This window comes from Streptomyces sp. NPDC052109 (assembly GCF_040680195.1).
Taxonomy (GTDB): domain Bacteria; phylum Actinomycetota; class Actinomycetes; order Streptomycetales; family Streptomycetaceae; genus Streptomyces.
Genome location: NZ_JBFAWF010000006.1, coordinates 335,349 through 387,097, shown reverse-complemented (window position 1 = coordinate 387,097; position 51,749 = coordinate 335,349). Strand labels below are relative to the sequence as shown.

Sequence of the window (51,749 nt, the reverse complement as noted above, 5' to 3'; positions counted from 1 at the left end):
GCGGCGAGCACCTTCAGGGACTCGCGCAGGGCGGTGAGGCTGACGTCGAGTTCACTCTGCAGCGCCACCAGGTCGAGCGTGGCCCCCTCGGGGATCCCACCGCCCAGGATGCGGCGCGCCAGTGCCTCCACGGTCTGGCCGTGGACGCCGCGGCGGGCGTAGGGCGTCATGTCGTAGAGCCTTTCTTGGTTCGCGGGCGGTCGGTGGTGCTCACGCGGAGGACTTGACGACGCTCCAGCCGCCGTCCACGAGGAGGTGGGAGCCGGTGATGTAGCCGGCCTCGTCGGCGCTGAGGAAGGCGATGGCGGCGGCCACCTCCTCGGGGGTGCCGAAACGGCCGGCGGCGGTCTCGGCGACGCTGCGCTCGCGGTCGGCCTCGGAGACCCGGTCCCAGGCGGCGGTCAGGATGGGGCCCGGTACGACGGCGTTGACGCGGACCTCGGGGCCGTACTCGACGGCGAGCTGCCCGCACAGGGAGAGCAGCGCGCCCTTGGTGGCCGCGTAGGCGGGGTGGCCGGGGATGCCCTTGTGGGCGTGCACGGACGAGGTCAGCACGACGGCACCCCGGCGCTCGCGCAGGTCGGGCAGGACGGCGCGAAAGCCGAGGAAGCCTCCGGTGAGGTTGACGTCGAGCTGGCGCCGCCAGGACTCGGGCGTCATCTCGTGGGCGGGGCGGACGTCGACGGTGTAGGCGTTGGAGACCAGGACGTCGACCGAGCCGAAGGCGTGGGCCGCGTCGACGACGCGGGTCCAGTCGTCCTCGCTGGAGACGTCGGCGTGGACGTAGGCGGCCCGGCCGCCGCCCTTGGTGATGCGTTCGGCCACGGCCTCGCCCCGCTCGTCCGCGATGTCGGCGAGCACGACGGCGGCTCCCTCCTGCGCGAGGCGTTCGGCGGTGGCCGCTCCGATGCCGGAGGCGGCTCCGGTCACCACGGCTGTGCGGCCGGCGAAGCGTGCACCGTACCGTCGTGCGGGCTGGTCCATCGTGGGGTTCGGCTCCTTCGTGGGTGATGGGGGTTCGGCCGGGCGGCCTCGGGCCTAGCCGCGGGTCAGTACGACGAGCCGGGCGTCGTGGCCGGCGGTCCAGGCGAACGGCAGACCGTAGTGCAGCAGGTGGGCGCCGCTGTAGTCGGTGCCGGTCTCCTCGTCGCGGTAGGCGGCGGCCGGGTCGAGTCCGCGCAACCGGAGCCGGGCGGGGCGGCCGGGCAGCAGCGGCGCGCCGTCGAGGGCGCCGGTGCTGAACGCGGCGACGACGGTGCGCCGGCCGTCGGTCTCGTTGTACTGGACGCCGCAGGTCGGGTCCTCGGGGGTGCCGAGCAGGCGGGTCTCACCGTGGTGGACGACGTCCCGGATCTCCTTGTAGCGGCCGATCCAGCGGGCGGCCTCGGCGCGCTGTTCCGGGTTCCAGGAGCGCAGGTCGGCGCCGATGCCGAGGACGCCGCACATCGCCAGCACGAACCGGAAGGCGAGGGAGCGGGGCCGGGGGTCGAACACGCCGGGCGAGTCGGTGACCCAGGAGCTCATCACGTGCGGGGCGTGCGCGTGCAGGAAGCCGTACTGGATGGCGAGCCGGTCCAGGGGCGCGGTGTTGTCGCTGGGCCAGACCACGTCGGTGCGGGCCAGGGTGGCGTGCTCGATGCGTCCGCCGCCGCCGGCGCAGCCCTCGACGGTGACGTGCGGGTGGGCGGTGCGCAGGTGGTCCAGGACGCGAAGGTAGCCGGCGACGTGTCCGGCGTCCAGGTCGAGCCGGTCGGCGGGTCCGGCGCCGGGCCGGCCGCGCTCGGTGGGCGGCCGGTTCATGTCCCACTTGAGGTACTCGACCGGGTACTCGGTGAGCAGCCGGTCGAGGGTGCCGATCACGAAGTCCTGCACATCGGTGCGGCCGAGGTCGAGCAGGAGCTGGTTGCGGACCAGGCGGCCCGGGCGGTCCTGGACACGGTAGACCCAGTCGGGGTGTTCGGCGTACAGGCGGCTGTTCGGGCTGATGGCCTCCGGTTCGACCCACAGTCCGACGCCGAGGCCGAGGGCGCGCACGTCCTCCGCGAACCGGCCGAAGCCCTGCGGGAACCCCGCCGGGTCGGGGTACCAGTCGCCGAGGCCGCCGGTGTCGTCGGCGCGGCCGGTGAACCAGCCGTCGTCCACGACGAACAGTTCGGCGCCGATCTCGGCGGCCACCTTGGCGAGTTCGAGCTGGTCGGCCGCGTCGACGTCGAAGCCGGTGGCCTCCCAGGAGTTGTAGAGGACCTTGCGGGTGCGGGCCAGGCGGTCGCCGGCGAGGTGCCGCTCGTAGCGGTGCCAGACGCGGGCGAGACCGTCGCGCCCCTCGGGGCTGAACGCGCAGGCCAGGCGCGGGGTGGTGAGGGTCTCGCCGGGCCGGAGGAAGACGGCCCCCTCGTGCGGGACGCGGCCGGCGCGGACGCGGACGGCACCGCCGGGTTCGGCCTCGGCGGTGATGTGCCAGTTGCCGGGCCACTCCAGGGCGATGCCGTAGGTCGGGGCGGTGCCGTCGTCGGGCAGGGCCGCGTCCTGGACGGCGAGACAGGGGGCGTAGGCGTGGCCGGGCACGCTCTGGGTGCTGCCCATGGTGAATGTGCCGTGCCTGAGGTGGAGTTGCGTGTGCGTGAACTCCTGTGACCACTGTCCGGAGAGGTAGGTGAGCCGGGCGCCGTCGGTCACGGGCACGGTGATCGCCCCGGAGTCGAGGCGTTCCAGGCGGAGTTCGCCGTCGCCGGTGCAGGTCAGCTCGGTCCAGCGCAGGACGACGTCGGTGCCGGGCACGAGGGCGTAGCACAGGGTGGTGCGCAGTCCGGCGACGTCGTCGGTGAACGCCAGGCGCAGGCCGTCCGCGTCCTGTTCGGCCCCCGCGAACTCCCACCACACGCCCCGCTGGTCCCCGGAGTGCCCGACGACGAGGTCGGCGCCGGTGAAGGGGCGCTGGCCCTGCGGCAGGTACTCGGCGGGGGCGGCGTCGGCCGGGGTGATGAAGTGGGTGCGTCGCGACCAGTCGAGGGCGGACGGGCCGTCCTCCGCGCCCAGGGGTCCCCAGGCGTCGAGTTCCGCCCAGGGGCCGTCCGGGGAGAGCCGTACCGTGTAGCTGGTGCGCTCGGTGCGCAGGGTCCAGCGCTCGTAGGAGGTCATTTCACCGCTCCGAGGTTGAGGCCGGCCACGAAGTGGCGCTGGAACCGCAGGAACACGGCCACCGTGGGGGCGGCGGCGATGACGGATCCGGCCGCGATCACGTTCCACATGGAAACGTACTGCCCCTGCAGGCCGATCAGGGCGGCCGTGATGGGCATCTTCGTGTCGCTGCGCAGGACGGTGATGGCCCAGAGGAGGTCGTTGAAGATCCAGGTGAAGGCGAGCGCGCCGAGGGCGGCGAGCGCGGGGCGGGTGAGCGGGAGGATGATCCGCCAGAAGATCTGCCAGGGGCCGGCGCCGTCGACGACGGCGGCCTGCTGGATCTCGTGCGGGATGGCCCGCATGAACCCGTGAAGGACGAAGACGTAGAAACCGACGCCGAAGCCGATCTGCACGCCGATGAGGGCGGGCAGGGTGTCGTAGATGCCCATGATCTCGCTGAGCTTGGACACCGGGATCAGCAGGATCTGCGGTGGCAGCAGGTTGCCGCCGAGCATGAGCAGCAGCAGGGTGCGGCGCAGCGGCATCTCGTAGCGGCTGAGGGCGAACGCGGCCATGGCGGCGAGCGCGAGGGTGATCAGCACGCAGGGGACGGTGACGATCAGGCTGTTGACGAGGGCGCGCTGCTGGCCGCCGTCGACCCAGGCCTGGCGGAAGTTGCCGAGGGTGAAGGAGTGCGGGAGGCTGCCGAGCCCGTTTGCGGCGATGTCGTCGAACGAGCGCAGGCTGGTGACGAGGACCAGCACGATGGGCAGCAGCCAGAGCACGGCCAGCAGTCCGGATCCGAGGTGGAATCCGGCGGTCGCCGCCCGCCTGCGCCTCAGGGCGGTCGAGTTGGCGGACATCAGTCGGCCTCCCGGAACGCGCGGACGAGGTAGGAGCAGATGACGCCGAAGGCCAGCAGGAAGATGACGACGGCGAGCGCGGAGCCGTAGCCGAGCCGCAGGGACTGGAAGGCTGTGGAGTACATGTAGGTGCTCAGCAGTTCGGACGAGTGGTAGGGGCCGCCTCGGGTGAGCGACCAGACGACGTCGAAGGAGCGCAGCGAGTCGATGACGATGACCGACAGCACGACGGCGTTGACGCTGCGGAGCTGCGGGAGCGTCACGTGCCGGAAGCGCTGCAGGCCTCCGGCGCCGTCCATCTTGGCCGCCTCGTACAGGGAGGGGTCGATGCCCTTGAGGCCGGCCAGGTAGAGCACCATGACGTAGCCGATCTGCCGCCACAGGGCAGGCACGATCACCGCGTACAGGGCGGTGTCCTGGTCCGCGAGCCAGGCGTGGCGGAGGCTGCCGAGGCCGACGCCCTGGAGGACCTGGTTGAGCACGCCGTCGGGCTGGTAGATCGCCTGCCAGACGAGGGCGGTCGCCACCAGGGAGAAGACGACGGGCAGGAAGAGGGCGGCGCGGTAGAAGCCGACGCCGCGGCGTTCCTGCTGGAGCAGCAGGGCGGCGGCGAGGCCGAGGATCGCGGACAGTCCGCCGAACAGCAGCAGCCACAGGACGGTGTCGAGCGCGGCGGTCCGGAAGACCTCGTCGTGCACCATCTCCTGGAAGTTGCCGAGACCGACGAACCGGGGCGGGGAGACGCCGTCCCAGGAGGTGAGGGCGAGGTAGAAGCCCTGGAGGGCGGGCCAGAACACCCACAGGGCCTCGGCGAGCAGGGGTATGAGGACGAACGCGAGGACGAGCGGCGGGGTACGGCGGACGGGTCCCCGGCCGCGCCCGCCGCTGGACGGTGTGACCGGCGGGGCCTTGCGCGGCGTGGTGAGCACTGCCACCTCAGGCACTCCAGATCTTCTGGGCGTCGCGCTGCCAGGTGGTGAGGATGGAGCCGACGTCCTTGGGCTTGGCGATGAACTTGGTGAGCGCGGTGTCGGCCGTGGGCTGGAGGGCGTCGCTGGAGTCCCGGTTGAAGAACTGCGTGACCTCGGCGGCGGACTCGATGTGCGCGCGACCCTTCTTCACCAGGGGCGTGCCGGCGTCCTTCGCGTCGGGGTTGCAGGGCAGGACGGTGCCGGAGGAGCCCTTGATGTAGATCTCCTGGGCCTCGGCGGTGGCGAGGTACTTCATCAGGTCGCCGACCTGCTTGACCCGTCCGCTGCGGGCGCTGGCGAAGTAGCCGTCGGTGGGGGCCTCTTCGGCGAGCGGGACCTTGGGGTCGATGACCGGGAAGCGGAAGAAGTCGATGTCGTCCAGGGCGTCCTTGGGCGCGGCGTCGGCGAAGAAGGTACCGATGAGCATCATGCCGGAGCGGCCGTTGAGCAGCGCGGTGGTGGCGTCCTGGAAGGCGACGGCGGTGCCGTTGGGGTCGAAGTAGGGCAGGACCTCGGTCCAGCGGTCGAAGACCTTGCGCACCTCGGGGTCGTCGAAGCGGTGCTTGCCGGCGAGCAACTTGCGGTGGTAGTCGGCGCCGTTGACGCGGATGTTCAGGTAGTCGAACCAGGCGGAGGCGACCCAGGCTGTGTTGCCGCCGGCACCGAGGCCGATGGGGGCGACGCCCTTCGACTTGAGTTTGTCGCACAGGCCGAGGAACTCGTCCCACGTCTTGGGCTCCTGGACGCCCCACTTGGCGAAGTTTGACTTCCGGTAGAACATCCCCCACCAGTAGTAGGTGGACGGCACGAACACCTTCTTGCCGGAGCTGGAGGTGCACAGCGAGTTCAGCGCCCTGGGGTAGCGCTTGAGGTCGGGCGAGGACGCCCAGACGTCATCGAGGTCGAGCAGCAGGTCCTTCTTGGCGTAGGCGTCGGCGACCGAGCCGGGGTACCACGTGTAGACGTCCGGCGGGTTGGCGGACGTGAGGTACGTGGGAAGCTGGGTGCGGAAGGTCTCGGCGGCGACGGTGTTGAGGCTGACGCGCTCGGATCCCTTCTTGGCGTAGGCGGCGGCCAGGTCCTCCATCGCGGCCTTGGCCTGCGGCGCGGAGAGGTTCGACTGGAGGGTCACCGGGCCCGTGGCAGGGGACTTGGCGTCGGAGGTGGAGGTGACACAGCCGCTGAGCAGAGCCGCCGTCCCGGTGGCACCGAGTCCGGCGAGGAAACGCCGACGGCTCGTCTGAAGGTTCGTCATGAAGGGCTCCCTGTGGATTCACGCGACGGGGCCGTACGGCCAGGGGCCGGGCGCGGCCCCGTCGCGGCGAATCAAGATTCGCGTGGCACTCACACCACGTCAAGATTAATTACTAATTTATTTGAACTGAGTGCGGTGGACCGTGCCGTCGACGCCGCGGTAGACCGCGTCGACCGTGCCGCCCGGGCCCGCGACGGCGCCGAGGGACCCGTCGAACGCGGCGCTCGGGAACTCCTCGCGCTTGCTCCAGCCCTGCCACGCGCCGGCGTCGTACCGCTGCTGCCAGAGCGTGTAGTCGCCGGCGCGGACGTAGAGCAGCACGCTGCCGCCGGAGGCGACGAGGGTCGGGCTGCCGCTGACCGTACCGCCGACGGAGGTCCAGTCGGACCACGCGCCGCCCGCCGGGCGTGACCGGGTCCAGATGTCGTCGGCGGCGGAGCGCACCGCGACGTGGACGCGGCCCTCGGAGTCGACGGCCGCCGACGGCCTGCCGTACGCCGGGCGGCCGCCGGGCGTGCCGAGCGAGGTCCAGCCGGTGCTCGCACCCCGCTGGACGACCTGGCCGTCCGCGCCGGTGGCGAACAGCGTCCAGTGCGCGGGGTCGGTGAAGGCGACACTCGGGGCGTCGGCCACCTCGCCGCCCAGGCTCTGCCAGCCGCTCCAGCGACCGCCGACGTAGGCGCGCCGGTAGACGCGGGAGTCGGCGCCGCGCACGAAGACGTCGATCCGGCCGCCGTCCGAGGCGTGGACGGCGGGCTGGCCGAGGATGCCCCCGCCGACCGGGCCGCCGAGATCACGGACGCGGTTGCCCTTGCTCTCGGAGGTCTGCTGGAGCAGGGTGCCGCGCGGGCCGCGCACGAAGGTGCTCAGCGCCGAGCCGGTGCGGACGGCGGCCGGGCTCGCGGTGGCGGGCACGCCGAGACTCTTGCCGGGCAGCGCGTCCTCACCCGTGAGCCGGAGGAAGGCGGTGCCGTGCGCGGGAACGGTGACGGTGTACGACCCGGTGTGCGTGCCCCGGTCGGCGCGGGCCCGAAGGTCGCGGACCTTCACCCGGCCGCCGAGGGCGGCGTCGGAGAACTTCACGGTGCGCTCGGCCGCCCGGTCGGAGCGGTTGAGCAGGACGACCGCGCGGCGGCCGCTCCCGGAGAGCACCTTGCTGTAGACGTCGCCGGTCGCGTCGGTGGCCACGCGAACGCCCTGGACGCCGAGGCGGTCCTGGTCGACGCCGATGATCTCCGGGTTGCGCAGGGTGGCGAGCATCGACGGCGACAGCGTGCGCGGATCGGAGCCGAGGACCAGCGGGGAGCCCATCTCCGCCCACATGACGAACTGGGTGGTGGACTCCTCCTCGGTCAGTTCCAGGGTGCCGTCCGACATGCGGCGCGTCGGGATCAGGTAGTCGGGGTCGTTGTAGTGGCCGGGACCTTGGGCCTCGGGGTGCCAGGCGTTGGCGTCCATGTTGCGCAGGACGTTGGGCCACTGACCGGGGCTCGGGGTGCCCCAGGCGATGTCGGTGCCGGTGCGCCAGGAGTCCGCGATGGTCGGCGCGTAGGCGTAGGTGTTGTGCGCGTCCTGCTCCGGGGTGTGGGGCAGGCCCCAGTCGTCGGTGAGCGGGTTGCACAGGTTCAGCAGCATCCTGCGGCCGGACTTGGCGACCGCGTCGCTGAACTCCTTGAAGGCCGGGCCCGGATCGAGCTTCTCGGAGATGCCGCACAGGAAGTCGACCTTGATGGCGTCGATCTTCCATCCGGCGAACTGCTCGGCGTCCTGCTCGTAGTGGCCCCGGCTGCCGAGACCACAGCTCTTGCCGCCGTCGTAGGTGCCGGCGTCGGTGTAGATACCGGCCCGCAGGCCGCGCTTGTGCAGGTAGTCGACGAGCGCCGGGATGCCGGACGGGAAGCGCTCGGGGCTGGCGGCCAACCGCCCCTGCGCGTCACGGGGGTTGTCGGCCTGCCAGCCGCCGTCCAGCCACACGATGTCGTAGCCGCTTTCCCGCAGACCGCTGCTGACCAGCTTGTCCGCCACCGAGCGCACCTCCTTCTCGGTGGGCGCGCCGAGGCCGTAGTAGGTGTTCCAACCCATGTAGGGCGTGGGCGCGAGACCGCTGTCGTAGTAGTCGGGCGCGCCCTGGTCCACGGCCGGGGCCGCGTGGGCGGAGGGTGTCACGGTGGCGGCCAGGGCCACCGCCGTGGCCGCGGCGAGCGCGGTCCGGGCGCACCGGACTCGGTGATCGTGTACGGGCGGGCGTGAAGTCACGTGCCTCTCCCAGAGGTTGGGACGCGGGATGCGTGACGCGGGCCGCGCGGGAGCGGGGGCCTACGGCGTCACGGCGAAGACTGTGACGCCCGACCGAAACGCTGTCAATAATTATTCCTAATTTACGAGAAACAAGGCCGAAGCCTGGCCGGCCTCTTGACAGCCAGAACCCCCGGCGGCAGTGTTCGGCAACGTTGTCAACGGCCCTGGCAACGTTGTCATCCCCTCCTGGTCCACCGACCCGTCGCCCCTCGGTCCTCCCTGATCGGAGCCTTGTTCATGTCGGATCAGCCCTCTCCGCCCTCCCGTCGGACCGTACTGTCGGCGGGGTCCACCCTGCTGGCCGGGTTCGGTCTCGGCATGGGCCCGCTCGCCTCCGCTGCCACGGCCGGATCCGGACACCCCGACCGGGCCGCTCGCCCGGCCGAACTCGCGGCGTACCGGCCGGTTTCGGTGTCCTCGACCGACTACGCGCCGACGCCCGCCGAGTTCGCCGTGGACGGCCTCGCGGTGCGCGGCGTTAAGGGCAGCGGCTGGCGCGCGGCGGCGGGCGACCCGCAGTGGATCAAGGTGGACCTCCAGGCGCTGTGCGAAGTCTCCTCGCTGCGACTGGTGTTCGAGGCGACCTCCGACGACCCGCCCTTCGAGGACTCCCCGACCGGCAGCCCGCGCGACAACACCACCGGCCAGGAGATCCTGTCCAGTTGTGCGGTGGCCTTCGTCATCGAGACCTCGCACGACGGCAGGTCCTGGACGGCGGTGTACCGCACGGACTCCGGCAAGGGCGGCGAGACGGAGATCGCCCTGCCGAAGGCGGTCAGCGCGCGCTGGGTGCGCATGACGGTCACCAAGCGCTCCAACTCCAACCCGCTCGGCCTCAACGGCCTCCAGGTGTACGGCACCTGCCGCACCCGGCGGCCCGAGGTCACCGGCTGGACCGACTGGGGCGTGCGCGAGCGGCACCCCCAGCCGCTGCGGCAGGCCGCCGACGGCACCGTCCCGCTGGAGTCCGGCTGGGACCTGACGATGGACGACTGGGCCGGCGCCGACGGCGCCGCGCTGTCCCGCACCCAGCACGACACGAGCCGCTGGCTCCCGGCGACCGTCCCCGGCACGGTGCTGACCTCGCTGGTGGACCAGGGTCATCTGCCCGACCCGGTGGCCGGGTTCAACAACCTGCACGTGCCCGAGGCGCTGTCCCGGCACTCCTGGTGGTACCGGCGCGAGTTCGCCCTGCCCAGGGGTCTGCGGACCGGTGCGGGACGGCACGTCTGGCTGGAGTTCGACGGCGTCAACCACAACGCCGAGGTCTGGTTCAACGGCACCGAGGTCGGCTCCTTCACCAACCCGTTCTCCCGTGCCTCCTACGACGTCACCGAGCTGCTGGCGTCCGGCGGACAGGCGCTGGCGGTGAAGATCACCCCGATGCCGTTCCCCGGCAGCCCCACCGACAAGGGTCCGGCCGGTCTCGCGTTCGTGGACGCGGGCGCCACCATGATGAACCGCAACTCCCCCACCTACCTGGCCTCCTCGGGCTGGGACTGGATGCCCGCGGTGCGCGACCGCGCGGCCGGCATCTGGAACCACGTGCGGCTGCGCTCCACCGGCGCCGCCGTCATCGGCGACCCGCGCGTGGACACGCTGCTGCCCGGCCTGCCCGACACCCGCACCGCCGAGCTGACCGTCGTGGTCCCGGTGCGCAACGCCGACTCCGCCGACAGGCGGGTCACCGTCACCGCCGCGTTCGGCGCGGTCGAGGTCACCCGGACCGTGACGGTGCCCGGCGGCAGGAGCACCGACGTCACCTTCGCCCCCGCCGACTTCCCGCAGTTGCGCCTGCGCGACCCCGAGCTGTGGTGGCCCAACGGCTACGGCGAGCCGAACCTGCACGACCTCACGCTGACCGCCTCCGTGGACGGCCGGGAGAGCGACCGCCGCACCACCCGCTTCGGCATACGCCAGTTCGGCTACGAGTACGGCGCGGTGCCGATGACGTTCCGGTGGAGCAGCGACATCTTCACGCAGACCGTGGACTTCGCCCGGCAGAAGGCCCGGTACGTCCGAGTCCTGTGCCACACCCGCGCCACCCAGTGGGGCTTCTCCATGTGGAACCTGTCGGTCCTGAACGGCTCCACGCCCGGCGACGACCTCGCCCTGGGCAGGGAGGCCACCGCGTCCTCCGTCGACGACCCGTCGCACGATGCGGGCAACGTCACCGACGGCAACGGCGACACCCGCTGGTCGTCCTCCTTCGACGACGAGCAGTGGGTCCAGGTCGACCTCGGCTCCCCGCTCTCCTTCGACCGGATCGCGATCGACTGGGAGCAGGCGTACGCGAAGACGTACACGGTGCAGGTCTCCGACGACGGCTCCGCCTGGACCGACGTGAAGGCCGTGGACAACGCCGCCGCGCCGCTGCCGTTCAACACCTCCGGCTCGGCGAGCATGCAGGACGTCGAGTTCGACGCGGTCACCGCGCGGTACCTACGGGTGTTCTGCCGGACCCGCGCCACCGGCTGGGGCTTCTCCATGTGGGACCTGGCCGTCGTGGACAGTGCCAGACCGGGCCTCAACCTGGCGCTGCACAAGCCCGCCACGGCCTCCTCCGAGGGCGAGGGCACGGTCGCCGGCAACGCGGTGGACGGCGACGTCGACACCCGCTGGACCTCGGTCTACGAGGACGACGGCTGGATCCGTTTCGATCTCGGCGCCCCGGAGCGGTTCGACCGGGTGGCGATCACCTGGGAGCAGGCGTACGCGCGGACGTACACCATCCAGGTCTCCGACAGCGGCACCGACTGGAAGGACGTCAAGTCGGTCGACAACTCCATCGCGCCGCTGAAGATCAGCGTCAACGGCGTGCGGGTGTTCTGCCGGGGCGGCAACTGGGGCTGGGACGAGTTGCTGCGCCGGATGCCGGCCGAGCGGATGGACACGGCGGTGCGGATGCACCGCGACATGAACTTCACGATGATCCGCAACTGGGTGGGCAGCAGCAACCGCGAGGAGTTCTACGCCAGTTGCGACGAGCACGGCATCCTGGTGTGGAACGACTTCCCGAACGCGTGGGGCATGGACCCCCCGGACCACGACGCGTTCAACAGCACGGCGCGCGACGTCGTGCTCCGCTACCGCATCCACCCGAGCGTCGCGGTGTGGTGCGGGGCCAACGAGGGCAATCCGCCCGCCGCGATCGACGACGGCATGCGCGACGCGGTCCGCTCCGGGGCGCCCGGCGCCCTCTACCAGAACAACTCGGCCGACGGCATCGTCACCGGCGGCGGCCCCTACGGCTGGGTGGAGCCGGAGCAGTACTTCTCCGCCTCGACGTACGGCAGCAAGGACTACGGCTTCCACACCGAGATCGGCATGCCCGTGGTCTCCACGGCGGAGACCGTGCGCCGCCTGGTCGGTGACGAGCCCGAGTGGCCCGTCGGCGGCGCCTGGTACTACCACGACTGGAGCACCAGGGGGAACCAGGCCCCGCAGAACTACCGCGCGGCCATCGAGTCCCGGCTCGGCACCGCGAAGGACCTGGACGACTTCTGCCGCAAAGCGCAGTTCCTGAACTACGAGAACCACCGCGCCATGTTCGAGGCGTGGAACGCCAGACTCTGGGACGACGCGAGCGCCCTGCTGCTGTGGATGTCCCACCCGGCCTGGTACAGCACGGTCTGGCAGACCTACGACTACGACTTCGACGTCAACGGCGCCTACTACGGCTCCCGCAAGGCCTCCGAGCCCGTGCACGTGCAGGCGAGCCCGGTCGACGGGCAGGTCATCGCCGTCAACCACACCCCGCGCGCCATTCGCGGGGCCACGGTGACCGCCCGCTGGTACGACCTGGACGGCCGCCAGGTGGCCGGCGAGCAGAAGGCGACCGTCGACGTGGCCGCGTCCGCGACGGCGAGCGCGTTCACCGCCGACCCGAAGCGCTCCCTGCCCGGCCTGTACCTGCTGCGCCTGCGGCTCACGGACGAGGACGGGAAGACACTCACGGAGAACACGTACTGGCGGTACGGGGCACCGGAGGCCATGCAGGCGCTGAACGAGACGCGGCAGACCAGGGTCTCGGTGGACGTCACCGGCTCGCGGGGCCGGCCCGGCGGGCGGCACGAACTGACGGCCGAGGTGACCAACCGGGGTTCGTCGGTGGCGGCGATGGTGCGCCTGTCCCTGGTGGACACGAATTCCGGGCACCGGGTCCTGCCCGCCGAGTACGGCGACAACTACCTGTGGCTGCTGCCCGGCGAGTCGCGGACGGTCACCGTGTCCTGGCCCGACCGCGCGCACGCGGCGCGACCGGGGCTGAAGGCCGAGGGCTACAACGTGCCCGAGGTGACAGGCCGTCCGTAGCCGGGACCGCCCCGCGGCTGGGCGCGTCTCCGGGTGCCGACTACGCGAAGGTGCGCGGGCGCGCTCGCCGAGGACTTCGGCCCGGAAGTGAGGGCCGACGGCGTCGCTCCCGGCATGCGCGACCTGGTTCGCGTCACCGAGCGCGGCGGAGGCCGCCACGGGTGTGGGGGCACTCGCACCGCGGAAGTTCCCCGCTGATCGTGCGCATCGGCGAGCAGAGCGAGTCGTTCCCGTCCGCCGCTACCACCCGTTCGTCGCGCCCCGCGCGGGCCGGCGAACGGTCCCGGCGCGGCGTCAGCCCAGCGGGGTGGTCGTGTCGCGGAGCATGGTGAGGACAGGGGCGTACATGCGTGTCTTGATGGTCCCGAGGCTGTCGCCGGCCTTGCTCGCGTGCGCCTGGGCAAGTTCGAGGGCGGCGGTGCGCAGGGCGCCCTCGTCCACGGCGTGATCGGCGATTCCGGCGGCGGCGGCTTCCCGGCCGCCGAAACGACGGGCGCAGACCATGGCGTGCTGGGCCGTTTGCGGGGTGAGCCGGGACTGGACGAGGGCGGACATGCCCGGGGTGAAGGGGATGTTGATCTCCGCCTCGGGCAGGCACCAGAAGCCTTGGTCGGCGCGCATGAGACGGAAGTCGTGGGCCAGGGAGAACATCGCTCCGGCGGCGAACGTGTGTCCCTGCAGCGCGGCGACGGTGATCATCGGGAGGGACAGCAACCTCGCGAACAGACCGTGGACGGAATTGACGTAGTCCAGGTGCTCGTCGCTGTGCGCCGCGAGCCATTCGAGGTCGAGACCGTTGGAGTAGAACTTCCCGGTCGCGGCGGTCACCAGGGCGCGGGGGCCTTCCGACTTCTCCACCTCGTCCAGGGCCGCGCCGACCGACGCGATCCAGTCGGGGTGGAAACGGTTCTCCCCGTCACCGAGGTCGAGAACGAAGACGGCGTCCTGGCGATCGAGCGTGGGCATGATGGCTCCTTAAAGGCGTTTCGGCGGTGCAGGGCGCATTGCCCGGGTGGAGTGGGGGGCGGGTGGGCCGCAAACCGGGGCTGCGGGCTTCGCCTTCCGGTGAACCGGTCCGGTCGGCGCTCGAGGAACGAGGCGTTGCCTCTGGCGTGCGTCTCTCCACCCCGGAGCGGGAGTCAGCTGGGAAGTGCTCGCCGGGCCCGGTGGTGCAAGGTGCCCGCGGCCAGCAGCACCAGCGCCGAGGTGGCGCCGGTGAGGAGGATTGCGGTGAGAGCCGGCCCTGCGGGAGGGGCGGACGCGTGTATCCAGCGGATGACGAAATTGGTGCACGCCGCCACGGGGAAGCTGAAGATCCACAGGCCCGGATGGAACGAGGGCTGGCGTAGCTCGGGAATGAGGAAGGCGACGAGGAGGACGGTGAAGACCAGGGTCCCGGCGAAGCCGTAGCCGACGGCGTCGAAGACGCCCTTGTGGGCGGCCACCCAGGCGATTCCGCCGGTCGCCGGTGGAATGGTCAGGACGGTGAGGGCCGGGCGGGCCGGCCCGGGCAGGGCGCCGCCGGTGACGAGGCTGCCGAGGATGACGGTGCCGAAGGCGAGCCAGTACAGCAGCCCCACCGCGAAGGCGGCATCCGCGACACCGGGCAGCCTGAGCGTGGAGGCCGTGGCGCTGGCGACGAACGGTGCGGAGGAGACCGGCAGCAAGTAGCCCGGGTGCAGGACGGTTGCGCTCAGGGCACCCATGAGCCAGTGCGCGAGCAGGCGTGCGGCGATGAGGGCGGCCACGGTGACGAAGACGGCGTAGGCCCAGCGTGGGCCTGTGATCCCGAACCGCGAGAAGTGGCCTGCGATCAGCATGCCGATGATGGGGACGTACCCGAGGGCGAAGCCCTGGCCGGGATGGCGCAGGTCGTGGCGCAGGTTGTGCCACCGGGCCCCGCCATGGCGCAGGTACTGGGCCAGCAGTACCAGCCAGATCAGGCAACTGACGGTGAACAGCGCGTCGCTGACCCGCAGAGCGGCCGGAAAGACGGGCACCGCCGCCTGCCAGGCTCCGCCCAGGCCGGCGGTGCCGAGGGAGACGGACAGCAGCCCGATCCGAGCGGCGCGGGTCGCGTGGCGACCGTTGACGCCGGAGACGGTGTCGGCGACCGGACGCGCAGGCCCGGTGCGGCGCGGGGCCGTGCGGGTGTGTTCTTTCGTGTCGACCATGTCGGTCATGGGGAACCTCGAGAAGGAATGGCAAGGGCGCGGACCGGAACCCGCCTGCCGGCGGCGCGGATTGCGGCGTGGTCAGGCGGCCATGTCCAGGACGACGCGGAAGCGGGCCTCGCCCGAGAGCATCCGCTCGTAGGCGTCCATGGCGTGGGGGAAGGGCATGCTCTCGGTGGCGGGGCGAATGCCGTGGGCGAGGCTGAAGGCGGGGTTGTCCTCGTTCCGGATCGACGATCCGGTCAGGCTGCCGACGATGCGGCGGGTGCCGAAGATCAGGTCGGCCGTGGCGAGCGTCAGCGGGTCGGGGGCGGCGCCGACCACCAGCAGCGTGCCGCCCGGGGCAAGTCCGCGGACCAGCGGGTTCCTGGACGTACCGCTGGATGCGGTGGCGACGATGGCCGACGCACCGCCCAGGTCGGCCGGCGCCGTGCCGGGGTCGGTGCCGGTGCTGTCGATGTACTCGTGGGCGACCAGCTCCCTGGCGAGGGTCTCCTTCTCCTGGCCGAGGGCGATGGCGGCGACTCGGAATCCGAGGCTGCGCGCGTACTGCAGCGCCAGGTGACCCAGGCCGCCGATCCCCTGCACGGCGACCAGGGCGCCGGCGCGGGTGGGGACCTCCTGGAGCGCGGTGAAGAGCGCGGTGAAGGTGGTCAGCCCCGCGCACAGCAGCGGGGCCGCCTCGACGGCCGGCATGCCGTCGGGAATGCGTACCAGTCCGCTCGCGCGGGCGTACGTCACCTCCGCGTATCCGCCGTCGATGGTCGTTCCGGTCTGTTCCTGGTTCAGGCAGTTGACGAAGTCGCCCCGGCCGACGCCGACCCGGTCGCCGGGCCGCCAGGCGGTGACACCCGCGCCCACGGCGTCGATCACACCGACGATCTCGTGACCGGGAACGACAGGGCGTGAGGGGTCGGGGCGCAGCCCCTCCACGGCCGGCACGTCGGAGTGGCAGACGCCACACGCCTCCACCCTCAGCCGGACGTGTCCGGGCTCCGGCTCGACCAGCTCGCGCTCGACGAGCCGGAGCCGGCGGACGCCTGTGGCCTCGAATGCTCGGTACGCGGACATCACGCTTCTCCTCTGTGCTGCCTGGTGCCGACCCGGGAAGGCCGAGAGCTGGGGACGGGAACGGGAGCGAAACAGCTTCAATATGACCGGTCACTTTAAACTTGGTCAAGCAGGTCCGACGGCCGAACCCTGGGCAGTGCGTCGTTCGCGCGGGGGCCGCCGACCCCGGTCCCCGGTTTGACCAGAGCCAAGGCGACCGGACATATTGGCACACGGGAGGTGGTGATGGTGGCACGCGCGTCCAAGCGCGAGGAGATCGCGCAGGCAGCCCTGGAGCAGTTCCGCACGCGGGGCTTCAACGCCACGGGCATCAGTGACATCACGTCGGCGGCCGGGGCCCCCAAGGGCTCGTTCTACAACCATTTCGCCAGCAAGGAGGAGAGCGCCCTCGAGGCACTGAGCCGCTACGCCGCCGGGTTGCGGTTCGACCTGCTCGACACCCCCGGACGCCCTGCGCTGGAGCGGCTTCGGGGGCACTTCGAGTTCCTGGGCGCCGACACGGTCGACAGCGGCTTCGCCCGCGGATGCCTGGTGGGCAATCTCGGCGCCGAGGTCGCGGACCACTCCGAGGAGATCCGCTCCGCCGTCCAGGGCGGCTTCCAGCGGTGGGCCACGCGCATCCGGCGGGTGCTCGCGGAGGCCGAGGAAGCGGGCGAGCTGGACGCCGCTCTCGATGTCGAGGAGGCCGCGCTGTTCATCCTCAGCGCCTGGGAGGGCACGCTGATCGCGGCCCGGGCCGCCAAGTCCTCCGCTCCCTTCGACGCCTTCTTCCGCATGGTCTTCGACGTCCTCCTGCGCTCATCGCGGCCAGCCGCTGAAGACTCGTAGACGCCGCCCCCCCCGGGTGTTCCGCCGGTCCGTACGGCAGGCGCGGGCGAGCCTGAGCGCCTCAGTACACGACTCCTCGCGGGAGGGGCCCCGCGGCCCATCACCGCCGAGCCCTGGTCCCGCCCCCGCCCGGTCGGCATCGCCTCAGCCGTTCACGATCATCGGCGGCATCTCACCGGCAACGGCAACCACCTCCTCCTCGGCCCACCCGGCGGCCAGGGGTTCCCCCGCCGCAGTTCGGCACCCAGCTGCGACTCCGCCGAAGCGCGGTAGGAGGGAACCCCTGACGACCTCCGGCGGCGGACCGCACCGGACCCTGTGCACCGACGGCGAGGACGCCCCGTCGACCGGCTTACGCTCGCCGTCCGCGCCGGTTCAGACCGGGCTCACAGCGGCCCCGGGGATCAGCGCCGAGGTGCGTGACGCCGGTGAACCAGTGAACGATGAGAGGGACGCCCGGCGGATGGGGGTCACCGGATCACCGGGGCGCGCGCTTCGTCGCCGGCACCGGAGCACCGTCGCGGTCCCTTCCGACGGCGACGGCCCCCTGAGGTCCCGAGTTCGCCGGAGACGCGCTCGCCGCCGCTGGGCGCACGACCGAGCAGGAGACCACATGAACACGTTGCTCGCGGAGGTCCTCGATGCCCATGGCGGCCTCGACCGCTGGAACGCGCTCACCACGGTCCGCGCCACCATCGTCAGCGGTGGCGACCTGTTCGTCGCCAAGGGGATGCGGCAGGACCCCACCCCCCGGGAGATGACCGTCTGGCTGCACGAACAGCACGCCTCCGTCATGCCGTTCGGCGCCCCCGACCAGAAGACCGACTTCACGGCCACCCGGGTCAGCGTCGAAAGACTCGACGGCCGCGTCGTGGCCGAACGCAACGAACCGCGGACGTCGTTCACAGGCCACGAACTCGGCACCCCTTGGGACCCACTGGACCGCGCCTACTTCAACGGATACGCGCTGTGGACCTATCTCACCACGCCCTTCCTCCTGGCGATGCCCGGCTTCACCCTCACCGAAATCGAACCATGGCGGGAAGGAGACGAGCTCTGGCGCGGACTGCGGGCCACCTTCCCGCCCGACATCGCCAGCCACAGCACGCAGCAGGACTTCTATTTCGGGCCCGACCATCTCCTTCGCCGGCACGACTATCACGTCGACATCGCAGGCGGGTTCGCCGCAGCACAGTACGTCTACGACACCGTGGAGGCGGACGGGATCCGTCTGCCCAGCAAACGCCGGGCCTACCGAAGCGATGCGGACAACCGCCCGATCCTGGAACAGACCATGGTCTCCATCGACGTCAGCAACGCTCGGTTCACCTGAACCTCAGGCCCGTACGCGGCACGTGGAAACCGGGCGATCACGAGAGCCGGTCGGAGAGCAACGGACGTGCGCCGGCCTGGGGTACGATCGACCGTATGGGTAGTGCCGCGGCAGATGTCACCGACAAACGCCTCCTGCGCGGTGCCCGGACCCGGAGGACCGTACTGGAGCGGGCGGTCGACATCGCCTCGCTCGACGGACTCGAGGGGCTCAGTTTCGGCCGTCTGGCCACGGACACCGGGCTCAGCAAGGCGGGCATCCAGACGCTCTTCAAGACGAAGGAAGCGCTGCAGCTGGCGGTCATCGACTTCGCCCGTGAGATGTTCATCGACAACGTCGTCCGGCCGGCCAGGTCCGCACCGCGCGGCGTCGCACGACTGCGCGCGCTGCTGGACCAGTGGGTCGTCTATGCCTCGACCCCGCTGTTCGCGGGCGGATGCTTCAGAGCCGCGAACCTCGCGGAGTTCGACGGCAGGACCGGGCCCGTCCATGACGCGCTCTTCCGCGACCAGCGGGAGTGGCTCGAGGTCATCGCCGGCGAGCTGCGGCACGCCAAGGACATCGGTGAGATCGCGGACTTGGACGTCGAACTCGCCGTCTTCCAGATCGACGCGCTGCTGTGCGCGGCCAACACGGCTCTACGGCTCGGGGACGACAGCGCGGTGAGCAAGGTCCGCCGCATCGTCGAGGGCCTGCTGACCGCTCCGCACTAACGCGGCCATGGCACCTGGCCGGGTCGGTTGGATCGCAGGAGCAGGAAGACAGGCAGCCGACCTGCGCGGACGTCCGGGCAACGGGCCTGCCCGGACGTCGCTACGGCCGGCTTCGCTTCATCCGCAGCCCTGGCCATGACGGTTGGTTCTCGCACTCAGGCCTGGGCCGCCGGACGCTTCGGCAGAAGGAAGACCACCGTGCCCGCTATGACCGCGATGACGAGCGTCCCGAAGGACGCGACGGCAAAGGCATGGCCGGCGGCGGCAACCCTGCCGACCGCCGCAGGACGGAACGAGCCGAAGTAGACCGCTCCGATCACGGCGACGCCCAGCGCTCCGCCGCATTGCTGGGCCGTGGACAAGACCCCCGACGCGACACCGGCGGACTCCGGCTCGACGCGGCTCAGCACCGTGTTGAGCGCCGGGGTGATGACCAGGCCGCCACCCACGCTCTGCAGAATGAGGGTGGGTATCACGAGCAGCGGAGTGATCCGCGGGCCGGACACCAGCAAGAGGCCGGTCGCCAGGTAACCGCTCGCCAGGATGATCGCCCCGACCTCGAGGACGCGTCGTCCGTACTTCGGGATGATCCGGCTCGCCACCATGCTGAACACGAAGAATGCGGTGGCTGCCGGCGTGTAGACCAGGCCCGCGCCGAGCGCCGACATGTTGAGCCCCTGCTGCAGCGTCACCGACAGGGCCAGGTAATACGAGTAGATCAGCGCGTACAGGGAGAGGACGAGAACGATCCCGAGCGAGAACGATCGCTGTCTGAACAGCGTCAGCGGTACCAGCGGATCACCGCCCCGCCGTTCCAGGCCCCGCTCGATCGCGACGAACAAGCCGAACGCGACCGCGCTGCCCGCGAAGCAAGCCCAGACCCACCCTGGCCAGCCTGCCTGCTGCCCTTGGATCAGCGGGAGCACCAGGAGGAAGAGGGCCGCGCTGAGCATCAGGACGCCGGGCATGTCCAGCTTGCGGGTGGCGGCCGAGCCTGTCTTCGGCACGTAGCGCACGGCGAACACGAACATGGCGATTCCGATCGGCACGTTCACCCAGAACACCAGGCGCCAGCCGGAGTCGAACAGATTGGCGCCGATCAGCAGCCCGCCGACGATCTGTCCGCCGATGGTGGCCATACCCATCACGATGCCGAGCACGCCGTATACGCTGTGCCGCCTCGCCGCCGGCACCAGCACCGTGACGTACGCGAACACCTGGGGGACCATCAGGGCTGCGCCAAGGCCCTGAACGACGCGCGCGGCGACGAGGCTGCCCGCGTCGGGAGCCAGCGCGCAGGCGATCGAAGACAGAGTGAACAGAGCCACCCCGACGAGGAAGACGAGCTTGCGGCCGTACAGGTCGGCCAGGCGGGTAGCGGTGATGATGAAGACCGCGTAACTCAGCTGATAGCCCGCCAGGACCCACTGCACATCGCTGTCGGAGGCGTGCAGGTCCGCCACGATCGAGGGGTCGGCGACCACGACGATGAACGAGTCGAGGACAGCCATGAAAAGGGCGGTCAAGACGACCGAAATCGTCGGCCACGGAATGGCGTCGGCTTTCGCGGCCGCTAACGGCCGGGTAGCTGATTGCTGACTACTTGCCACGATAAGAGACCTCTTGACGGGTGGAGGGTCCGGCGATGCACGAACCCTGGGAGACCGCCCGGCGCGTCTCGCCGGGCGGCGGTCAGACCGGGGGCGAGGATGACGCCGATGTGGTGCGTCCCAGGAAACCGGCCAGCTTCTTGACCACCTCGGCCGCCATGACGGCCTGACCCGAGGTCGCGAAGTGGATACGATCCTCACTGAGCAGGTTGCCGCGGTCGTTGACCGGGTGATCCCACATGTCCACCACAATGGCGTCGTATTCGGAAGCCAGCCCGCGCACGATCTCGTTCACCGCGGCGATCCGCTTCGGCCAGTCAGGGAAGACCGGGACCACGTACGCCCTGCCGAGCGTGAAAGTGGTCAGCAGAGCGCCCGTGCCCTTGGCCAGGTCGTACATCCGGCGAAGCGTTCGCTCCATCTCACCGAAGTCCGGCCTGCGCCGCACGATGTCATTGGCCCCGCACGGCAGGTGGACCAGGTCCGGGGAGAACGCAGCCATGTGGGCCGCCTGATTCTCGAGCGTCTGGGCGGTCGTTGCCCCGGTCTCGGAGACATTGAGGTACTCCAGATCCGGCCGGACAGACCGCAAGACACCAGCAACCCGGTCTGACCAGCCCTGATCCCGGTAGCCCGGGGTGGGATCGCCGGTTCCCGCCGAAAGACTGTCTCCGATGACGGCATACCTGCCCCACGGGGCCCCGGTCAGCAGTGCCACGGCATCCGCCTGGTGCAGGCAGAACGGGTCGGTCGCCTCGGTGAAGAGGGGTTGCTCCATGAAGAAAAGCGTACAGTCGGTCGTATGCTTTCTCAAGGTAACTGAGGAGACGGTGGAAGTTGCCGACTTCGCCCGCGAACCGCTCGCAGGTTCCGCTGTGGCGTGGGCCCTTGGCGGCCGACGTCCGCGCCGGCGGTCATCAGGCCCAGCAGCAGGCCAAGGGGGTCGACCACGACGTGCCGCCTGCGCCCGTCGATCCGCCTGCCGCCGTCGAGGCGGAGGCGGCCGTCGGCGGCGACGGCCGCCTGGGGTTCCGTCTGTTCTCGCGGGCGTTGACGACGGCGCCCGTTCTCCTCACGCAGGCGCAGTCTGCCGGGTACGAGGCCATGGGCGAGTGGTTCGGGTACGGCGAACGGCACCGGCTCCGGCGTCGAGGGCCGCGCGCCGACGGTCGTGGCCCTCTGGATGTCGGCGCTTCCGGGCCCACATCAGGTACGTCACGCTGCCTGCGGCGCCATCATCCCCCGGCCAGGAGAGCCGCGAAGCCCGCCTCCAGGTCCTGCTTCAGGTCGGCCAGGCCCTCGAAGCCGACATGCACCCGGATCAGTGGCCCTCGGCCCGCCCAGCTGCCCGGCAAGCGGTGGGAAACCGGGTCGGCGGGGACGATCAGGCTCTCGTAGCCGCCGTAGCTGTGGCCGAGGCCGAAGAGCCGCAGTCGGTTGAGCATCGCGTCGATGTCCGGTTTGCCGAAGCCCGGCTCCAGTTCCACCGCGAACAGACCGGACGCGCCGGTGAAGTCGCGGCGCCACAGGCCATAACCGGGGTCCCCGGGCAGCCCCGGGTGCAGGACGGCCGCCACGCCCTCCCGCCCGGCGAGCCAGCCGGCCAGTTCCAGCCCTTGCTCCTGGTGGCGGCCCAGCCGCACGCTCAGGGTGCGCAGCCCGCGCAGGCCCAAGTAGACGTCGTCGGCGCTCGCGCACTGGCCGAGCCGGATGGCCGCGCCCCGGATGAGCGGATAGCTCTCCTCCGTGCAGACGACCGCGCCGAGGACGCTGTCCGCGTGCCCCGTCAGGTACTTGGTCGCGGAGTGCACCACCGCGTCCACGCCCGCCCCCAGCGCCAGCGGCCGGCAGAACTCGGGCGTCGCCCAGGTGTTGTCCGCGACGGTGGCCACCCCACGGGCCCGGCAGACAGCGGTGATCGCCGGAACGTCCTGCACCTCGAAGGTGGTTGAGCCCGGGGACTCGAGATAGAGCAACCGCGTCCGGGGGCGGATCAGTTCCTCGATCGCGGCACCGTCCGCGTCGGGGCGGTAGTACTCCGTCTCCACCCCCAGCGCGGCAAGCGAGTCACAGAACTTCCGGGTCGGCAGGTAGACGGAATCGCTGACGAGGATGTGGTCGCCGGTCCTCACGTACGCGAGGATCGTCGTCGTGATCGCCGAGAGCCCGGAGCAGGTCGCCACCGCGGCGTGGCCGCCCTCCAGTTCGGCCAGCGCCTCTTCGAAGGCGCGGCTGGTGGGCGTGCCGAAGCGGCCATAGACCGGGGTGCCTCGCTTGAGCGGATCGGCCTGGGAGGCATCCATCTCGGCCACGTCCCGGTAGAGGACCGTAGAGGCGTGGTGTACGGGCGGGTTGACGTAGCCGCCCTGCCTGTGCGGGTCCGAGCCGGCGCGCACGTACCGCGTCTCCCGCGAAGTGGTGCGCTCGTTCACCGGCCCACCGCCGTTTCGGACAGCACCGGTTCGGGAACCGCGGGCTGCCTACGGCCGCCCAGTGCCAGGGCCAGCAGCGCCGCGCCCGCGCACTGTGCGCCCACCACCAGCCAGAACGTGCCCAGGCCTCCGCCGGACTTGTAGTGGGCGAAGACGAATCCGCCGACGACGCCCGCGAGAAGTCCGCCGACACCGCCCGTGAGCCGCTGGACACCGAAGGCGAAGGCGGCGTTGCGCGGCAGCAGGTCCACCAGTTCCAGGTCGCAGCGCAGGAAGAGGAAGATCTCGCCCATGGTGAACAGGGCGGTGCCGGCCAGCAGGGCCGGGGTGCTGCCGAGGGCCATGACCGTCATGCCGAGTGCCATCACGGCGAACGAGCCCGCCATCAGCATGCGGTAGTCGGCCCGCGCGATACGGTCGGCGAGCGCGGGCTGGAGCACCACCACCATGGCGCAGTTGAGCAGCATCACCCAGCCGAGCGCCTGGATGTTGGAGACCCCGGCGGCGTACAGGCCTACGAAGCTCTGGAAGAAGAAGTAGAGGTAATAGGCGAGGGCGGTGAACAGGACCGGGCGCAGTGCACCCCGCAGCGCCGCCCACTTCTGTGTGGCCGCCTCGTCCTCGGGCGCCGCCGGCGCCGCGGCCGACGGGCGTACGGCCGGTTTCAGGGCGATCTGGTGGGCCGCCGTGATCAGCGCGAAGAGCCCGGCGAGACCGATGAGCAGCATCATCGGGTCGGCATCCACCAGCAGCGCGGCGAGCAGCGGCCCGAGCCCCATGCCCGCGTTCAGGGCTGCGCTGCTCACCCCGAGGAAAAGCGGACGTAGTTCGTCGGAGACGCTGGTGACGATGTACGCCTTGTTCGCCGGGAGGTACAGCGCGGGGCCGCCCGCGACGAGGACGACGGCCGGGTACGCCACCCAGGGCACCTTGACGGCCAGCCCGAAGAGCACCAGACCGGCCGTGCGCAGGGTGAGCGCGACCACCATGGTCCGCTTGAGCCCGAGCCGGTCCACTACCGCGCCGCCGAGGATGCTGCCGCCGAACTGGATGAAGGTGGCCACGGCCACCAGTACGCCGGCCACCCGGACGTCCAGGTGGACGGCCTCGACCATGAGCACCCCGATGAACGGGGTGACCATGTAGCTGCCCAGGGCGACGACGAACGACAGGACGATCAGGGCCTTGAGCGCGACCGGCAAGCCGGTGAAGGTCCGGTATTTCGCGGTGAGTCCACCGCGGACGCGCCCCCCGCTCATGGCGAACCGCTTTCACCCGTGGCCACCGGACGGTCGGAGGGCAGACCCCACTCGCTCCACGAGCCGTCGTACACGGCGAGGCCGCGGTAGCCCGCCACGGTGGCACCGAGCGCGAGGACACAGGCGGTGACCCCGGAACCGCAGCTGAAGTACAGCTGCTCACGGTCCCCGGCCACCGCCTCGAACGCCTTGCGCAGCTCGTCCGCCGACCGCAATTCGCCGCCCTCGCGAAGGAGTTCGCCGAAGGGCAGGCTGACGGAACCCGGCATATGGCCGCCGCGCAGGCCCGGACGCGGCTCGGCAGCGCTGCCGACGTAGCGCTCCCGGGTGCGTGCGTCGAGTACGGCGGCACGCGGGTCCGCGAGGGCGGCGGCGACGACATCGGCGTCCACGATCAGGCCGGGCCGGGGCCGGGCGGAGAAGGTGCCGTGCGGTCCGTCGTAGGCGGCGGGCACGGGTTCGACCGGGTGGCCGGCCGCGGTCCAGGCGGGCAGGCCGCCGTCGAGGACGGCGACCCGGTCGAAGCCCATGGCGCGCAGCATCCACCAGGCGCGGGCACTGGAGTAGATGCCCTGCGCGTCGTAGACGACGACGGTGTCGGTGTCGTGCACGCCGAGTGCACGCAGTGCCCCGGTGAACTCCCGGGCACCGGGCATGGTGTGCGGTAGCGCGGAGGTGTGGTCGGACAGCTCTCCGTCGAGGTCGAAGGGCCGGGCCCCGGGGATGCGCGGGGCCGCGCCCCGGCGGGCGCCGACGGAGGCGTCGAAGAGGACCAGTCCTGCTCCGAGCCGTGCGGCCACCCAGTCTGCGTCGACGAGCGGACCGGGCAGCCCAACGGCCGCCGGGTCAGAAGGCGTTGTCTCGCTCATGCGACACCTCCGGAGGAATGGGCGGGCCGCCACCGGGTGTTGTCGGAGAACCAGGCCGCCACGCGTTCGAGATTGGCCGCCACATCCTCCTCGGTGTCCCCGTCGACCACATAACCGGCCAGGAACAAACCGGACTTGACCCCGCCGTGAAACTCCTGACCGACCGCCCCGGTCAGCATCACCTCCCGGACGCACTCCGGCTGCTCGGTTCCGGCCCCAGCCGTCGGCAGCTGCTCGAGCACCCCGTTCCGGGGCGGTATGCACAAGGCTCCTGCGGGCCGGTAACCGGGGGTGCCGAGAGACGAGGGCAGGCCGCACTCGGCGTACAGCCACTCCTTGTCCAGGTCGATCCCGAACGCGTGCCGGACCATCGCGCTGATCATGCCGCCGCCGGTGCGGCTGGCGATCTCGCAGAAGACCAGCCGGTCGTCGGGTGTGATCCAGAATTCGGCGTGGAAGGCGGTCTGCGGCGGTGTCGGCAGCTCGGCCAGGACCGCTCGCGCCGCTTTGACCAGCCGGTCGTACAACGGATCCTGCGGGGTGAGCGGGAGGTTGGCCACCCAGTCGTTGGTGCGGAACGACAGGCAGTCGTTGACGTAACGGAAGGGGTGGACGAAGACGACTTCGGCACGGGCCACCAACCCGTCCACGTGGTACATCTGCCCGGGCACGAACGCCTCGATCTCGCTGGTCCCCCGCCAGGGGCTGGCCAGATACGCATCCAGCTCCGCCTCGTCGCGAATGATCGCGGCGCCCAGCGACCCCGACTCGGACACCGGCTTGATCACCACCGGGTAGCCGTGCTCGGCGATGAAGTCGAGGGCCGTGTAGGCCGAGTCGAGCCGGCGATAGGCGGGCACGTCGACGGGGCCGCCCACGAGGTGGTCCTTCATGACCACCTTGTCACGGAAGGCGAGCGCGCTCGCGGTGTGCTGGCCCGGCAGACCGAGCAACTCCCGCAGCTGGGCGGCTCGTACGACATCGGCCTCGGCGCGGGCGAAGACCGCCTCGACCGCGTGTTCGCGGGCCAGTCTCAGCGCGGTCTTCTCGACCAGCTGGTTGGTGTCGTACGCGTCGAAGGCATGCACGTGCGGGAGATGGGAGTAGCCTTCCGCGTACTCACGCGCGGTCACGATGACCGGGACGATCCCCGAGCCGGCCAGCCACTGGTCGTACGGGGTCTTGGCGTAGGGCGTCTTGGCGAAGACGAGGATGTGGCGCATCGCGGGGGTCTTTCTCTCGGGTCAGGACGCGGAATCGGCGAGGAGCGGCAGCCGGCGCCGCTCCGGCACCCGGGAGATCAGGCCGAGTTCCTCGGACAGCTCGGTGGCGAAGCAGCCGTCCTTGTACGTGCCGGAGAGCCGCTTGGCGGTGAACGCCTCGATCTCGCGGTGGTCGAACTCCAGGTCGTACGTGGTGCTTTCACCCGCCTCGCCGGTGGTGACGGTGCGGGTCAGGATGCCCAGGTGCGGTTCGAAGGTGTTGACACAGCCGACGATGTCGCCGATCTTCTCGCGGCGGCCTTCGGGGCCATCGGAGAGGACCTCCTCCTGCGCGGGAATGGCGGCGAACAACTGCCGACCGGCCCGGCACCAGCCGACGTGGCCGGGAAAGCCCATGGCCTTGATGCCGAAGGTGCCGAAGTCCTCGCTGACGCCGAGCTGGAAGCGGAGCGGAATCGTCTCGTGGATCCACTTGAAGTCGCGGTACGCCTGCTCGATCTCCTCGCGGGAGAGCCGCAGTTCGGGATGGCGGTTGCCGTGGTCGCTGAAGTTGTTGAACCGGACGGTGGCCACGCCCAGCTTGTTGAAGTAGTGGGCGTAGCGCTCCAGGGAGGTGCGGCCGTGGTTGTGACGGCCGACGGTGACGCCGATGTTGACCCGGAAGGCGTCCTCGGCGGCTACCCCCTTGTTGTACTCGGCGACGCGGCGCAGCACCTCCTCGGTGTCCGCGCCGGAGAAGACACCCTTGATGGGGTACGTCTTGTGGTCGATGACGTTGAGGTCCTCGTCGATGACGCCGTGGTAGGTGATGGAGATGGTGCCGTAGCCGTTCTCGACGGCCCGGTCGAGGAGTTCGGTCCAGTTGTCGGCGAGCAGCGGGCGGCCGCTGGTCCAGGCGTCGCCCTTCTCCATCGTCAGGGTCGGCTTGTGGTCCGCCTCCTGCCGGAACTCGCGGTTGTTGGCGGGACCGTAGAGGCTCATGAACTCGCCGTCGTAGGCGAAGCTGTCCACATAGCGGGGATAGACGTGGTACCCGTGCGACCGGAGACCCGCGAGGATGCGGGGGCCTTCCTCCATGGCGAAGGACTTGTCGTACACCTTCTCGTAGTTGACGAACCAGCAGTGGGCGCACTTCTGGCCGCAGGTGTTCTTGCCGACCTTGGTGTCGAGGTCGAGGTAGATGTGGATGTCGTCGGCCGCGATGTCCTTGAAGGGCGTGGTGAAGGGGATATCACCATGGAAATCATAGGAAATCGGCGCGTTCTGGACGGACATGTGACCCCCCGGTAAGAAAGAAGCAGACAGAAAGGACTGGGCAGCAGAGGTCTGAGCGGAGTGCTCGTCAGAGGTGCGGCTCGGGCACAGTGGTGACCACTGGATGAGCGATCAGTTCCCCGACGGCCGCCGCGCAGGCGCCGGTGTCGGCCGCGGTCAGAACGGCCATGCCGAGCCGGTCGGAGGAGGAGCGCAGCGGCCGGACCACGTCTCCGGACCGAACGGAGAGATCCCAGGCATGGATCTGCCCATGGACGAGGGCGGGCTGCGGCGCAACGGCACTCACGCGTCCGGGCCGGGCCGTGAGGAAGACGGTGGCGGCAGCGGCGGCAGTGGCGGGGCTGCGGCGGACCCCCGCGCCGATCGCCCAGCCGAGGGCGGCGCGCCGCCATGCGATTCCGGTGGTGAGGTGGACCAGGTCCGCGATGCCGTCGCCGCCGAGCCGGGTGTGGGTCTCGATCACGACGATCTTGTCGCCTTCGACCATGACCTCGGTGTGGCTGGGGCCATCGGTGAGGCCGATCGCGTCGAGCAGCTCGCCGACCGCCTCGGCGACCAGCTCCTGGCGGCGCGGGTCCAGAGAGGGCGGCGGCATCATGTGGCTGACCTCGACGAACCCGTCCGTGGTGCCCTTCTCCGCGATGCCGATCACGGTGTGGTGGCCTCCCACCGAGAGGGCCTCGACGCTGAACTCCCTGCCGTCGGCGAACTGTTCCAGCAGGGTCGCGGCGGTACGGCGGTCCGCCGGGAGTGCGTCGACGCCCTCCACCAGGGTGACGGAGGCACTGCCGACTCCGTCGACCGGTTTGGCCACTGCCCGACCGTGGGCGGCGAACAACCGTGCCACCGCATCCGCGTCGTCGCCGGCCGCGAAGGCCGGGTTCAGATGCGGGGCCACGCGCTCGAGGATCCGCCGCATTTCGAGCTTGTCCCGGGTGGCGCGTACGACGGCAGGGGCGACGCCGGTGACGCCGAGCCGCCGGGCGGCGAGCGCGGCCGGCTCCAGGCCGAACTCGGTGAGGGAGACGACGGCGGTGGGGCGCAGCGGCCGCAGGGCCTCGTCCGTGAAGGCGAGGAAGGCGGGCAGGTCCAGGAAGTCCGTCGTGAGGACCCGGGTGCCCGGATCGAGCGAGGGCGCACCGGGCAGCTGTACATGGATCAGCTCGCCGGGCAGGGTCGCCGCCGCCCGTGCCACGGTCGGATTCGCGCCGACGATCACGAGAGTGGGGCCGTCGTCCGTGCCCCTCGGACAGTCCTCGTCCGGTCCCCGCGCAGCATCCACTGCGTCCACTTTTCCTCCCCCGTTTTGACCGCGCGTTCGACCGACGCGGCGGGCAAGACAATCGCAACCGCGATCGGAGGATGTCAACATGCTCACGGACAGTGACAGTTCGCCGTTGCGACGGACTCTGACCTGGATTCGGCCGTGACCTCAACGCTCGCCCGGCGAGTTGCGCGGGCCGTGGATCAGCCGCGTTCGATTGCACACCGACACGCCTACCCAGATCATTTCGGCCAACTTTCCGGCCACCGCGCAACACTCCGTTCACAAAACCGCAGCACATCCTGCCGATCGGCAATCTGTTTCGGCCAATCGACGGGTGCGGACGCCGAGCGGCGAGGATTCGGGGGGAGCGGCTCGTTTCGGGCGAGGTCGTGGGGCTGCAGGGGTAAGGGAGAGGCACGGGGCTTGTGGCAACGATCCACCCTCGGCTACATCGGCACCCCACTCGGCCCGCCGTTCATCGGCCTCCTCAGCGAGGCGTTCGGTCCGCCGACGATGACCACCGTCACGGTGCACGCGGGGCGGGCCGCTCGGCCTGGCCACCTGGCGCGTCGCGGCCGCGACGGTACGACTGTCCGCCTCGGAATTCCCTCGCAACCGGCACCTGACGAGAATCCTTCCTTTTCCCTGGACCGGCCTGGAACCACGCACGAAGCTGAAGTGTCCCCAGAACGGGAGGGACTCGATGTCGAACGGGGCGCAGCAGAACGGTCGATCCGCCAACGGCGGGGGTTCCCACGGGGACGGGCCATGGCGATATGTGCTGGGCTCCGTTGCGATGTCTGTGGTCTCCGGACTGCTTTATCAGGCGCACGGTTGCAGTCCGGACCCGCCGGCCCCGGCTCCGGCATCCACGGTGACCGAGACTACGAGCGCCGAGACGACGGCGCCCGAGGACGACGTACCCTCGTCCCCCGGCGTGTCCGCCGACATCACCCGCATCCTGTTCCGGGGGAGGGACTCCGGCAACGGTGCCTACTCGGACTTCGAGGTCGACATCGACTTCTCGGGATTACGGGGCCAGGAGTGCGTCATCAAGTGGTCCTCCTACTATCCGGGAGCGAACGGACGGAGCGACACGGACACCGGCTTCAGCGGGCAGCTGTCAACCGGCCTCCTCGCTCACGACGACGAGTCGCACTGGAACACCTTCGCCGTCCACAATGCCCAGTCCGGCTGGATGTTGCACGTCTTCGTCTACGCGCCCGACGGAACACTCCTGGACGAGCAGGACGGCCCCACGGCGTGAACCGCCCAGGAGGCAGCGGTCGGCATCCGAGGGAGACGGTGCGGCAAGTCGGCTTACCGACGCCTCCGCGCCGCAGCAGGATGCCCGGGCGCGCCTTGAGCAAGATCAAGCAACTACACCCGAACTTCCCGGCGTCCTCGTCGAAGTGGCACTTCGTCGCTTCTCCGCATCAACGCGAAGGCCTCGACGACCGCCTCGGGACGGCGCGCCGCCACCAAGGGCAGTGCTTCCGTCCACCGCTCCCCGGCCAGCGCCTGTCGCAGCGCCCACTCGGCGGCATCCTGAACCAGGAGGTGCGCGTCCGGCCGGCCGGCGTCGGCCGCAAGGCCGCGCGCGAGCCGCACCCAGGCGAGATCGCGCTGCCAGGGACCGGGCACCCGTTCCAGCAGGGCTCGGGCGGCGGGCCGGCCGTCCAGTGCGGCGAGTGCCCTCGCCGCGACGGTCAGGCTGTCGAGGACGGGCTCGGTGAAAATGAACTCCTGTCGGCGCAGCGCCGGATGGACTCCCAGGGGGCCTCGGTAATCATGCAACAGGTCGGCCGCCGCACGGGCTCGGGCCGCCGCCCAGTCGGGAACAGCGTCGGCCGCCCCCGCCCCGGCTCCGGCGAGCAACATCGGCAGAACATCGGTGGAGCCGTGCGAGATCCGGGACTCGGGTTCTGTAAGCGCGCTCGTCAGATCGCCGACGCGGCACAACAAGGCGGTGGCGTCGGCCACGGCGGAAGCCGGGGCCTCGCCGGGCCACACCGGGTCAAGGGCTGCCGCCGCCTCCAGCGCCATGGTGGCGAAGCGGGCGGCCGCCTCCTGATCCAAGCGCTCCAGGGCCAGGGCGGCACACGTGGCGAGCGGGAGAACGCCGGCAGGTGTCAGGCGACCGGCGCCGAACACCTCGTTCATGACGCGGACCGCCGCCGAAACCGTTGCCCGGTCGGTGGCCGGGCAGTGGCGCAGTACCGCTGTGAGGGACTCCAACGTGTCCTGCGCGCGGAGCCGCGTGGCGGCCCATCCCACGGCCTGCCGGCGTAGCCCGTCGGCCGTGGCGGGACCGTGGAAGCCTGCCGCCGCGACGAGCGCGACGCACTCGGGAACCGCGGCCGTGTCCGATGAGGCGAGCACGGCCGTGGCGAGGCGCCGGGCCTCGTCCTGTCGCCCTGCCGTCACGGCGGCGCCGGTCAGGGCCACCAGAGTCCGGCACCGCCATCGACGGTCGTCGAGCTGCTTCAGCAGGTCGTCGGCGGCGGCGCCCTCACCCACGCGGGCCAGCACCACCGCGCAGCGCCCCAGCGTCTCCTCCGTGCTCGCGAGGGACCGGGCGGCCTGCGCCGCGTCCACGGCGTCTTCGGGGTGGGTGGGGGCCAGTGCTTCGGCGAAGTCGAGCAGGGCTCGCTCCGTGCCGGCGGCGCCCCCGAACCGGCCGGGGTGAGCGATCCGCGGCGTGCGCTCGGCCTCGTCCGCCAGGTCGGCGGCATACCGGGGTTCCCGTTCGACGAGAGTGTGGGCCACCCGAGTCAGTGCCGTGCGCCGGGAGAGGGGTTCCTCGATGGTTCTGGCCATCGACGCCGCCGTACGCCACTGGCCCTGCCTCGCACAGGCCCGCGCCAGGGCGGAGCACCATACGTCGGTACCGAAGACGGGGCCGAGCGCATCCAGTGCCTCCGTCCTCCGCGCCGGCTGCCGGACCAGCAACTCGGCGACCGCCTCGGCGATTCCGGCACCGATGCCGTTCAGGAACAGGTGCCGCAGCGGTTCCGGCCAAGTGGAGCAATACGTCGCCAGCGCCTGCCAGCGGCCGGCTCCGGCGAGTACGGGGAGAGCCAGTGACTCGAGTCGCGCCAGTTCGTCTCTGCTCAACGCCTCCGGTGGCGCGGCCAGCAACTCCTGCGCCAGCTCCACGGCCTCGGGCCGACCGGCATGGGAGCCCGCGTACACCATCGAGACGGCGGCGCCGATCCAGCCTTCCGGCTCATCCTCGCTCCGGTAGCGTGCCAGCAGGTCCAGGGCCTGCTGCCAGTCTCCGCGCAGGGCCAGCACGGTGAGCGTCTGACGGCGCGCCTCCCGGCGGAACGGTGCGGGGTACGGCAGCGCGGCCACGGCGAGCGCCTCCTCCCACCGGTCCAGGGTGCCCAAGGCCCGTAGGCGCAGGGCCCCGCACGCTCCGCCGCACGGCCAGTCGGCTGGGGCCGCAGCGGTGTCGTGGCCGTGCGGGCACGCCTCCTCGATCAGGCGCAGCCCCTCCCGCGCGTCCGGCGCCCGCGCGGCCAGGTCCAGCACCGCGCGCCGTCGGGCCTCGGCTCCCGCGACGGCGCGCGCGGCACGCAGGGCCTGTGCAAGCTCCCCGGCCTCGCCGAAGGCCTCGCTCAACGCACCGAGGACCACGTCCCGATCTCCCGGTGGAACCGTGTCCACAGCGTGCCAGGCCTCCTCGCCGGCGCCCGCCGCGGCAAGGGCGGCGGGCCAGGCGGCTCGTGCGGCGGCCGGCCAGGCGGGGACCTCCGGCGCATCGTCCGGTGCGCCGTCCGGCGGCCGGTCCGGTGCGAAGCGCCGGCCATGCCGCGCGAGGGCAGTGAGGGCGTGCGGCCAGATCATCCGCCGACCGCCCGAGTGGCCGTCCGCGGACCAGACGGCGCGTACGCCGTCCATGTCGCCGGCCGCGCCGAAGGACTCGGCGGCCATGACGAGCACCTGGTCCGTCCACCGGGCGGGCTCGGAGTATCGCAAGCGCTCAGATCTTCGGGAGCGTGCGGAGCCTTGGGCCGGCTCCCGCGGGGCGGCGGCGTGTTCCGCGGCGACCATGCCGAGCGCAGCGTGCAGGACCGATGTGCCCTCGGGGCTGCCCAGTCGCATCAGGACACCGCCCGCGCGTACCGCGGCGAGGGCGGGCACCGATCGGTATGAGGAAGGTGGTGCGGCGCGCACGAGTTCCGCTGCCTTCTTCGCCAGGGCAAGCGCGCGGCGCGGTTCGGATTCGGCGAGCAGGTCGGCCAGGCGAATGAGGGCGAAGCATCTCGCGCCGTCTTCCGGTATCGCCTCGGCAAGTGCCTGCGCCCGGTCGGTCTGCCCGAGCCGGCCCCGCAGCAGCGCCAGCTCGCCGTCCTCCGCCTCGACCACATGACGCGCCGTCACCCGGGCGTGTGCCGCGGCCAGCAGGACGGCGGACCGCAGCCCGTCCTCCGTGTCGTCCTGTGCGACCCTGGCCCGGGCGGTCCGCAGTTCCGCCAGCGCGGGGCCGGCGCCGAGCAGCCGGGACGCCATCCGGTCCTGCCGTACGGGGTCGGCGACCACACGCGCGATGCGCCCCGGGTCCGCGGCAGTCACGATCAGGCGTCCGTAACCGCTGAGCAGGAAGTGCGGTGTGTCCGGCGGCCAGCCCCGCTCCTTGTAGGTGTCGGCCCAGCGATGGATGCGCTCCCGGAACGGGGGCAGTTCGGCACCGAGCAGCCGCAGTGCGGTGGTCAGCAAGGTGTCGTGGGCGAAGACGAGCGCGGTACGGACCTGGTCGCTGTCGTCGAGGAAGACGGGAAATGTGCGCTCGGCCAGACTGCGGGCCAGCGTCCCGCCCGTCAGCGCGTCGAGGCGGCGGGCCGGCATGCCGGTCAGCGCGCCCAGTTCGTCACGGCTCAGCCCCTCTCCCGCCGCGGCGAGCAGTCCGATCACCTGTCTCTCGGCCGAGTCCTCGGCGAGCAGCCCCTTGACCTCGTACTCCGCCTCGTAGCGCAGCCGAGCGGCGTGCGGTGAGGCAGCGAGCGTGAGCGGCTCGCAGTCCCGCAACGGGTGGTCGCCCGGAAGATCCGCGGCCGGCTCCGGCAGTGGGCGGCTGGTGACGAGGACGGACACGCCGTCCGGAAGACGGCGAGGCAGCAGCGATGCGATGCTGGGGCGAGGCGGGGACGCGGTCTGCGACAGATCCTCGTCCAGACCGTCCACGATCACCAGCAGGCGCCCCCGCCGCCCTTGCCGACCGGCGGCGGCCTCGAGCAACCGGAGCCACTCCCGCACATGCACGCCGGGCGCGGCCGCATGCACCATGGACTCCCCCGCCAGCGACGCCAGTTGGGCGGCCATCGCCTGGGCGAAGGCATGGCTGTCGCACTGGGTCGCATCGCGCCGCGTCACGAAGAAGGCGGCCACGGCCACCCCGGCGGGGGGATGCGCGGCCAGCCAGGCGGTGAACGCGGTCTTGCCGTGCCACGGCGGCGCCTGCCACCACTGGTAGCCGGACGGACCGGCACAGAAGCGCAGGACCGCTTCCAACTCCGTTTCGCGGCCGAGGAGTGCCGGCGGTGCGATGGAGCGGGCTTGCGCCTGATAGCCCTCGGCCACCCGGACGTCGCCGGCCGGGGGACCGACCTGCTCCGGAGGGACTGCCAGTCCCGCCCGCCGCAGCAGTTCGGCGCCGGGGCCGTCGGACGTCCCGGCCCAGCGGTCGGCGCGGCTGACCGTGAGGGTGCCGGGTCCCTCCGCAGGGTGGTGCTCCACGACGATGCCGATGACGCGGCCTTCGGCCCACACGGCCGCCCCCGACATGCCCTCCCACGGCGACCCCTGCGCGGTGCCTTCGGGGGGCGGAACCCTGAACTCCAGGGTGCCGGTGCGGCGGTTGGACAGCACGGGGACGTGGCCCCACGCGTGACAGGCGTCGCGTGCGCGGGACCCGTCGGGGCGTCGGCGCATTTTGAACAGCGGGAAGCCCACCGCGCTGCAGGTCAGTACGGCGTTGTCCTCTCCCGGTGCGCCGAGACGCACCGGCTCCGCCTGCCGGGAGAAGGGGACCGCCCCGGGGTCGATTTCGAGCAGGGCGGCATCCGTCCGGTCGGGGCCGAACCAGCCCACCCGTGCCGGAGCGCTCCACTCGTCGGTCCGGTCCGGGTTGAAGCGGACGGTGACCGTGTCCGCGTCCCTCACCACGTGAGCGGCCGTGAGCACCAGGTTGGTCGCCACGAGATATCCAGACCCCCGCGGCCGGGTGCCGTCAGCACACCTGGCGACGACTTCGGCGACCCGGTCCCCCCGCAGACCCGCCATCGGCGCGTCAGCGCTCCTCGGCATCGCTCGGGCCGGAGATCAACACCTCCGGCTGCACGACGCCGTTCACGCCCGAGCGGCGCGGCTCGAGCGTCAGCCGCAGCGTCTGCACATGGTTGCCGCCCACCTTGGCGTCCGCGCCGGCCTCGACGACCCAGAACTTCACCTTGCCGTTCACAGCGGCGTCACGCTGCACGCTCACGGACAGTTCCAGCTCCAATGGTCCCAGCGCGAACCGGAGGTCCTCCCCCTCCCCTTCGGCCATCGCCGTGGCCAGCTCGGCACGCAACTGACGGATCACCTCGGACAGCTCGACCACTTCGGCACTCCCCCAACGACACCCGACCCACCAGTGTCCCCATGCTAACACTCAGTCACCATCGCGGCCTGGCGGGAGAACGGGCTCTTGTCGCGGACCCTGCGCTCCCTCGCCCACGACGCGGTCGTCCCCGCGGTGAGACCGAGGAAGGCCTCGTGGATGCCGTGGCGTCGTTCCCGGCGGATCCGCAGGCGGCGGAAGCCATGGAGCCAGGGGACGGTCCGCTCGACGACCCGGCGTTAGAACCCCTAACGGAAAGCCCTCGTGCCGCCTTCCGTTTCCTGGTGGCTCGGTCCGGCCGCGTATGCCAGCGGAGGCGCGATTGCTTGCGCATCCGCCCCTTCGCCTACCCACAGGGCGATGAACAGCGCGGCGGTTGCTTCCAGGAGTCCTGCCCGTTCGAGACCGCCTCCAGCAACGGGTTTGCAGCCCACGTCCTGCACCAACTCGCGTACACGCGCGACGGCCGTCTCGTCGTCCCCGCAGATGGGCACGGCCAGTGGTCGCCCGTCGAAGACGGGCGGCCGCATGCGCCACACGTCCTCGTGGCAGAGGTTGAAGGCCTTGACCACGTGGGCTCGCGGTGCCGCCGCGGCAAGTTGCTGCGCGGCTGAAGGGCCTCCTTCCGTCAGCAGCCGGAAGCCCGGCCCGACCGGGTTGGAGCAGTCGAGCAGCACCTTGCCCTCCAGGGCTGCGTGCAGGTCCCGTGCCACCTCTACTCCCGCCCCGAAGGGCAACGCGGCCAGTACCACCTGACCGGACTCGGCCGCCGCGCACAGACTGGCAGGCTTCACGCTCCCTCCGATGCGCGTCGCGAGCCGCTCCGCCTTGTGTGCGTCCCGTCCCCCGATGATCACCTCGTGCCCGGCCCGCACCCAGTGGGTGGCGAGCGCGTCAGCCATGTTGCCCGTTCCCAGTACGCCGATTCTCATCACGCGTTCCCTCTCCGTGCCTGCTTTGACGGTTCGTACCGACGCTAGAAGGCCGTTCGGGCACCATTTGGTACGTGACGACCGACGCCTTCCTCGCCGACTGCCGCGCCCGCCTCGCCTTCGACCTGCTCTCCAACACCTGGAACGCCGTGGTGCTCTGGGCGCTGCGCGACGGCCCCAGGCGCCCGGTCGAACTGCGGGAGCGGATCGGGGGCATCAGCTCCAAGGTCCTCACCGAGACTCTGCGGCGGCTGCAGTTCAACGGACTGGTCGATCGGCAGGCACACCCCGACGCATCATCACGGGTCGAGTACCGGCTCACCGCGCTGGGACGGACCTTGTTGGCGCCCATCGACGCCGTCGGCGCATGGGCCTTCGAGCACGGCGATGAGGTTATGGCCGCCCAGGAAGCAGCATGCGCTCCCGACCCGCAGTCCGCTCGTTCAACTTGCTAGAGGGGTCAACAGCGTGAGCGCAGACGTCGCCAGCAGATGAGTGCACACCCCAGGGTGAGGAAGGCTTCGTGAATGTCGTCGCGGATCTCCCAGCGGATCCGCAGGCGGCGGAACCAGTGCAGGTTGGCGAACGCGCGCTCCGCGACCCAGCGTTGAGTGCCCAGACCGGAGCCGTGCTCGGTGCCGCGGCGGGCGATCAGCGGCTTCACACCGAGATCCCTGACCATGCGGCGGTACTTGTCGTGATCGTAGCCGCGGTCGCCCAACACCACGTCCGGCCTGCGCCGAGGCCGGCCTCGCTTGCCCCGCACCGGCGGCACCGCTTCGAGCAACGGGATGAGCTGGGTGACGTCGTTGCGGTTGCCACCGGTCAGGGTGGCGGCGAGCGGGATTCCGGTGGCGTCGGTGATCAGGTGGTGCTTGCTGCCGGATCTGCCACGGTCGACTGGGCTTCGGCCCGTCTTGGAACCCCCCTTCAACGCCCGGATGTGGGAGCCGTCGACGGCCGCTCGGGAGAAGTCCAGGGTTCGCGCTGCGGAGCTTGGCGAGGAGGACCTCGTGCAGCCGGGGCCACACCTCGGCCTCGGACCACTCGGCCAGGCGGCGCCAGCAGGTCATGCCCGAGCCGAAGCCAAGTTCCTGCGGCAGATGCTCCCAGGAGATCCCGGTATGCAGGACAAACAAGATGCCCTGGAAGACCAGCCGGTCTGGATGCCGCTTGCGTCCCGGGTGCCGGGTCCGACGCTCGACCTTGGGCAGCAGCGGCTCGATCACCGCCCATAGCGCGCCGTCGACTTCCCACGGCTTCGGCCGCGCCACCCCGCACCCCCGGTTCATCAGTCCCGGAGTGATCCAACCTCCTCGAAGATCATTTCGTTAGGGGGTCTAACTCCGGTACCTGCCCCCGCGACCGGTCCAGCTCCTTCGCCGACCGCAGCTTCTCCGTCGGCACCACGTGCGGCTGGTCCCACACGCCGCCCAGGTAGAGGGTCCCGGCCCCGAAACCACCGCGCGCCCCTCCCCCTGCCCGCCCTCCCGGAATCACCGGTCCGAACTACGCAGGGTGATCGCCCGCAGGCAGGGTCCTGGCGCCGCCACGAAGAGGGCGAACGCAGGGCGGCCGGAGGGAGATCCCGCTCCGAAATCAAGGGAACACCACCACGTCGCGCCTCGGTTGTGCAGCGCCAAGGAAAAAATCTCCGGTTGCGGGGTATTCGGGGCGGGGTAACCTGGAATTGCCTCACCCCAAACCGATCCTGGAGGTAGGCGATGTTTCTCCGACTGCTGCGGCGGCGGATGCCGCACGCGCTGGTCCTGCTCGGCAACGGCCGCCTGATCCGCGGTTTCAGCGGCGGCATGTACGACGGTCACGGATACCAGTCCTGAGAGCGACCAGAGCCGAAATCCCGGAGGAAGTACGGTGGCAGAGGACACCGATGCCCTGGCTGCCATGGCGGAGATCCTGTCACCGCACTGTCGTGTCACCACGATGTCCGGCGGAGCGCTGATAGCCGACTGGCGGCGGACACGTTTTCTCGGAATGACCGCGACAGAACTTCAGAAAATCACCGGCGGAAGCCCCGCAGATCGCGCCGAAATTGTCGGCGCTCTCATCAGCGCGGGATGTGCGAGAACCCGCCGGAAGGACCGTATTGACGCCGAGGTCGGATTCTGGCTGCGTGCCGTGCACCTGCTGATCCGAACCTTGGGATTCGGGCGCGTCCTTCGCCTCCTGTCTTTGGCGGCCCCTGGGTACGCCCGCGCGGACCTCCCCTCGGCAGCGGACGTGGCACGGCTGAAACGGGCGGTGCAGGCGCACAGCCGCGGAAGCTGGTTCGTCAACGACGACTGCAAGTCCCAGGCCGTGACGGCTTTCGTGCTGCTGCGGCGGCGCGGTCTGCAGGCAGTGCTCCACGTCGGTGTGCGCGAGCATCCGTTCGCCATGCACGCCTGGACGTCCTCGGCCGGCCTGTGCATCCCTGACGCCGATCCGCAGGGACACGCCTTCACACCCGTCCTGTCGATCTGCTGCGGAGGACATTGACGTGGAGGCGCTCCGTCTCGAGTGGGCCGAGGGCGTACCGAAGCTCTGGACACCAGAGGCCATGGCACGGCAGGGACTCGTGACCACGGTCTCCTCGAAAGACGGAACCGCCGCCGTTGTCGGCTGGATCGGCTCGTACCGCGACCGCGTGGACGGCGTGCGCCGCCTCCTCGACGACTTCGGCCGACCGGGATCCGCACCGCGTCCACCGCCCGGCGACTACGCGGCCGTGGTGGTGTGCCGCGACCGCATCTTTCTCATGCGGGACGAGCAGGCACGCATCCCGCTGTTCTTCAGGGAGTCCAGCGGCCACGTGAGCGCGGTGAGTACGTCGGCGCGCCGCCTGGGCGCCGACGCGGAGCTGGACCGCCGCTACTTCTGCCGGTACCTGACCGGGAACCTGGCGCAACCGCACTCCGCGCTCACCCCGTTCACCGGCGTGCACCGGGTCCTCGGCGGCGAGGTGGTGGAACTCTCGGCCAGCGGGCAGCTACGCGGTCGCATGCCGCGCGGCACCGGTTGGGCCGACGACTCGACGGCACCGGCGGCAGAGGGACTCCGCCCCGGCGGGGCCGCGCAGGACCTGCGCCGCGCACTGGAGGACGCCGTCGGGCGCCGGACCGGCAGGACGCCGGCGTGCCACGTCTCCGGCGGCACCGACTCCACCAGCGTCGCGTTGCTCGCGGCACACCTGCTCGGCGCGGAACAGGGGCGCCGCACGGAACTCGTCCTGCTCGCCGGGCGCTTCGGTGACGGAGAACTGGCCGCGGAGCAGCCGTACCTGGACGAAGCGATGGAGGCGATCCGCCGCCACGCACCCACAGCCTGCCCGGTGATCGTCGATGCCGACGACGTCGCCGACTTCGACGACTTCCAGCAGCACGCGGGAGACTCGGACGAGCCCCATGCCCACGCCTTCCGCGCCCCGTTCTGGAGCAGACTGCACGCCGCCGCGGCGGACCTGGGCTGCGACACTCTCCTGACCGGCTGCGGAGCCGATCCCATCGTGGACGCCAACCCGCTGCACCTGCACCGGCTGGCCCGCACCGGCCGGCTCCGGCAACTGACGACGCAGGCACGTGCCTGGGCGGCGGGCAGCGAAAGGGGCCTGCGGGACGTCGTGCACACCTACGTCGTGCAGCCGGCACTTCCGCTGGCGACCGAACGGGTCACGGCACTCGCCCGCCGCGGAACGGTCCTCGGGGGCCTCGGCGCCTTCACCCGTCCTCCATGGCTGCGACCCGGATTCGCGCGTGCCCACGGCTACCGTCGGGCCAGCCTCGCGGAGAGCCGCTTCCTGTTCGGGCGCAAGCCGGAACAGGCGCTCTACGAGGCGGCGAACTACCTCGCTGCTCCCGACATCCTGTCCTGGCAGCGCGCGCCACAGGACGGATTCTTCCTGTCCCACCCCTTCCTCGACCCGGGGGTTGTCGCCACGATGCGCCGTCTCCCCGCCGAAGCCACGTTTCTGCCGGGTCACCCGAAGGCGGTTCTGCGCGAGGCCATGTCAGACCTGCTCCCGTCCCGGATTCGCGGCCGGAAGGTCAAGGTCCCCTTCAACCAGTTGTACGTCCGCGGCCTCCGCGCCCACGGCGAGGAACTCGTCGACCTCTGCCGCTCGGCACGGCATCCGCTCACCGCGGAGATGTTCGACCTCGACATGCTGTGCCAGGCGATCAGAGAGGCTCAGTTCGGTACCGGGGACTCGTACTCCTGGGATCGCCTCAACAGCTCGCTCGCGTTGGTGGTGTGGCTGGAGCGGTTGGACCGCCCGGTCATCGCCGGCTCTTGATGTCCCAGAGGGTGCGTTCGACCGGTCCCGTTTCGACGTCGCGAATGCCATAACGGGTTTGTGTCTCCGTTGAGGATGCGTCCGGGCCGTGGGGTGAAGTGATGGCTTCCAGTATGTCTGCGCCGTGCGTGCCGAAGCGCCAGTAGACGGACAAGGTCCGGCGGTCCCTCGTGTGCTCGTCGATCGCATTGTTCTCATCTATTTTGCCCCGAAAGACGAGTGCGTCCCATTCCTTGTTCCCGCTTACCCAGCTGGGCACGTGGGCGCTGCCCTGCCAGGAGTAACCCTTGAAATTCAGGTCCTCCACGGCCATCCGGTCCTTGCGTGCGAGGCTCGCGCTGGCGTAGAAGGTCACCTCGTCGTACGGCGTGCCCATGGGAAGTTGCAGGACCACGCGGGCGGAGAAGGTGTCGCCGGGGTCGATCCACCGTGCGTAGGGCATCCATGGCTGCGCCTCCACCAACTCGCCGGGCTGGTGAATCTCGCGGCGGGAGAGCGGATTGGCACCCTCGAAATCCTTCCACTGCTCGGAATCGGTGCGCCACTGCTGACGAAGCCGGTCCTTGGGGCTCAGCGGCACCCGTTGCGCCATGGCGTGGAATATGTCACCGAGTATGTAGAAGGCCACATCACTGTGGTTCTCCATCGTGATGTCGATCGGTACGGAGAATGCCTTGTGGTCCCTGCTCGTCACCGGAGCCCCCGTGGCCAGCTTGATGACAGGCTCCGCCTCGCGCTGGGACGGCATGTAGAGGTTCTGGTAGCCGAAATTACCGACTGCGATGACGGAGGTGACGATCAGTGCCGCGGCCACGCGCTTCGGAGCCGGGATCACGACCGACGTCCGCCACACCGCGAAGACAGCCCCCGCCGATCCCACCGTGAGGGCGCAGAACACAGCGAGGTAGAACTTGGAATCGCCGTCCTTCAGTATCCCGACCAGGAGCAGGACGTTGCTCAACAGCGCCACGAACGCACCGAACAGCGCCACCGGCCCGGAGTACGGGAAGCTGTGCCACACCCAGTGGTCCAGGGCGCCGACGGCACCCAGGAACGTGATGATCGCGGCCACGATGAGCGCTGCACCGGTGACGCGGCCGGGGAAGTTCAGCGCGGAGCCGACGTCCAGAACGCCGAAGTAGCCCAGCACCACGGTCGTCAGCAGGAGGACCAGCAGGATCGACACCAGGCATACCGGCGACCTTCTGTTTCTCGCCAGCATCCGTTGTGCCCGCTGACGCGAGTTGTTGGAAGCATTGGCGGGAATCCTCACGTGATCGCCTCCTGAGGTGACCTTGTGACCGGCTCCTAGTACGGGTGGGGAGGCCGATGCGGATCCGCCTGCTGCACGCGCGCCGCGAAATCGGAGCCGGAAGAGTTCACGTGGTAACGGTCGCGCACGTAGTTGATCGTGGCGCACATGTCCGCGACCACGTCGTACGGAGTGGTCGCCGTGCCCGCCTGATGGTAAGCGGCGAACGTCGTCGGAATGCATTGAGTGGCTCCCCGCGAGCAGTTCTGCGGGTGGCCGTCGGCTGCCTTCGGGCCTCGCGCGTTGACATCCGTCAGGTTCACCCGGCTGCTCGGGCTGTTGTAGGTGGACTCGCGCCGGGTGATGGTGACCAGGGCCGGGACGCCGAACTCCGGGTCCATGCCGGTCAGCTGGCACGCTTTCCGCGCGTAGTGCCGCATGGCCGCCTCACCGTGGTCGTCGTTGGGGTCGCCGTAGGTGACCTGACCGAGGCTGAGTCTTCCCGCTCGCGCGGCAGGGGCGGCGCCCGTGCAGTCGACGGTGAAGCCGGTCAGTCGGCCGAGCGTGGTGAGAGAGGCGCAGCCCGGACTGCCGTCGGCGTCGTCTCCCCTGAAGCCCTGGGCGATCTGCTCGGCTCGGTAAGCGGCCTTGGTCTCTTCCCCGAAGAAGCCCGTGGGGCCGTCGGGGATGCCGCGGCCCCGGGCGATCAGGGCCTTCTGCACGATGCGGATGTCCTCGTTCCGCGCGCCGAAGCGGACGTTGGAAAGAGCGACCATGACAGTACGCTTCCTTTCGTCTCATCAGTCCCAGGGCGTCACCGTGAGTCTGATCCTCGCGTCCTCTCCGAGGATCGGGCCGGCGGTGACGGGCAGTTCGACGTCGCGGACCCAGTCGCCGCGAGGGGGGTTGTCGTCGTCAAGGGCGCGGAGGTCGGGCTGGTACGTGCTGATCGAACCGGTGATGGCGGAGTTCCAGGTGGCCGAGAGCACGGACGCGCCGGCGGGGTCGGTGCCGACGTCGACGACGAGGATGTCGTCGAAGTCCGCGGTCTGTTCCAGGTGGTCCGTGAAGCTCAGCAGGGTGTCACGGCGCCGCAGTGACAGGATCCGCAGATGCAGCGCGTACCGCATGGCGCCCGCGTCGTCCGGGCGCAGGCCGCTGCTCAGGAAGGTGGTCACGAGCGGTACGGACGCCTCCCTGTCCTGCAATTCGATCGGGCACCACTGGGCACTGGTCCGCTCATGAGTGACGATCTGCAGGCCGCGCACCGACAGCAGCACCTCGGCCTGCCAGGTGGTGTCCGGCCGCTGCGGCAGCCGGGCACCGACGAGAGCGGCCTCCACCTTGTGGTCCCCGAACAGGAATCGCCGCAGGTTCTGGTAACCCTCCTCGGAGTTGACGAGCCCGTAGGGCCCGCTGTGGCTACGGTGCACATAGGCCTGGTACGCGTCGGGCACATAGGCGTTGTCGATCTGCACCAGGCCGTCGCTGCGGGGCCCGACCGTGGCGGCCGAGAGGCCGCGCGCCACGTCGTAGTCGGTCGGGTCGGTGCCGATCAGACAGAAGACATGGTGGGGAGGGAAGGCGAACGGCCGGTCCTGGGGCATCGCGCGGGCGTCCCAGTTCCCCGACGGACCGTCCGGGTCGGCGAGTGCCTTGGGCGTCAGGTACTCGTACATCCGCTGGGGTCCGAAGATCTCCGCGCCGTTGATGCCGGTGGTGTCACGCAGCTTTTCCAGTACGCCGAAGCCGACGTCGAAAGCGATGCCGCCGTGCGGGGTGCCGTAGGTGAAGAGCTTGCCGACGTATTCGGCCGGATCGCGGTTCATGTCCGGGAGGATCTTCTGGATGAGGCAGCGGCACACCAGACCCCCCATGGAGTGGGCGACCAGGTGGACACACGGCGCCCCGGACTTCTCCTTGATCGCCTCGATCAGTGTCAGCAGGTCCTCCGCGGCAGTCTCCAGCCGGAAGTCTTGAGGACGGCCGCCCCAGGTGGTCGCGGACGTGTCGTAGAAGCGGTGGATCCAGATGCTGTCCGGCGGAATCGTGTCGTGGGTGGAGAGGTAGAGTTCCTGGCCGCCGTCGACCAGGATCCGGTAGCCCTCGTCCAGGTGCAGCCGGAGCAAGGGGCTTTCGAACTCGTAGAAGCACGGCTTGTCGTCCGGTCCGATACGGATGTGGGTGGAACCCTGGTTGAAGCCGTAGAACGGATCCGTCACCGCCTTGTCGATACCGGCGGTGCCGCCGGCGTATCCCCGTACATAGATGATCGGAGGTCTCGAGGCCCGTGCCATGCGGTCCTCCAGAGGGTGGCGGGGCCGCCGGCCCACATTGGCCGGGCGTCCCGAAAGCGGGCTCGGTGGGGAGGTGAGGGCGTCAGGGAAATCCCGATCCACGCTACGGGCGCGCCGTCAGCACGGCGTCACCCTGGCGTCACCCACCTGGGAAGACGGCGAGCCCGTGACGGGCCAGCAGGTGGGCGAACTGTGGGGAAGGCTCCACTCCCAGCTCCTCCCGCAGCAGCCGCCGGAACGAGTGAAAATGACGGACCGCCTCGCTGACGTTTCCCTCGGCGAGATGTGCGGACACGGCGGCGCGGTTCGCGCTCTCCCGCAGCGGTTCCGTACGCACGCTCTCCCACGCCGCCTCGAGCGCGAGCGCCGGCTTCCCCTCTCGTACGAGCGTCTCGGCCAGCGCGTCGAGGGCGTGCAGCCGTAGCTGCCGCAGGCGTTCACGCTCCAGCAGGACCCACTCCTCGTCCCAGCCCGGCAGCAGGTCTTCTCCACCCAGCAGGCCCTGCGGGAGCTGCGCGTGGGGCGGGGAGCTGCCGCCCTGCACGACAAGGAGTGCCGTCTCGGTGAAGGCGTGCACGTCGACGCGCAGGCTCGAGGCCGGTACGAGCGAGTCCCCGCTGCACCGGATCAGCGGCTGCTCACAGCGCGGAAGTTTCCACAACGTGGTGCGCAGGCTGCCCCGGGCATGGTCCTCGGTGACCTCGGGCCACAGCGTTCCGGCGAGGACCGAACGGGAGACGCGCCGCCGCAGCGCGACGAACGCCAGCAGGCGCTGGCCATTGCGGCACAGTTCGACGGGCTCGGCATCGCATTCCAGCCGGAAATGGCCGAGCAATCGCAATTCCGGAGGGGAAACCACCTTGATCGCCTCGCTCACCATCACCCGGGTGAGCGCGTCCCGGGAGGGCCACGGAAGCCTCTGACCACCAGTTTCAGCCGGTGGGTCCGAACCGTGCAACCCGGCGACCGGTGCGTGTGCCCGCCTGCGTGACTCAGGTGGCGGGAATCCGCAACCGGAGAGAGCATGAGGAAGAGGTGAGCGGCGCCGCCCTGCTGCAGGAGCCCACGACCTCCCCCGGCGTTCCTCCCTTACTCCGGCACCGGTGCGACCCGACGCCCTGTGGCTCTGGACGGAGCTGCGCAACCATCCTGTCGACGGCCACGAGGCCGGCGGTCACTTCGGTGCGGCGACGGCCATTCGATCCGCGCGACGACCGTGACGGGGACGGACCCATGGAAACCGCCGCGGTCCGCAGGAGGAGGACGTCTCGCAGAGTCCGTTCCGGGTGGTGCGCCCGGCGGTCGGGCTCGTCGTGGAGTTCGACCTGATCGATCTGCGGTTCGGCGCCCACCGCCGGGTACGGCGGACCGAGGCCGACTCGCGTTCTCTGTAGCCGGGTTACCTCAGCATCACGTGAGGACAGGCCCCCCCGCCGCCCCGCCCGGCGGAACGTGCCGCAGTGCCGATGGCGACGGCCATGGAACAGCGCAGTGGGACGAGACTGTTGACCCGGGTAACGGTGCGGGAGGCCTTGCCGACGTGCCGAACCAGAGCGGGTGGCACCGTGTGAACGCCGGAATCCGGGCGCCTATACAGGGCGACGGCCCCGGTCACGGACTTCCAGGTCCACTGAACCTCCGACTCCTGCCGGAAACATGGCAGTCCTGCCGTCGACTTCGGGTGAACCCGGAAACATTTCAGCTCCCCCAAGGTCACGGAATCCTGGAAGGATGGAGTGGCACCCCCGATACATATTACCTGCTCAACTACCCCTCGCCCGCGCGGTACTTGGCGGATCGGCGTATTCTTGATATGCGAAATCTGTGATACGAACGGAGGAAGCCTTCATGAGCACCAATGGCATCGACGTATCGTCGATCCAGCCCGCCAAGTACGACGTCTCAGGGATCGACTTCGTGTTCATCAAGATCACGGAGGGTCACAGCTACACGAACCCCAAGTGGGTCGCCCAGAGGCAGACCGCCCGCAAGGCCGGACTGGTCACCGGTTTCTACCACTTCGCCCGCCCCGGACCGTACGAGGTGCAAGCGGACTACTTCCTGTCCAAGATCAACCTAGCTGACGGTGACATCCTCGCCCTGGACTGGGAGGACCCCGGAATATCGGGGGAATGGAAGGACGCATGGATCAAGCGGGTACAGCAGAAAGCGCCCGGCCACAAGGTGATCCTGTACTGCAACCGCGATTTCTGGGTGCACCGCGACACCACCTCGTTCGCCGGTGACGGCCTGTGGATCGCCCAATACAACGGCCATCCGGGCAAGCCCGACATCCAGCACCCCTGGGTCTTCCACCAGTACACCGACCAGCCCCTGGACAGGGATCTCGGTATCTTCAAGAACAAGGCGGAGCTGGTCACATGGTGCTGACCGCCGGCTCCCGCTGATCACTCTCCGCTCTTCGGCGACACGACATGCACGGCCCGCGGGGCCGTGTTGGAAATACCCTTGATCCCGAAATACGCGGTGGTCATGCTGCTCACCGCGGTAAAGGCGCTGCTGAGAATCGCCACCGAGTCCCGCGTGTCACGTGTCCACCAAATACCCAGGACCGCCGCGGTCGTGATGGTCAAGTCCCCGGCCAGCACAGCGAAACAGCCAGTCAAAGACCGGGTCTTCTCGACCTTTTCGTTGAGCATGCTGAACGAAGCCGGCGAAGACATCATGACCCCCAGGTGTGGCGAATCCGGTCAGACTTTCCGCAAGATTGATCGCCGGGCGATCACAGAACGAATAATCACCGGACCCCGCTCGACAGCCGAACGGACGCGCCGGACCCGTCGCCCGCTTGGCCGCGCGAGGAAGGGCCGGCCCGCGGACTTCCCCCTCAGTGACGATTCGCATGGCAGTCTCCCGCCGAGGCCCACACCGCAGGACAGGAAGGGCACCGGCGCGACGACCTTGCCGCAGGGTGCGCGTGAGCCAGGTCCCGCCCTCTCGAACGGGTTGCTCCTTCCACCGACCTGGTTCAGCTGACACTGTTACGCGGGTCGGTCCGACTCCGGGGAGCACATCGAGGACTCCGGGGAGCACATCGAGACGGTGGGCCGCACCCCGCTCGTTCCGCAAGTAACTATCTAGTTATTGACAAGCTCGCCGCCGTGACCTACGTTCAATATATCTATCCAGATAGTTACCTAGTGAGGGCTCCGTCGGCTCGCTCTTCCCGCACCGCACTCAGCTGACCCAACGGCCCTCGGTCATCCCAGCAGGAGATCTTCCATGTCCACATCCCAAGCGTTCGGAGCGACCACGACAGCCGCCGAGGTCGTCGACGGTGTCGATCTGCACGGCCGCCGGGCCGTCGTGACCGGTGCCAGTTCCGGCATCGGCGTGGAGACCGTGCGCGCGCTCGCCGCGGCGGGCGCCGACGTCACCCTGGCCGTGCGAAACCCCGACGCAGGCGCCGAGGTGGCGGCCCGGATCGCGGCGGACCTGCCCGCCGGCTCGGGGAAGCTGTCCGTCGGCCGGCTCGAGCTGTCCGACCGCAGCTCGATCACGGAGTTCGTGGCGGGGTGGGACGGCCCACTGCACATCCTGGTCAACAACGCGGGCATGATGTCTCCGCCCCAGATCGCCCACACGCCCGACGGTCGGGAATGGCAGTTCGGGGTCAACCACCTGGGGCACTTCGCGCTCGCCACCGGCCTGCACCCGGCGCTCGCCGCTGCGGGCGGCGCCCGGGTCGTCGCGGTGAGCTCCATCGGCCACCAGTTCTCGCCGGTCGTCTTCGACGACCTGGACTACCGCTTCCGCCCTTATGACCCGTGGACCTCCTACGGGCAGTCGAAGACCGCCGTGGCCCTGTTCGCCGTCGGAGCCGCCGAGCGGTGGGCCGGCGACGGCATCGCTGTCAACGCCGTGATGCCGGGCAACGTCGGCGACACCGGCCTGGCACGTCACACCGACATGGAGGCCGTGGCCGGCCTGATCGCTTCCGGGGCTCTCGCCCTGCCACCCGCCAAGACCGTGGAGCAGGGCGCCGCGACCTCGGTACTGATGGCTGCCTCGCCGACCGTGACCGGGGTCACCGGCCAGTACTACGAGGACTGCGCGCCGGCGAAGATCGTCACGGAGCGCGGCAGCAACATCGCGGGCGTCGCTCCGTACGCGCTGGACCCGGACAACGCGGCACGCCTGTGGACGGTGTCCGAGCAGTTCATCCAGGAGCGGTGACCTCCACCGCACACCTTTCAGTCGTTCTCGGGCCTGCGAGCGCGAGGAACGGTGACGATTCGATCCGGGCGCCACGGCTCACCCGGGCATCCCCATTGGAGCAGAGAGACATCATGAGCAAGGTCTGGTTCATCACCGGTACGTCCCGCGGCCTCGGGCGCGCCTTCGCCGAATCCGCGCTGGAACGCGGCGACAAGGTCGCCGCGACGGCCAGGAACATCAGCTCGCTGGACGAGCTGACCACCAAGTACGGCGACGACGCGGTGCTGCCGCTGGCGCTGGACGTCACGGACAAGGCCGCCGTCACCGCAGCGGTGACCGCCGCACGCGAGAAGTTCAACCGTCTCGACGTCGTCGTCAACAACGCGGGCTACGGCCTGTTCGGCATGACCGAGGAGATCACCGAGCAGCAGTTGCGCGACCAGCTGGAGACCAACCTGTTCGGCGCGTACTGGGTGACCCAGGCCGTGCTGCCGACCTTGCGCGAACAGGGCAGCGGCCACATCGTGCAGGTCTCGTCTGTCGGCGGTGTTGCCGCGTTTCCGTCGCTGGGCGCCTACCACGCGTCCAAGTGGGCGCTCGAAGGCTTCAGCGAGTCCCTCGCCCAGGAGGTCGCCGGCCTCGGGATCAAGGTCACCATCGTCGAGCCCGGCGGCTTCTCCACCGACTGGGGTGGCTCCTCCGCGACGCACGCCGCGCAGCTTCCCGCCTACGACCAGGTCCGCGCGGCCGTCGCGGCCCGCTTCGGCGACGCCCGATACAGCGAGCCTTCGAACGCGGCGGCCGCCCTGCTGCAGATCATCGACGCCGAGAACCCGCCGCTGCGGGTGTTCTTCGGAACGGAGCCCATCGAGATCGTCGAACCGCTGTACGCGCAGCGCCTCCAGACCTGGAACGACTGGCAGCACGTCTCCCAGACCGCACAGGGCTGAGCGGTCACCCGGCCGTCAGCGCCCGATCAACACCAAGGTCACCTTCTTCACCCTTCAGGCGGCTGCCCGGCGCGCGCCAACACGATCCTCCCGACCGCCGTCGAAACCGCAGGCGTCCGCCCGGTGCGGCAACTCCTCGCCCCGCGGGCACATCGGCCGCCGGATGGGCGGTGTCGACGAGGTCGCGGACGCCGCCGAGTACTTCGCGTCCGACCTGGCGGCGTGGGTCAGCGGACAGAGCCTGCCGGTCACCGGCGGCACATTCCAGTGGCCACCGGGGGCACGGGATCAGCCGGGACATGGAGCAGGTGGCCGCCGTCATCGCCGCGGGCGTACTCGCGCTGCCACCGCAGAAGGCCGTCGAGCAGGGCGCCGTGACCTCGGTGCTGCCGGCGGCCTCCCCGACGGGTCAGGGTGTTACCACCGCTCTGTCGACGAGCCCGTACCCGCACCCCTGACAGCGCTTCGCCCCGCCGCACAGCGACGGGGCGAAGCATTGCTCCCTGGATGGTTACTTCATGTTCGCCAGGGCCGCGTCGACACCCGCGATGGGCGAGCCGAGGCCGGTGACGGTGTCGTAGCCGGGGCCGGCCGTGCACTCCGGGCCGCAGCGGCCGTTGGAGCCGGAGGTGACGTCCCGCAGGGAGGTGGTACCGAGCGCGTAGACGTCCGTGTGCGCGGTGTCGCCATCCGGGCCGTCGGAAGCCAGGTGCGGCTTGCCGGCGGCGGTCCGGAGCTGGTCGGCCGAGGCGATGATCGCACCCCAGATCGGGGCGGACAGGCTGGTGCCGCCCACCTTGAACCACACGGACTGGCTGGTGCCGCCGTAGGTCATGGTCAGGTACACCGGCACGCCGGTGGCGGGGTCGGCCACGAAGCTGACGTCCGGCGTGGCCCGCAGCGGCGAGGACTGCACGCCGTCCTGGTAGGCCGGGCGCGGCTCGAAGTAGCTCAGGCCGCCGCCGGTGGCCCTCCACGCCGTCTCGTCGACGGTGTTGCCGTCGGCGTCCAGTTGGAGGTTGGTACCGCCGATGGCCAGGGCGTAGGGGTTGGTGGCGGAGTAGCCGCCGGGGTAGCCGCCGTCCCCGGTGGACTGTACGCAGACCGCGTCGGCCAGCTTGCAGTGGCCGTCGTAGAACGCCTCCTCGGAGAACTCGCCGGCGCCCCAGCTGTTGCTGACCGCTGCCGGGTGCAGTGCCGCGGCCGCGTCGTCGGCCCGGGACAGCGCGGCCATGGTCGGGTCCTTCGCCTCGACCAGGACGATCTTGGCGTGCGGGGCCGCCGAGTGCGCCCACTCGATGTCCAGCGCCGCTTCCTCGTTCCAGCCGGTGTCGACGTCGGGCCGGGTGCCGTCCGCGTAGACCTGCTGGAAGTCGAAGCAGTCCTCGCCCGTACCGGCCGTGTCGCAGGTCTGCGGCAGGCCGAAGTGTGCGGAGAAGTGGTTCAGGTCCGCCTCCGCCGTCGGGTAGTGGTAGGCGTCGACGATCGCGATCGTCTGGCCCGTGCCGTCGCCCTTGAGGCCCAGGCGCGCCTGGATCTGCTGCGGGGTGTAGCCGGGGGCGACCTCCTTGGCGTTGTCCTGGGCCGCGCTCAGCTTCTTGGCCGCCGGAGTCTTCTTCTGGATCTCGATCGGGACCGAGGCGGTGCCGATCGGCATGTCGAGGTCCTTCAGCGGGCTCGCGCTGCGCGTCCGGTCACCGTGGAACTGACCGGCCTTGGCGGCGGCCTGCGGGGCCACGGCCGAGGTGCCGCCGTTCGCAGGGGCCGGGATCCGGGTGGGCTCGCTCTCGGAGAGCTTGTAGGTGGTCAGACCGTGCGGGAGGTAGTCGATGTCGTTGACGGCGCCGCCGATCGCCTGGGCCGAGATGTTCAGGGCCTGCCAGTCGAGCGCGAGACCGATCATGTCGTCGCCGGGCCCGTCGCCCAGCTTCGCTGTTTCGACCTGGCTCGCGCCCAGGGCGAAGTCCGTGGCGCTCTCGCGGAGGAACCCGTCGTTGGCGGCGAAGGGGGTGTCGTAGGACCACAGGTTCTGGTAGGCGCCGACGAACGCTTCGGTTCCGCCGACGGACCTGGCGAACACTCCGGAGTGGAAGCCGAAGAAGGTGGGCACGTCGTAGGGCTCACCGCCGTCCGCCGGGTACACGAAGTCGTTGAACTCGCGCATCTCGACCAGGCCGGTCTTCTTGGACGCGACGAAGCCCTGCGACATTCCGGGGCTGTCGTAGTTCTTGATCACCGCGCCGGTGCGGGAGTCGAGGATCTGGACGAGGTGGTGGTAGGTCCTGAAATCGCCGCTGTACGCGAAGGCGACACCATGCCCGTCCGCGCCCGGGATGTTCGGGTCGGCCAGGGCGGGATCGGTCGGC

Annotated in this window: 39 protein-coding genes and 2 pseudogenes (1 of these 41 only partly in view); 12 read left to right on the top strand and 29 right to left on the bottom strand. The window is 70.4% G+C overall.

The genetic code is table 11. From position 1 onward, the window contains the following. The 7 genes and pseudogenes from AB0L59_RS16490 to AB0L59_RS16460 form a co-directional block, all read right to left on the bottom strand. A pseudogene (locus AB0L59_RS16490) lies at positions 1-170 on the bottom strand (GntR family transcriptional regulator); the annotation flags it as partial. Between the two features lie 40 nt (positions 171-210). Continuing rightward, positions 211-984, bottom strand: a complete 774-nt coding sequence (locus tag AB0L59_RS16485) for a glucose 1-dehydrogenase (RefSeq protein WP_365583553.1) — start codon at positions 982-984, stop codon at positions 211-213. A gap of 54 nt (positions 985-1,038) precedes the next feature. Beyond that, on the bottom strand, positions 1,039-3,138 hold the full coding sequence (locus tag AB0L59_RS16480) for an alpha-galactosidase (RefSeq protein ID WP_365583551.1): 2,100 nt from the start codon (positions 3,136-3,138) through the stop codon (positions 1,039-1,041). Next, positions 3,135-3,983 carry a carbohydrate ABC transporter permease gene (locus AB0L59_RS16475; protein ID WP_365583548.1) on the bottom strand — a complete coding sequence of 283 codons (849 nt, stop codon included), beginning with the start codon at positions 3,981-3,983 and terminating at the stop codon, positions 3,135-3,137. The genes AB0L59_RS16480 and AB0L59_RS16475 overlap by 4 nt, the downstream gene beginning before the upstream one ends. Beyond that, positions 3,983-4,918 (bottom strand): sugar ABC transporter permease, encoded by a 936-nt coding sequence (locus tag AB0L59_RS16470; protein ID WP_365583601.1) that lies wholly within the window; start codon positions 4,916-4,918, stop codon positions 3,983-3,985. Before AB0L59_RS16470 ends, AB0L59_RS16475 begins: the two co-directional genes overlap by 1 nt. Position 4,919: 1 nt before the next feature. After that, complete coding sequence (locus tag AB0L59_RS16465) at positions 4,920-6,209, bottom strand: ABC transporter substrate-binding protein (RefSeq protein ID WP_365583546.1); 1,290 nt, start codon at positions 6,207-6,209, stop codon at positions 4,920-4,922. A gap of 117 nt (positions 6,210-6,326) precedes the next feature. Further along, entirely contained in the window at positions 6,327-8,465 is a 2,139-nt protein-coding gene (locus AB0L59_RS16460; RefSeq protein ID WP_365583544.1) for a glycoside hydrolase family 27 protein, read from the bottom strand. 279 nt (positions 8,466-8,744) lie between these two features. Between AB0L59_RS16460 and AB0L59_RS16455 the strand changes: the two genes are divergently transcribed. Beyond that, on the top strand, positions 8,745-12,821 hold the full coding sequence (locus AB0L59_RS16455) for a discoidin domain-containing protein (RefSeq protein ID WP_365583541.1): 4,077 nt from the start codon (positions 8,745-8,747) through the stop codon (positions 12,819-12,821). A 294-nt stretch (positions 12,822-13,115) separates the two neighbouring features. Here AB0L59_RS16455 and AB0L59_RS16450 read toward each other — a convergent pair whose 3' ends face one another. The 3 genes from AB0L59_RS16450 to AB0L59_RS16440 all read right to left on the bottom strand — a co-directional run bounded on the left by AB0L59_RS16450 (position 13,116) and on the right by AB0L59_RS16440 (position 16,066). Continuing rightward, complete coding sequence (locus tag AB0L59_RS16450; RefSeq protein ID WP_365583538.1) at positions 13,116-13,787, bottom strand: enoyl-CoA hydratase-related protein; 672 nt, start codon at positions 13,785-13,787, stop codon at positions 13,116-13,118. Between the two features lie 173 nt (positions 13,788-13,960). Beyond that, on the bottom strand, positions 13,961-15,004 hold the full coding sequence (locus AB0L59_RS16445; protein ID WP_365583535.1) for a hypothetical protein: 1,044 nt from the start codon (positions 15,002-15,004) through the stop codon (positions 13,961-13,963). A gap of 72 nt (positions 15,005-15,076) precedes the next feature. After that, positions 15,077-16,066, bottom strand: coding sequence for an alcohol dehydrogenase catalytic domain-containing protein (locus tag AB0L59_RS16440; RefSeq protein ID WP_365583532.1), 990 nt, complete (start codon positions 16,064-16,066; stop codon positions 15,077-15,079). 225 nt (positions 16,067-16,291) lie between these two features. On the opposite strand from AB0L59_RS16440, the gene AB0L59_RS16435 reads away from it, so the two are divergent. The 3 genes from AB0L59_RS16435 to AB0L59_RS16425 all read left to right on the top strand — a co-directional run bounded on the left by AB0L59_RS16435 (position 16,292) and on the right by AB0L59_RS16425 (position 18,940). Beyond that, on the top strand, positions 16,292-16,894 hold the full coding sequence (locus AB0L59_RS16435; protein ID WP_365583529.1) for a TetR family transcriptional regulator C-terminal domain-containing protein: 603 nt from the start codon (positions 16,292-16,294) through the stop codon (positions 16,892-16,894). 613 nt (positions 16,895-17,507) lie between these two features. Continuing rightward, a complete protein-coding gene (locus AB0L59_RS16430; protein WP_365583526.1) occupies positions 17,508-18,227 on the top strand; it encodes a hypothetical protein in 720 nt (239 codons plus the stop codon). 95 nt (positions 18,228-18,322) lie between these two features. Next, positions 18,323-18,940, top strand: a complete 618-nt coding sequence (locus tag AB0L59_RS16425; RefSeq protein ID WP_365583523.1) for a TetR/AcrR family transcriptional regulator — start codon at positions 18,323-18,325, stop codon at positions 18,938-18,940. Between the two features lie 155 nt (positions 18,941-19,095). Here AB0L59_RS16425 and AB0L59_RS16420 read toward each other — a convergent pair whose 3' ends face one another. The 8 genes from AB0L59_RS16420 to AB0L59_RS16385 all read right to left on the bottom strand — a co-directional run bounded on the left by AB0L59_RS16420 (position 19,096) and on the right by AB0L59_RS16385 (position 28,899). After that, a complete protein-coding gene (locus tag AB0L59_RS16420) occupies positions 19,096-20,550 on the bottom strand; it encodes an MFS transporter (protein ID WP_365583520.1) in 1,455 nt (484 codons plus the stop codon). A gap of 82 nt (positions 20,551-20,632) precedes the next feature. Next, positions 20,633-21,328: an SGNH/GDSL hydrolase family protein gene (locus AB0L59_RS16415; RefSeq protein ID WP_365583516.1), complete on the bottom strand. Its 696-nt coding sequence runs from the start codon at positions 21,326-21,328 to the stop codon at positions 20,633-20,635. Positions 21,329-21,785: 457 nt separating this feature from the next. Continuing rightward, the gene (gene metC, locus AB0L59_RS16410) at positions 21,786-22,982 is read right to left on the bottom strand and encodes a cystathionine beta-lyase (RefSeq protein WP_365583513.1); all 1,197 of its coding nucleotides are present in this window, start codon (positions 22,980-22,982) and stop codon (positions 21,786-21,788) included. Then, entirely contained in the window at positions 22,979-24,241 is a 1,263-nt protein-coding gene (locus AB0L59_RS16405) for an MFS transporter (protein WP_365583510.1), read from the bottom strand. Before AB0L59_RS16405 ends, metC begins: the two co-directional genes overlap by 4 nt. After that, positions 24,238-25,110, bottom strand: a complete 873-nt coding sequence (locus AB0L59_RS16400) for a sulfurtransferase (RefSeq protein WP_365583507.1) — start codon at positions 25,108-25,110, stop codon at positions 24,238-24,240. The genes AB0L59_RS16405 and AB0L59_RS16400 overlap by 4 nt, the downstream gene beginning before the upstream one ends. Beyond that, on the bottom strand, positions 25,107-26,333 hold the full coding sequence (locus tag AB0L59_RS16395; RefSeq protein WP_365583504.1) for an ATP-dependent carboxylate-amine ligase: 1,227 nt from the start codon (positions 26,331-26,333) through the stop codon (positions 25,107-25,109). The genes AB0L59_RS16400 and AB0L59_RS16395 overlap by 4 nt, the downstream gene beginning before the upstream one ends. Positions 26,334-26,354: 21 nt before the next feature. Further along, positions 26,355-27,608: a radical SAM protein gene (locus AB0L59_RS16390; protein WP_365583501.1), complete on the bottom strand. Its 1,254-nt coding sequence runs from the start codon at positions 27,606-27,608 to the stop codon at positions 26,355-26,357. A gap of 67 nt (positions 27,609-27,675) precedes the next feature. Then, positions 27,676-28,899, bottom strand: coding sequence for an ATP-grasp domain-containing protein (locus AB0L59_RS16385; protein WP_365583498.1), 1,224 nt, complete (start codon positions 28,897-28,899; stop codon positions 27,676-27,678). 850 nt (positions 28,900-29,749) lie between these two features. Here AB0L59_RS16385 and AB0L59_RS16380 point away from each other — a divergent pair. Next, positions 29,750-30,142, top strand: coding sequence for a hypothetical protein (locus tag AB0L59_RS16380; RefSeq protein WP_365583495.1), 393 nt, complete (start codon positions 29,750-29,752; stop codon positions 30,140-30,142). Positions 30,143-30,255: 113 nt separating this feature from the next. On the opposite strand, the gene AB0L59_RS16375 is transcribed toward AB0L59_RS16380, so the two are convergent. From AB0L59_RS16375 to AB0L59_RS16360, 4 genes and pseudogenes are all read right to left on the bottom strand, one after another. Continuing rightward, positions 30,256-35,163: a trypsin-like peptidase domain-containing protein gene (locus AB0L59_RS16375; protein WP_365583492.1), complete on the bottom strand. Its 4,908-nt coding sequence runs from the start codon at positions 35,161-35,163 to the stop codon at positions 30,256-30,258. Positions 35,164-35,170: 7 nt separating this feature from the next. Then, positions 35,171-35,482 carry a trypco2 family protein gene (locus AB0L59_RS16370; protein WP_365583489.1) on the bottom strand — a complete coding sequence of 104 codons (312 nt, stop codon included), beginning with the start codon at positions 35,480-35,482 and terminating at the stop codon, positions 35,171-35,173. A gap of 44 nt (positions 35,483-35,526) precedes the next feature. Beyond that, positions 35,527-35,721: pseudogene (locus tag AB0L59_RS16365) on the bottom strand (hypothetical protein); the annotation flags it as partial. Positions 35,722-35,730: 9 nt separating this feature from the next. Next, positions 35,731-36,414, bottom strand: a complete 684-nt coding sequence (locus tag AB0L59_RS16360) for an NAD(P)-binding domain-containing protein (protein WP_365583486.1) — start codon at positions 36,412-36,414, stop codon at positions 35,731-35,733. A gap of 74 nt (positions 36,415-36,488) precedes the next feature. Between AB0L59_RS16360 and AB0L59_RS16355 the strand changes: the two genes are divergently transcribed. Continuing rightward, positions 36,489-36,869: a helix-turn-helix domain-containing protein gene (locus AB0L59_RS16355; RefSeq protein WP_365583484.1), complete on the top strand. Its 381-nt coding sequence runs from the start codon at positions 36,489-36,491 to the stop codon at positions 36,867-36,869. Positions 36,870-36,874: 5 nt separating this feature from the next. Here AB0L59_RS16355 and AB0L59_RS16350 read toward each other — a convergent pair. Next, positions 36,875-37,706 (bottom strand): IS5 family transposase gene (locus AB0L59_RS16350; protein WP_365583483.1). Its coding sequence is split into 2 segments (ribosomal slippage): positions 36,875-37,394 and positions 37,393-37,706, totalling 834 coding nucleotides; the frame shifts between segments, so codons are not numbered across the junction. A gap of 583 nt (positions 37,707-38,289) precedes the next feature. On the opposite strand from AB0L59_RS16350, the gene AB0L59_RS16345 reads away from it, so the two are divergent. Together AB0L59_RS16345 and AB0L59_RS16340 are read left to right on the top strand one after the other, a co-directional pair. Continuing rightward, a complete protein-coding gene (locus AB0L59_RS16345) occupies positions 38,290-38,913 on the top strand; it encodes a lasso peptide biosynthesis B2 protein (protein ID WP_365583481.1) in 624 nt (207 codons plus the stop codon). Between the two features lies 1 nt (position 38,914). Beyond that, entirely contained in the window at positions 38,915-40,705 is a 1,791-nt protein-coding gene (locus tag AB0L59_RS16340; protein ID WP_365583478.1) for an asparagine synthase-related protein, read from the top strand. Here the strand turns inward: AB0L59_RS16340 and AB0L59_RS16335 are convergent. The 4 genes from AB0L59_RS16335 to AB0L59_RS16320 form a co-directional block, all read right to left on the bottom strand. Beyond that, complete coding sequence (locus AB0L59_RS16335; protein ID WP_365583475.1) at positions 40,689-41,978, bottom strand: hypothetical protein; 1,290 nt, start codon at positions 41,976-41,978, stop codon at positions 40,689-40,691. The genes AB0L59_RS16340 and AB0L59_RS16335 overlap by 17 nt on opposite strands. A 35-nt stretch (positions 41,979-42,013) precedes the next feature. Continuing rightward, positions 42,014-42,733 (bottom strand): hypothetical protein, encoded by a 720-nt coding sequence (locus AB0L59_RS16330; protein WP_365583473.1) that lies wholly within the window; start codon positions 42,731-42,733, stop codon positions 42,014-42,016. Between the two features lie 24 nt (positions 42,734-42,757). Then, positions 42,758-44,254 carry a hypothetical protein gene (locus tag AB0L59_RS16325; RefSeq protein WP_365583470.1) on the bottom strand — a complete coding sequence of 499 codons (1,497 nt, stop codon included), beginning with the start codon at positions 44,252-44,254 and terminating at the stop codon, positions 42,758-42,760. 139 nt (positions 44,255-44,393) lie between these two features. Beyond that, on the bottom strand, positions 44,394-45,134 hold the full coding sequence (locus AB0L59_RS16320; RefSeq protein WP_365583599.1) for a BTAD domain-containing putative transcriptional regulator: 741 nt from the start codon (positions 45,132-45,134) through the stop codon (positions 44,394-44,396). Positions 45,135-46,102: 968 nt separating this feature from the next. On the opposite strand from AB0L59_RS16320, the gene AB0L59_RS16315 reads away from it, so the two are divergent. Beyond that, positions 46,103-46,645 (top strand): glycoside hydrolase family 25 protein, encoded by a 543-nt coding sequence (locus tag AB0L59_RS16315; RefSeq protein ID WP_365583467.1) that lies wholly within the window; start codon positions 46,103-46,105, stop codon positions 46,643-46,645. 17 nt (positions 46,646-46,662) lie between these two features. Here AB0L59_RS16315 and AB0L59_RS16310 read toward each other — a convergent pair whose 3' ends face one another. Beyond that, positions 46,663-46,914, bottom strand: coding sequence for a hypothetical protein (locus tag AB0L59_RS16310; RefSeq protein ID WP_365583464.1), 252 nt, complete (start codon positions 46,912-46,914; stop codon positions 46,663-46,665). A 583-nt stretch (positions 46,915-47,497) separates the two neighbouring features. Between AB0L59_RS16310 and AB0L59_RS16305 the strand changes: the two genes are divergently transcribed. From AB0L59_RS16305 to AB0L59_RS16295, 3 genes are all read left to right on the top strand, one after another. Next, positions 47,498-48,451 (top strand): SDR family NAD(P)-dependent oxidoreductase, encoded by a 954-nt coding sequence (locus AB0L59_RS16305; protein WP_365583461.1) that lies wholly within the window; start codon positions 47,498-47,500, stop codon positions 48,449-48,451. A gap of 113 nt (positions 48,452-48,564) precedes the next feature. Further along, positions 48,565-49,383 (top strand): SDR family oxidoreductase, encoded by an 819-nt coding sequence (locus AB0L59_RS16300; RefSeq protein WP_365583458.1) that lies wholly within the window; start codon positions 48,565-48,567, stop codon positions 49,381-49,383. 299 nt (positions 49,384-49,682) lie between these two features. Then, positions 49,683-49,841, top strand: coding sequence for a hypothetical protein (locus AB0L59_RS16295; RefSeq protein ID WP_365583456.1), 159 nt, complete (start codon positions 49,683-49,685; stop codon positions 49,839-49,841). A gap of 53 nt (positions 49,842-49,894) precedes the next feature. Here the strand turns inward: AB0L59_RS16295 and AB0L59_RS16290 are convergent, their stop codons facing one another. Continuing rightward, positions 49,895-51,749 carry the 3' end of a hypothetical protein gene (locus tag AB0L59_RS16290; RefSeq protein ID WP_365583453.1) on the bottom strand. Its footprint extends 2,279 nt past the window's final position, so 1,855 of the gene's 4,134 nt are visible here — the last part of the coding sequence; the start codon falls outside the window, past its right edge; its stop codon occupies positions 49,895-49,897.

Excerpts from the sequence above, each read along its gene's own strand:
- AB0L59_RS16485 (WP_365583553.1), bottom strand. The coding sequence starts at position 984 with ATGGACCAGCCCGCACGACGGTACGGTGCACGCTTCGCCGGCCGCACA.
- AB0L59_RS16480 (WP_365583551.1), bottom strand. The coding sequence starts at position 3,138 with ATGACCTCCTACGAGCGCTGGACCCTGCGCACCGAGCGCACCAGCTAC.
- AB0L59_RS16475 (WP_365583548.1), bottom strand. The coding sequence starts at position 3,983 with ATGTCCGCCAACTCGACCGCCCTGAGGCGCAGGCGGGCGGCGACCGCC.
- AB0L59_RS16465 (WP_365583546.1), bottom strand. The coding sequence starts at position 6,209 with ATGACGAACCTTCAGACGAGCCGTCGGCGTTTCCTCGCCGGACTCGGT.
- AB0L59_RS16455 (WP_365583541.1), top strand. The coding sequence starts at position 8,745 with ATGTCGGATCAGCCCTCTCCGCCCTCCCGTCGGACCGTACTGTCGGCG.
- AB0L59_RS16450 (WP_365583538.1), bottom strand. The coding sequence starts at position 13,787 with ATGCCCACGCTCGATCGCCAGGACGCCGTCTTCGTTCTCGACCTCGGT.
- AB0L59_RS16445 (WP_365583535.1), bottom strand. The coding sequence starts at position 15,004 with ATGACCGACATGGTCGACACGAAAGAACACACCCGCACGGCCCCGCGC.
- AB0L59_RS16440 (WP_365583532.1), bottom strand. The coding sequence starts at position 16,066 with ATGTCCGCGTACCGAGCATTCGAGGCCACAGGCGTCCGCCGGCTCCGG.
- AB0L59_RS16435 (WP_365583529.1), top strand. The coding sequence starts at position 16,292 with ATGGTGGCACGCGCGTCCAAGCGCGAGGAGATCGCGCAGGCAGCCCTG.
- AB0L59_RS16430 (WP_365583526.1), top strand. The coding sequence starts at position 17,508 with ATGAACACGTTGCTCGCGGAGGTCCTCGATGCCCATGGCGGCCTCGAC.
- AB0L59_RS16425 (WP_365583523.1), top strand. The coding sequence starts at position 18,323 with ATGGGTAGTGCCGCGGCAGATGTCACCGACAAACGCCTCCTGCGCGGT.
- AB0L59_RS16415 (WP_365583516.1), bottom strand. The coding sequence starts at position 21,328 with ATGGAGCAACCCCTCTTCACCGAGGCGACCGACCCGTTCTGCCTGCAC.
- AB0L59_RS16405 (WP_365583510.1), bottom strand. The coding sequence starts at position 24,241 with ATGAGCGGGGGGCGCGTCCGCGGTGGACTCACCGCGAAATACCGGACC.
- AB0L59_RS16400 (WP_365583507.1), bottom strand. The coding sequence starts at position 25,110 with ATGAGCGAGACAACGCCTTCTGACCCGGCGGCCGTTGGGCTGCCCGGT.
- AB0L59_RS16395 (WP_365583504.1), bottom strand. The coding sequence starts at position 26,333 with ATGCGCCACATCCTCGTCTTCGCCAAGACGCCCTACGCCAAGACCCCG.
- AB0L59_RS16390 (WP_365583501.1), bottom strand. The coding sequence starts at position 27,608 with ATGTCCGTCCAGAACGCGCCGATTTCCTATGATTTCCATGGTGATATC.
- AB0L59_RS16375 (WP_365583492.1), bottom strand. The coding sequence starts at position 35,163 with ATGGCGGGTCTGCGGGGGGACCGGGTCGCCGAAGTCGTCGCCAGGTGT.
- AB0L59_RS16360 (WP_365583486.1), bottom strand. The coding sequence starts at position 36,414 with ATGAGAATCGGCGTACTGGGAACGGGCAACATGGCTGACGCGCTCGCC.
- AB0L59_RS16330 (WP_365583473.1), bottom strand. The coding sequence starts at position 42,733 with ATGGTCGCTCTTTCCAACGTCCGCTTCGGCGCGCGGAACGAGGACATC.
- AB0L59_RS16325 (WP_365583470.1), bottom strand. The coding sequence starts at position 44,254 with ATGGCACGGGCCTCGAGACCTCCGATCATCTATGTACGGGGATACGCC.
- AB0L59_RS16320 (WP_365583599.1), bottom strand. The coding sequence starts at position 45,134 with ATGGTGAGCGAGGCGATCAAGGTGGTTTCCCCTCCGGAATTGCGATTG.
- AB0L59_RS16315 (WP_365583467.1), top strand. The coding sequence starts at position 46,103 with ATGAGCACCAATGGCATCGACGTATCGTCGATCCAGCCCGCCAAGTAC.
- AB0L59_RS16310 (WP_365583464.1), bottom strand. The coding sequence starts at position 46,914 with ATGCTCAACGAAAAGGTCGAGAAGACCCGGTCTTTGACTGGCTGTTTC.
- AB0L59_RS16305 (WP_365583461.1), top strand. The coding sequence starts at position 47,498 with ATGTCCACATCCCAAGCGTTCGGAGCGACCACGACAGCCGCCGAGGTC.
- AB0L59_RS16300 (WP_365583458.1), top strand. The coding sequence starts at position 48,565 with ATGAGCAAGGTCTGGTTCATCACCGGTACGTCCCGCGGCCTCGGGCGC.
- AB0L59_RS16295 (WP_365583456.1), top strand. The coding sequence starts at position 49,683 with ATGGAGCAGGTGGCCGCCGTCATCGCCGCGGGCGTACTCGCGCTGCCA.